The following is a 57,671-nucleotide window of genomic DNA, read 5'->3' on the forward strand; positions in this document are numbered from 1 at the left end:
CGGCATGCGTTCGGCCAGCAATACGGCAGCAGCGGCTATGCCGACAACTTCTACCGGCTCGACAACATGGTGAAAACCAGCGCCAGCCTCGGGCCGGTGGTGGCGCGCGCCGCCTATTCCTTCGGCGAGGTGACGGGCGCCACGTCGCCATTGTCGACCTGGGGCGGCGCCCTGACCTACCAGCAGGCGGGGCTGGCCATCTCCGGGGCGCTGATGCGCTTTCGCAATCGCGACAACCGCAGCCTCGACGCCGCCACCGTGGGCGCCGCCTACAAGGTGGACGCCTGGCAGTTCAAGGCCAATCTCGGCGTCAACCGCGCCGACGTGGGCGCCGGCAAGTCCGTGCGGCAGGGTGTGCTGTCCGCCGGCGTGGGGCGGCAATTGGGTCCGGACGTGCTGCTCACGACCGCCTACTACAAGGTGCGGCGCAGCGCCACGGGCCATGTCGACGACGGCTTCCAGCGCGCTTTCGCTTACCTGGAAAAAACGCTTTCGCCGCGCTCCACCCTGTACCTCGAATCGGACTACACCTTGTGGCAGGGCGATGCCGCCGGCGTCACGGAAACGCGCGCCAACGACCGCAAAGGCATGGGCTTGACGCTCGGCCTCATGCACAAATTTTAACGACAGGAGAAACAACCATGCTTCAACAGACCCTCGTGCGGCGCTCCGCCCCCATCCTGGCCGGCTTCATGCTGCTGGCCGCCAGCGCGGCGCATGCCGCCGACATCCGCGTGGTCAGCTCGGGCGGCTTCGCCCAGGCCTACAAAAACCTCGCGCCCGCCTACGAGCGCGCCAGCGGCGACCATCTGCTCTCCGAATGGGGACCATCGATGGGCACCACCAAGAATGCGATCCCGGCGCGCCTGGCGCGCGGCGAGCCGATCGACGTCGTCATCATGGTGGGCGACGCGCTCGACAAGCTGATGCAGGAAGGCCGCCTGGTCCCCGGCAGCAAGGTGGTCCTGGCCAATTCACCGATTGCCTGCGCCGTGCGGCGCGGTGCGGCCAAGCCCGACATCAGCACCACCGAGGGCTTGCGCAGCGCCTTCCTGAAGGCGGACAAGGTGGCCTATTCGGACAGCGCCAGCGGCGTCTACATCGAGACGCAGCTGATGAACAAGCTGCATATTTCGGAGCAGATGCAGGGCAAGGCCGCAAAAATTCCCGCCACCCCCGTCGGCGAAATCATCGCCCATGGCCAGGCTGATTTCGGCTGCCAGCAGCGCAGCGAGCTGCTGCCGGTCGAAGGCATCGACATCGTCGGCCTGCTGCCGCCGGAAGTGCAGAAGATGACGCAGTTTTCGGCGGCACTGGTCCCGGGCGGCAAGGAGCCGGAAGCCGGCCGCGCCCTGCTGCGCTTCCTCGCCGCCCCTGCCAACGCGGGCGCGATCGAAGCGACCGGACTGGAACCGGCAGCGGCGCACTAGGCGACGTCACTCATCTTTCATCAATAGGTAAATCATGGCCATTCCCTCCACCGCCGCCCCCATCGCCAGGGCCGCAACGCCGCGCGCGCAAGTGCGCCCGCCCTCGCGCATCGCCACCGTCATCCGGGTGACGAGCGGGAACTTCATCGAAATGTACGATTTTTTCCTGTTCGGCTTTTACGCCACGTACATTGCCAAGGCCTTTTTCCCCGCCACCAGCGAATACGCGGCCCTGATGATGACGTTCGCCACCTTCGGCGCGGGATTTTTCATGCGTCCGCTGGGCGCCATCATCCTCGGCAGCTACATCGACCGCATCGGCCGCCGCAAGGGCCTGGTGCTGACCCTGGCCATCATGGCTTCCGGCACGGCGCTGATCGCCTTCGTGCCCGGCTATGCCACCATCGGATTGCTGGCGCCGTTCCTCGTGCTGATCGGGCGTTTGCTGCAAGGTTTTTCCGCCGGCGTGGAACTGGGCGGCGTGTCCGTCTACCTGTCCGAAATGGCGACGCCCGGCAACAAGGGATACTACGTCAGCTGGCAGTCGGCCAGCCAGCAGGTGGCCATCATCTTTTCCGCCGCGCTGGGCTACTATCTCAACGAGACCCTGAGCAAGGAATTCATCGCGGACTGGGGCTGGCGCATCCCGTTCTTCATCGGCTGCTCCATCATCCCTGTGGTGTTCTACATCCGCCGTTCGCTGCAGGAGACCGAGGCTTACCTGACGCGCAAGTCGCATCCGACGTTCCGGCAAATGCTGGGGACCATCGCCCTCAACTGGCCGCTGGTGGTCACCGGAACGATGCTGATCGTGCTGACGACGGTCGCCTTCTACCTGATCACCGTCTACACGCCGACCTTCGGCAAAAACGTGCTCAAGCTGAGCACCGAGGAAAGCCTGCTCGTCACCTTGTGCATCGGCCTGTCGAACTTCATCTGGCTGCCCGTCATGGGTGCGCTGTCCGACCGCATCGGGCGCTGGCCCATCATGGCCGTATGCTCGGCACTGACGGTATTGACGGCGTATCCGGCCTTGTCCTGGCTGGTCGCCCATCCCAGCTTCGAACACATGCTGATGGTAGAGCTGTGGCTGTCCTTCCTGTACGGCAGTTACAACGGGGCCACCATCGTCGCGCTGACGGAAATCATCCCGGCCAGCGTCAGGACGACGGGCTTTTCTCTGGCCTACAGCCTGGCCACCGCGCTGTTCGGCGGCATGACGCCGCTCGTGTCAACTTTGCTGATCGAGAGCACCGGCGACAAGGCGGCGCCAGGCTACTGGATGGCCGGCGCCGGCGCCATCAGCCTGCTGGCGACGTGGCTGATCTATCGCGGCATCGTCAGAGAGCGCCATCCGCTCCCGGCATGATGTTACGGCCAGGCGGGCCGGCGCATGTGGAACAGGCTGTCCGGCCCGATCTCGAAATAATCGGCCGGACCGCCGCCGCGCAAGATCGGTGCGGCGGCCGCCGTGTCGTACACGCCATCGGTCAACAGGTGGCGCGCGATGTGCACGCCCACCACTTCCCCCAGCACCAGCCAGCTGCCGACACCGTCGCCATTGACGCCTTGCAGCTCGATGATCTGCGTGCGCCGGCATTCGAACGAGACGGGACTTTCCGCCACGCGCGGCACATTCACGATGCGCGAGACGGCCGGCGTCAGGCCGGCCAGCGCGAATTCATCGACTTCGGGCGGCGCCGGCGCGCAGCTGATATTCATCGCGTCGGCCAGTGGACGGGTGGCCAGGTTCCACACGAATTCGCCCGTCTGTTCGATATTGCGCAAGGTATCCTTGCGGCCGATGCTGGAAAAACCGATCAGCGGCGGATGGTAATTGAAGGCGTTGAAAAAGCTGTACGGCGCCAGATTGAGCACGCCCTCGCTGCTGCGCGAGGCGATCCAGCCGATGGGCCGCGGCCCCACGATGGCGTTGAACGGGTCATGCGGCAGGCCATGGCCCTGTGCAGGTTCATAAAAGTGAATATTGTCGGCCACGCGCGTTCCTGAAATCGAAGTCATGGGCGCCCGGGATGGAACGCCTGGAGCGACAGCTTACTGGAATTATTCCCGACCAGCCACCCTGCCCCATCAAAGCTCAGAGATGTGTTTGACAGCCCATTCATGGGCTTGGACGATGTCGAGATGCAGGCTGGCAAACGACATCTTCAGCAAGCGCTCTGGCAGGGCCCAGTCCCATTTCGCGCGCCGCAAATTATGCTCCTTGTGCAGAAGAAGCTCAACAGCGGGCGGTGCCTCGCTGGCGAAGGCCAGCAAGCACCCAGCCACACGCTGTTCGCTTGCATCGTCAACCTTGACGGCAGGGCCTTGCGCTGTCGCTGCCAATCCCCGCGATTTCAGCACCAAAGCAATCGCCTCATTGGCATGGTCTCCCAGCCACGTAAAAACAAAAACACGGCCGCCGATCATCAACAGCGGCTTACGCGCCAGTCCGCAACGTTGAAACGTTTGACAACCTTCCAGCATGAGCTTTTTCGCCCCCTCATCCATAAAGGATAGCGGCAAGCCTGACTGGTACAGTTCCCGCATGCGTTCTCTGACTTTAGTATGGACATGTCCGCCACTGCCATTGAACAAGGGAGCACGACCTGTATTTGTTTTACCAACAAGAATAGTCTTGCTATCGTCGTCTATATCTTCCACCACCCAGGTCCTGCCCGCAAAAAGTATGTAGTCGCCAACACTGACCGAACTCGATACGGGCAGAGACCCAAGTACCCGGCTTGCATTGACGATACGGAACTCATCCTCCGTGGCGAACGCCGCATAAAAAGTGTAGTGATTTACCAGCCGTTCTCCCTTGGAGCCATGCAATAGCAGGCCGGATGCCTCCTGCTGTAATAGTTCCATTTTCCCCAGGTGACGCAACAACTCGGCAAAATCCTTTTTTTCGGTACTCGCAAAAGGCCCTCTGGCGCAAAGGATATGGTAGGCATCGGCTGCCTGGATGCCACCGTGCTGGGCAATCAGCGACAACAACTGCTGGATCAGTGTCGACAAATGCAAGCCATGTGTTTTTGGCGGCTCGATCCAGCCGTCCAGCATCAAGCTGACCATCGCGCCAAATTCCAGCGTTCCTTCCCTTAATTGGTCCATCAGCTCAGATTCGACATGCAATTCACGTTCGGTAACATAACCGCGCAAGATGGCAGATTCCCCCGCACGCCGCCCGGAACGCCCCATGCGCTGGCGCATGCTGGCCACCGATGGCGGCGAGCCGATCTGCGCCACGCTCTTGACTGCGCCAATGTCAATACCAAGCTCGAGGGTATTGGTGCAGATGGCAGTGGCGCAACCTTCCTTGTTTTTCAAGGCCGCCTCTGTTTCCTCGCGAATTTCACGCGACAGGCTGCCATGGTGTGGCCAGAACTCATTGGGCGCCTTGGCGGCCTCGCATAGCCGGCGCAACGCATATGTGTATTGTTCGACTTTGCCTCGGCTATTCGGAAAGATCAGGTTATTGGATCCTCGCAGCTTTGCAAACAGGTCTTGTACGATCGACAGCTCGGAGGCGGACTCGCCATCCGGATCTTCGTCCGGTGGCGTCCCCATGTCGAGATAACCCTTGATACGTATGTTTAACGCGCCACGGTCGGCTTTTGATTCGATGATATCGACCGCTACGCCAGCATGCGGGCGCAAAAATTCTGCTCCCAGCGGCAGTTCGCCCAGCGTGGCCGACAAACCTATGCGCGGCACCGTACGTCCGGCAGCCTGCTCGATGCGCAGCATCAGCGACTGCAGTTGCTTGCCTCGTTCCGTACCGATAAAGGCATGCAGTTCATCGACCACGATGTAGCGCAGACGCGCAACGATGCGCGGCATCTGGAAACCGCGATTGCACAGCATGGCCTCCAGCGACTCTGGCGTGATCAGCACCACTCCAGACGGCTGTTTGAAAAACCGCGTCTTGGACGAAGATGAAATATCGCCGTGCCATGGCCAGACGGGGATTTCCAGCGTCTCGCACAAGCGTTCCAGCCTGCCGAACTGATCGTTGATCAAGGCCTTGAGCGGGCTGATATACAGGCACAATCCATGCTCTTCGCCAGCCTTCAGCATATTGCTCAGCACGGGGAAAAAAGCCGCTTCAGTCTTGCCTGCAGCAGTGGCGGCAGCAATGATGACATCGCTTCCACCACCGCTGATCGCAGCGATCGAACGCTCTTGTACATCGCGCAACTCGCTCCAGTTCTCCGCCCAGATCCAGCGCTGGATGCGCTCATCGAGCAGGGAGAACGACGACGAAAATGGGGCAGTCATGTGCGTCAGAGCTTGAACGACGCGAACTCGTCGTCGGCTTCGACCTCGCTATCAGACACCCCGGCCATATCAGGCATGACTTCAATGGCACCTAACAATTGCCGCCATGAAGCACCAGGATTTTGCTCCAGCACCGCCAGCAAATTGACAAAGGCTGTGATGGTCGTGCGCGGCGTACGAAAGTAACTGTCGCCGAGGCGCCGCGCGCAATGTTCCATGAAAGCCGGTAACGCTTCATCGGGCAGCAGATATTTCTCAGCGATGCCATGTGCGTGCACATGACGCAGCTTGTCCAGCAGCACATAAAAGTCTTCGGGGCGCAAGCTCGCCAACCTCAGCACGGGGCCGCTGTAATCGACCAGACCGGCTACGGCAAAGGTATTTTCCGCCAGCCGGCTTTGCAGGGCAGGATAGCTGAACAGGCCGCGCCGCGTATCGAGAAGAAATTCCGGCGTACCGCCCAAAATGAATCCAAGTCCTACCGCCGTACCTTGCAAGGTGTCGTTCAGGATACGCAGTATCTGCTCATAGTTGGCGTTGCGCGCCGGCGTATTGGCCAGCTTGTACAAATTGACCAGTTCATCAAGACAGACGACAAAGCCGGCGTAACCAGCCAGTCGCACGAAGCGGGCGAACAGCTTCAACTGATCGTAAAAAGAGGCATCGTCCACAATGGAACGCACGCCCAATGCCTGGCGCGCTTCAGTCTTGGTATTGAATTCACCGCGCAGCCAGCGGATCGCATCGGATTTCAATACCTCGTCACCTGCCTCGAACCCACGACAGTATGCCGCGATCACATCAGCAAAATCAAAACCGTTGACCATCTCCGTCAAATGTTCAAGCTTTTGCCGTATTACTTCCTCAGTACTGGCACCTTGCGCCAGCGCCTCGGTTTTGGCGTTGGCAATAAACCGTTCCACGATACCTGCCATAGCGCCACCATCAGGCTTGGTGCGGGTCGACAGATTGCGCATCAATTCCGCGTACAACGAGCGTGCCTGGCCGCCGGTCGCATGCAGGCGCCGGTCGGGATTCAGGTCGGCGTTGGCGGTCACCAGTTTTTTCTCCATCACCACAGAACGTATCAAGTTGAGAAAAAAAGTCTTGCCAGCGCCATATTCACCGATAACGAAACGTATCGTCGAACCACCGTCAGCGATACGATCAAGATCTGCCACCAGCGTCTCGATCTCTGGTTTGCGACCAACCTGGATCAGGTGTTGGCCAGCACGTGGCACCACGCCCGCACGCAAGGACTGGATCACCGCGTCGCGGTCTTTGGAACGAATGGCTGGAGCGTTCATTGTGCAAGTCTTTCAAGAATGTCGGGGTTAATATCGATCGGGTCATCGCCTTCGGTGCAGGGCATATCGAACGCGTCGAAGCAGGCCTCGTTGAGCCGCTCCAGGGCGCCATCGAGCATGACGCCTGCATCGTGGGCAACGGGTTCCAGTTTAGAGCGCCGCCACGAAGCGCGCGACAGCAGGTGGCGGGAAAACGCGGCGTGCATGGCATCAAGACCAAGTAATCCGTCTTGACTGTCGAGTGGCGGCAGCGTGACTTCAGAAGTCGCTTCGTCCTGGAAGATATCGCCCAATAGCGTTGCCACCTGTTGACTGTCTTTTTGTAATGCCGCAATGCGTGCGAGATCCAGAACAAAGCCGCCTGACGACACACTTGAACCGTTTGCTGGCGGATGTGCTGTCGCGGCAGCATGTACTTGACTGTACATTTTTTCATGCTCAACGCCCAACAGTGTGCAGACCTTTTCCAGCACCGCGATTTCCTGGCGTGTCGCAGGTGCTCCTACCATCGTGATGATGCAGTCGGCACAAGCATCCCGTGCGGTCAGTGGGAGCGCCGCAATACGACGTTTGAAGGAACTCAGCGAGACTGGTTGCAGCAGAATAAGGCGCGCCATCAGGCGCTGCTGCTGGTGGGGCGTCAACTGGCGCCAAGTGGTGATCTGCGCCTGGCAAATTGGCCATTTATGGTCAGAATACACACCTTCCGACTGCGCCATGGCAATCAGCAACTCCAGGCTCAGCAAGGCAGTATCGTAAAACGGTGCACCATCGCCTGCTTCGTCCGACGCCACCACGCGGTACAGCGCCACCCGTTCGGTCAAAGCTGCGTTGCCGGCCATGGACAAGATGTCCGGCTCCATGGCAATCTGCTGCGCCAGCAATGCCGCCGCCAAAGCACGCAAACTGTCTTTGCCGATCCCGTCCGATGCACCAAAATGCCGTGCCAGTTCATTGACAGACATCACCAACACCGCCTCGCCCAGGCTCGCATTCACGTAACACAGAGCTTGCTTCGCCGCCTCCGGCCATAGCGAATATGGCAATAGTACCCAGGCATCCAAGGTTGTTCGTCTATCAGGACGATGTTCGATGAAACGACTATAAGCGTCCAATTCAGCCGAGCAGGTATCGATCAACTTTTGCAGCATTTGCTGCGGAGCGCTGGCCACGGTGAGATCGGGAATATCGCCTAGCACCACACTCCTTCCAGCGCCGTCTTTCAATCCGGGTGATGCGGGCGAATACGGCAGGCACAGCTTGTGCGACGTCGAAACAAGCGCGATACCATCGCCATGCAGCCGCCTATAAGTGAGGCGAAACAAGCTTTCAAATTCTTCAGGACAGCGGCTTGCCGCAGTGCGCAATATCAGCGCCGGATCGTAACGGACCCACGCCCAAGCCATATCTACGGTCAGTAGCGTCTTGTCGCGACATGCTTGCCCAAGCGCCACCCGCAAATGCAGGGGCATGCCATCTTCAGGACTCAGATCTGGTATCGGCTGCAGATATAAGCGCTCTGGATTGCTTGCCAATTGCAGAACTTCTAAAAGAGACATGCAGTGACGCGAAAACAATCCAGACTTGCCGCCATAATGTTTATGCAGCCGTGTGAGCTCCTTGATAATCTGCGGTATTTCCACATCAATGGCACGGTGATTTTCCGCATCGATCAATACTCGCCGTTCGAGTCCATAAAAGAAGGCGAATACATAAGCGATATCTGCATCTGGACTACTACGCCCATCGGCAAGCCAACGCAAGTAAGCGCCGCGCTGCTGAGGCAAGGCATCCGAATAACTCGACCAGTAGAAATTCACGGGAGTCGCATAGTCGCTTCCAAAATCGACACTCTTGCCAGGATCGATCAGGGCGGGATCAACCTTACCATTATTTCCTGGCAAGCTTTGCCCAACATAAATCATCCCGCCAGAAATCAACAGACCGCCAATCTCCACACTTTCATGACGCCCTATCCATTGAGCGACAGGGGTATGCAAGGGCGGCGGCGGGGGAATGCGGTAGCCAGATGGATCAGCCAATAGAACCTCGCTTGTTTTGTCCTGATATGTTGATGCTGGCGGCACAAAATCACTTACGATGCTTGCCACGGGCAAAGATGCGGTCGATGAAACTGCCGCCTTTGCCGGGGGCGGCACGAAACAGGATAGCAATTCAGGCGGCGGAGAGCGCCGCAATTTCAAAGTGCGCGCGCGATAGCGGCATCCTACATACAGTGCACCGGCAATCAACGACAGCAGCAAAGCTGGGCTCATCAAATGGTAAGCGGCAAATGCTAGCAATACATTGAAAAACATCCAGTGCCATGATGAGACACGCTCTAACAAAAACCGGAGTCTTTTCTTCCACCTCACATGCTTCTTTCGGCAATGAATACAGGTAAGTTAAAGGTAATGCAATGAAAATAGGATGCTTTATTGTATAGAAATGTTTGCATTAGCGAATGCTTATCTTGCCTTGCGGATTTTTTTGCAACGTCACATCAACTGCCCGCTGGTTATACAAGCACCAGTGCGACTTTTGCCTACCGCCTCGCGCACGGACTACCAAGGCGACAATTGTATGGCGCGCAGCACCACGCCTCGCTTATGATGGGACAACTCAACCCTTATCATTCCGCTACCGCCCATGCCTACCCTCACGCTGCATCAGAAAGTGTTCCTGCTCCTCCTGAGCATCGTCACCATCGGCTTCGGCTGGATACTGGCGCCGTATGCGGGCGCCATCTTCTGGGGCGTCATCCTGGCGATCCTGTTCGCGCCCGTGTACCGCTGGCTGCTGCGGAAAACCAAGGGCCGCGCCGGCCTGGCGTCGCTGCTGACCTTGCTGCTGATCATCGTCATCGTGATCCTGCCGCTGTCGCTCATTTCCGTGTCGCTCGTGAACCAGGCGGCCAGCGTCGTGGAAATGGTGCGTTCGGGCGAGATCACGGTCGCCATGTTCTTCAATAAAATCATGGCCGTGCTGCCGCAATGGCTGATCAATTTGCTCGACCGCTTCAACCTGACCAGCCTGGCCAGCCTGCAGGACAAGCTGGCCGAGGGCGCCACGCAGGTGAGCCAGGTGGTGGCGGTGAAAGCCATCAACGTGGGCCTGTACACCTTCGAATTTCTCACCAGCCTGTGCATCATGCTGTACCTGCTGTTTTTCCTCATGCGCGATGGCTCGACCCTGTCGGCCCGCATCAAGGGCGCCGTGCCATTGAGCCGCAAGTACAAGCAGCGCCTGTTCACCAATTTCACCACCGTGATCCGCGCCACCGTGAAAGGCAACATCCTCGTGGCGATCGCCCAGGGCGCCCTCGGCGGGCTGGCGTTCTGGTTCCTCGACGTGCCGGCGCCCCTGCTGTGGGCCGTGCTGATGGCCTTCCTGTCGCTGCTGCCGGCCGTCGGCGCCGCCCTCGTCTGGGCGCCCGTGGCCGCCTATTTCCTGGCCACCGGCGCCATCTGGCAAGGCGCGGGCCTGGCCGCCTTCGGCGTCTTCGTCATCGGCCTGGTCGACAACGTGCTGCGCCCCATTTTGGTCGGCAAGGATACCAAGATGCCCGACTACGTGGTGCTGCTGTCGACCGTGGGCGGCATGGCCCTGTTTGGCCTGAACGGCTTCGTCATCGGCCCCGTGGTGGCAGCGCTGTTCATCGCCTCGTGGGATCTGTTCGTCTCGGCCAGCGAATTCCAGGCCGAGGATTGAGGCGTGGCGGTCTGGGCAGGCGGGAAACAGATGCGCATCGACCTTGCAGGACAAGCGCATGATTTTTCTCTCGGCCAGCGTTCCCATGGCCGCTACATCGCCGCGATTATCGTGCTGCACCTGGCGCTGTTCTGGGTAGCCACGCGGCCCGCACACATGAGAATCGAGCACGATGAGCGGATCTGGCTGCAGCTGATGCCGCCACAACGCCCAATGCAACGCTTCATTCCCCCCGCCAAGCCCGATCCGGCGCCGGCAGGCGCGCCAGCCCTTCCATCGAGCGCGGCAAGCGTGTCGCCGCCAAAGAAGGCGACGGCATCGGTGCAGGACCAGCCGCAAGACGATGCCCTGCCGGCAGAACCGGCGCCTGCCGCACCCAAGACCGGCGCCCTCCCCCTGGCGCAACGGGCGCTGCAGGCAGCCGGCGCCATCGACCGCCAGCTGCGCGCCGAGCATCCGCAGGAGTTCGTGGCGCCGCCCGATACGCCACAGACGCGCCTGGCAAAGGGATTTGCGGAAGCGCATGCGGCGGTCAAGCCGAAGTGGTTCGAAGCGGCCCGCATCGAGCTGTTCAGCGCGCCAAACGACCCGAAACGCATCTACCGCGTCATCACGGCGACCGGTGAATACTGCATCTATTTACCGGACAAAGGCAGCATGTCGCTGAACCTCAGCGCGCGGTCCGGCTACGCCGGTTTCGGCGAAGGGACGGCGGCGCCTTGTCCCATCCGGTTTTAATAGCGGTCGATAGCGGTCGATAGCGGGAAAGCGCGCCGTTTCAGGCAAACACGGGCCGGAAAAAACTGCGCTCATAACTGATGATGCAGCGCGTCTCTTCGGCATAGCGGAAGGCGGCCTGGCATTCGGCGTCCTGCATCGAGTCGCTGCGGTACTGCTCGTACAAGGCCAGGCTGGGGAACGAGAACATGGCCAGCGCCACATTGCTGGCGCCCTCGGATGGCAAAAAATAGCCGTGGTGCTGGCCGCCGAAGCGTTCGACCAGCGGTATCCACAGCTTGCCGTAGGCTTCGAATTCCCGCAATTTATACGGGTCGATGATGTAACGCAGGTAACAGGTGATCATGCGGTTTCCTTGTAAACGTTCAGATCCATCAGCATGCCGGACTCCCAGGAGCCGATGGCGGTCAATGGCGAGCCAGGCACAAAATCCAGCGCGCAGGGATAGGTAACATCTTCCTGCGCCAGGACGGCAAGCCCGGGCCAGGCGTAGAACAGCAGCTTGCCCTTGCCGATGCGTCCCAGCGCGCTGCCGTCGGGCAGCCAGCGCAAGGCGTCGCCCGTGCCGGCGCCCGCCTCCACGCGCGTCGTGGCCAGCACGCGGCCATCGTCCATCGCATGCACGGATAAGAATTCCTCGCCGCCGGTGTCATGCAGCACGGCCAGGCGCTCGCCGTCGGGCGATGGCGCGCACGACGCCAGGCTGGGCAGCGACAGCACCTTGCGCCCGCCTCCCGCCTGCAAGGGCCAGTCCCATACGCTGCAGTAGTCTGGCGGCTGCGCCTGCCCTTCCTCCACCGATTTGACGCCATGCAGGACCAGCAAACGCCGCCCGCCATCGATGGCGTAGGTTGCGCGCAGCATTTCGCCCGGGTGCTCGTGCTTGAACAGTACTTCGCCCGTCTGCGCATCGCGCACCCGCAAGCAGCCATCCCAGCCACCGTCGGCCAGATACCGGCCGCACGGCGACCACGCGGGGCCGCTGCCTTCGCCATCCTTTTTATTCTGGAAGCTCACCAGCACTTGCCCCGCTACGGCATCGAGCACGGCCAGCTGGCCCGTCGTGCTCTTGATGGCCAGCCGGCGGCCGTCGGGCGAGAATGCCATACTGGAGCAATGCGCGATGAATTTGCCGCGCCACAGTTTCTGGCGCACCGCCACGTCCCACAGCACCAGGTCGCGCCCCAGCACGGCCAGGCGCGTGCCATCGGGCGAAAAGCGCACGCCGTAGCTGCAGCCCAGCTTCAAGGGCTTGCGCGTAACCGTCATGGGCGCGGCAGCCGGTAGACGACGCTATCGAGGTCGTAATGGCGCTCCATGCCCGCGTACTGCATGCCCAGGCGCGTCATGACCTTGATCGATGCCGCATTGTCGGGATGGGCGACGGCCACCACTTCGGGCGCGCCGACGACGTCGAACGCATGCGCGACGATGGCGGCCGCCGCTTCGCTGGCATAGCCCTGCCCCCAGCTGGTGCGCGCCAGGCGCCAGCCGATTTCCAGGGGATTGGCCTTGACGCCGGAGAGGTGCTGCAGGCAGGCCATGCCCACCAGTTCACCATCGTCGAGGCGTATCATCGCCCACCACGAATAGCCCCACTCGGCCCAGCGGCCCATGGTGCGCGTGATGGCCGCGCGCGTGTCCTCTTCCGTCTCGGGCTGGCCCGCGTTCAGATACGTCATCACCTCGGGATCGGTGTTGAGCGTGCGCATGCGCTCGTAATGGCTCTCATTGATCGGTTCCAGGCGCAGGCGCGCCGTCGTCAGTATGGTCATCGCATTTCCTTGGACGAAAAAAAAGACGATACACGATCGTCTTTTTTTTGCAAGCGCGCACGCAATTACTTGCCTGCTTCGCCCTTCTTGATCCACGCCGCCAGCTGGTGCGGACGCAGGCCGTCGTAGTCTTCGAACGGCTGGTGGATCCACGGGTTGTGCGGCAGTTCGTCGAGGAAGTAGTCGGGACGCACGACGGAGCAGCCTTTCAGCCAGATCACGGCCGATTTGACTTCGGTCACGTCAGGGAAGTTTTCCTTCAGGTGACGCGTGACCTTGTCCAGGGTGACGCCCGAATCGGCCAGGTCGTCGACCAGCAGAATGCGGCCGGCCAGCGGGCCCTTGGTCATGGTCATGTACTTGGCGATATCGAGGTCGCCGCGCACCGTGCCCGCGTCTTCGCGGTAGGAGCTGGTCGACAGGATAGCCAGTGGCAAATCAAAAATGCGCGAGAAGACGTCGCCGGGACGCACGCCGCCGCGCGCCAGGCACAATACCTGGTCGAATTTCCAGCCCGATTCGTAGACCTTGAGCGCCAGGCGCTCGATCAGGCGGTGGTATTCTTCCCAGTTGACCCAGAGGTGTTGATCGTTCGATTGTGGGGTAGTCATGATAGTGGAATCTTATTATTAGCGTGATTAAAAAAATCCGCCTTGCGGCGGATTGTGTCCAGCAGCTTACTCGAATGGGTGACGCAGCACGATCGTTTCTTCACGATCCGGACCGGTCGAAACCATGTCCACCGGTACGCCGACCAGTTCTTCGATGCGCTTGATGTAAGCGCGCGCCGTTGCTGGCAGGGCTGCCAGCGATTTCGCGCCGACCGTGCTTTCCGTCCAGCCTGGCATCTCTTCGTACACCGGCACGCAACGGGCGGCTTCTTCAGCGCCCGATGGGAAGATGTCCGTGGCGACGCCGTCGATGGTGTAGCCGGTGCACAGTTTCAGCGTTTCGATACCGTCCAGCACGTCCAGCTTGGTCAGGCACATGCCCGTCACGCCGTTGATCTGCACGGAGCGGCGCAGCAAGGCGGCGTCGAACCAGCCGCAGCGGCGGGCACGGCCCGTCACGGTGCCGAATTCATGGCCGACTTGCGCCAGGTGGTGGCCGACGCCCGCATCCGTTGGCAGTTCCGAAGGGAACGGGCCGGAACCGACGCGCGTCGTGTAGGCCTTGGTGATGCCCATGATGTAGTGCAGCATGCCAGGACCCACGCCCGAACCGGCGGCGGCATTGCCGGCCACGCAGTTCGACGAGGTGACGAACGGATACGTACCGTGGTCGACGTCGAGCAGGGAACCCTGCGCGCCTTCGAACAGCAGATTCGCGCCGGCCTTGTGCGCCTTGTACAGCGCGCTCGACACGTCGGTGACCATCGGACGCAGACGCGGCACATAGGCCAGCGCGTCGTCGAGGGTCTTCTGATAGTCGACTTTCGGCGCCTTCAGGTAGTTTTCCAGCACGAAGTTGTGGTAATCGAGGTTTTCGGCCAGCTTTTCGGCAAAGCGCTTCTCGTTCAGCAGGTCGGCGATACGGATCGCGCGGCGCGCCACTTTGTCTTCGTAGGCCGGGCCGATGCCCTTGCCGGTGGTGCCGATCTTCGCATCGCCACGCTTGGCTTCACGCGCCAGGTCGATCGCGGTGTGGTAAGGCAGGATCACGGGTGCCGCGTCCGACACTTTCAGGCGCGAGGCGACTTCAACGCCGACCGCTTCGAGCTTGTCGATTTCACGCAGCACGTCCGGCACGGAAACGACCACGCCGTTGCCGATGTAGCAGGCGACGCCTGGACGCATGATGCCCGACGGGATCAGCTGCAGCGCGGTTTTGACGCCGCCGATGACCAGCGTGTGGCCTGCATTGTGGCCGCCCTGGAAGCGCACCACACCCTGGGCGTGATCAGTCAACCAGTCGACGATCTTGCCTTTACCTTCATCGCCCCATTGGGTGCCGATGACAACGACGTTCTTTGCCATAATTTTCTTTGACATCACTTAACCTAAGTTTTTAAGAATCCAGCTACTACCATTATCGGCAAGTACCAGCACGCGATCGCACTCGAACTCGTCTTGTTCATTACTGTGACCCGGCATACTCTGGATCACGACCTCGCCCGCCTTGCGCAACTCGGCGATTTTTTCCTTCAATTCTGGCGCGCTGCCCCACGGCGCGCGGATCGAATGCTTCCGTTCCGCGGTCGGCAACAGGCGCGCCAGTTCGCGCAAATCGAGCGAGAAGCCGGTCGCGGGACGTGCCCGGCCGAACGCTTCGCCGACGTGGTCATAACGGCCGCCGCGCGCAACCGCGTTCGGCAAGCCTGGTACATACAGCGCAAACATCGCGCCACTTTCATATTGGTAGCCGCGCAGGTCGGCCAGGTCGATCGCCACTTCGGCGCGGCCCAGCGCGGAGCCTGCCAGCGCCGCCAGCTCGGCCAGCGCTTTCAGCACGCCCGGCAGCGGCGGCAGCACTTCGCGCGCACGCGCCAGCACGTCGATGTCGCCATACAGGTTCGGCAAGGCCAGCAGCGCATCGCGCGTGACGGCATCGTAGGATGCGGTCAGGGCGCGCAGGCCCGGCGCATCTTTCGCGCGCAGCAAGGCGTACAGCGCAGCTTCGTCGCGCTCGGCGGCGGCGTCTTGCGCAATGATAGCGCGCAACAGGCCGACGTGCGACAAATCCAGGCGGACGCTATCGAAACCGGCCAGTGCCAGCGAAGCGAGCGCCAGCTCCTGGATCTCGGCATCGGCTTCCAGGCCGGCGTGGCCATAGATTTCGGCGCCGATCTGCAGCGGTTCGCGGGTGGCGTGCAAGCCCGATGGACGGGTATGCAGCACGCTGCCGGCGTAGCACAGGCGGGTGACGGTGGCGCGGTTCAGCAGATGGGCGTCGATGCGCGCCACTTGCGTCGTCATGTCGGCGCGCAGGCCGAGCATGCGGCCAGACAGCTGGTCGACCAGTTTGAACGTGCGCAGGTCGGTATCCTTGCCAGCGCCGGTCATCAGCGATTCCAGATACTCGAGCAGCGGCGGCATCACCAGTTCATATCCGTACAGACGGAAATTATCCAGCATGAGGCGGCGCAGCTCTTCGATCTTGCGCGCTTCCGACGGCAGAACATCGGCAATATTTTCGGGCAAAAGCCAATTCGGCATGAGGGAGCGAGATACGGAAGAAAGTTGAAAAATGCATCATGCGAGGCAGCGGCGAGCGCGCCAGGCAAGAGGCCGAACCTGATATTTTACGCGAAAACACGGGCCTTTAGGGATAAGTTGTCCGAAACGCTGCCGCACAGCCCTAAAAACACCGCATTTTACGCCTTCCCGCAACAGCCTGACGGGCACAAAAAAACGGGGCCGGCATCGATGCCGGCCCCGCTCATGCTGCATCCGGCCTCGCGGCCGGGGGCAGTGTCGATGCTGCCTTACTTCTTGGACGGAACGGCCGTGCCGTTACCCTTTAAGTACTTGAAGAATTCCGAACTCGGATCGACCACCATCACGTCGCCCTTGTCCTTGAACGTGGCGCGGTAGGCTTCCAGGCTACGGTAAAACTTGTAGAACTCCGGATTCCGGCCAAACGCTTCCGCATACACTTGCGATGCCTTGGCGTCGCCCTCGCCGCGGATCTTCTCGGCTTCGCGGTACGCTTCGGCCAGGATCACCGTGCGCTGCTTGTCGGCGTCGGCGCGGATTTTCTCGGAGTCGGCCGAACCGGTCGAACGCAGCTCGTTGGCCACGCGCACGCGCTCGGACTTCATGCGCTCGTACACGGAGTTGTTGATCTGCTCGACGTAATCGACGCGTTTCAGGCGCACGTCGACGATGCCCACGCCGATGGCCTCGGCCTCGGCCGCCACCTTGGCCTTGATCGCCTGCATCACCTTGCCACGCTCGCCCGAGATCACTTCGCGCACCGTGCGCTTGGTGATTTCATCATTCAGCGCGGCCTTGACGATTTGCGACATGCGGTTGCGGGCGCGGCTTTCATCACCGCCAAAGCTGCGGAAATAGGTCTTCGGATTGACGATGCGCCACTTCACATACGCGTCGACGAGAATATTCTTCTTCTCGGCCGTGATGAAGCGCTCCGGCTCCGGCGTGTCGAGCGTCAGGATGCGCTTGTCCAGGTAGATCACGTTCTGGAACGGCGGCGGCAGCTTGAAGTACAAGCCTGGTTTGCTGATCTCGTCCTTGACTTCACCCAGGGCGAAGACGATGGCGTATTTACGCTGATCGACGACAAACACGGTCGAGGAAAGGAGCATGATCGCGATAAAGCCCGCGATCAGGGCGGCGACGATACGGTTCATTAGCGGCTCTCCCGTTCACGCGAAGAGCGGCTGTCGCGACGCGAATTGACTTCTACTGTCTGCATGGCTTCCTGTGGCATTACGGTATTGGCTGCGGGTGCGGCCGCTGTGGCGCGCGCTGCCGCGGCCGAGGCGTCCGACGCCGCCTGCTGGGCGATCAACTTGTCGAGCGGCAGATACAGCAGATTGCTGCCCGTCTTGGCGTCAACCATGACCTTGCTGGCACTGCTGAACACTTGCTGCATCGTTTCCAGGTACATGCGGTCGCGCGTAACGGCCGGCGCCTTCTGGTACTCGACCAGCACCTGCTTGAAGCGCGACGCATTACCTTCGGAGTTCTCGGTCACCATGGCCCGGTAGGCCTCGGCTTCCTGCACCAGGCGGAATGCCGCGCCGCGTGCTTTAGGAATGACGTCATTGGCGTAAGCCTGGCCTTCATTCTTCTGGCGTTCACGGTCCTGGCCTGCCTTGACGGCATCGTCGAAAGCGGCTTGCACCTGCTCCGGCGGCTGCACGGCCTGCATCGTCACGTTGTTGATCAACACGCCAGACTTGTAATCTTCCAGAATCTGCTGCATCAATTTCTGCGTGTCGAAGGCCACTTTTTCGCGGCCTTCATACAGCACGAAATCCATCTTGCTGCGGCCGACCACTTCGCGGATCGCCGTTTCGGCGACCTGGCGCAAGGTGTCTTCCTGGTCGCGCAGGCTGAACAGCCATTCCACCGGATCTTTCAAGGTGTACTGCACCGCGAACTGGATGTCGATGATGTTTTCATCGTCCGTCAGCATCAGCGACTCGCTGGCCTGCTTGTTGCGCAGCGACGTGCGATAGCCAACTTCCACCGTGCGCACTTGCGACACGTTGACGGTTTCATCAGTCTGGAACGGATACGGCCAGCGCCAGTTGAGACCGGCCGGCGCCGTGCGCGTGTATTGGCCAAACGTCAGCACGACGCCGCTCTGGCCCTCTTGCACGATGAAGGCGCCGCTGGCGAGCCAGATGAAGACGGCGATCACGCCGACCACGCCGGCGGTGATGCCGGCGCCCTTCATGTCGGGGCGCGGGCCGCCGCCACCGCCGTTGTTATTGCCGCCGTTGTCGGGACGGTTCTTCTGTCCGAAAAAGGCGTTCAGGCGCTGATTGAAATCGCGCCACAACTGATCGAGGTCCGGCGGACCTTCGCCGGGCTTTTTGCCTTCTTGGGCTTTCTTGCCGTCGTCCTTGCGATTGCCCCAGCGGGGATCGTTCAGGGACAACTTCAAGCCTGTTTTTTTGAGTAGGGAGACAAGCATAACTATCGTGTTCCGACTTGGGAGTGGGTGGAAATCCTATCGTCCTCGCCAGGCTCTTCGTCCTGGTCCGGGGCGGCGCCATCGTGCTGGTCGTACTGACCGTCAAACTGATCTTCCTGCGGTGCTGCGTCGTTCTGGTACAGATGGGCCGAACGAGGCGCCTTCCTGGCCATCTCGACGATCGCATCGCGCAGCAGGTCGAGCCCGCTGCCCTTCTGCGCACTGACGAACACGCGACTGATCGTAGCATATTCATCGCGTTCCACCGAAGGCTCCAGCCCGGCCGCATCGATCTTGTTCCACACGAGGATTTGCGGAATATGATCGGCGCCGATCTCTTTCAAGACCAGGTTGACCTGTTCGATCTGCTCCATGCGCACCGGCGACGCGGCGTCGACGACGTGCAGCAGCAAATCGGCATGGATGGTTTCTTCGAGCGTGGCGCGGAAGGCCGCCACCAGCTGATGCGGCAATTCGCGCACGAAGCCGACCGTGTCGGAGATCACCACATTGCCCACTTCCTGCCCCAGGTAAACCCGGCGCGAGGTGGTGTCGAGGGTGGCGAACAACTGGTCGGCGACATACACGCCGGCCTTGGTCACGGCATTGAACAGGGTCGACTTGCCGGCATTGGTATAGCCGACCAGGGACACGGAAAATGTGTGATTGCGGCCGCGCGCGCGGCGCTGCGTTTCGCGCTGCTTGTGCAGCTTTTCCAGGCGGGCGCGCAAGGCCTTGACGCGGTCGCCGATCAGCCGGCGGTCGGTCTCGAGCTGCGTCTCGCCGGGACCGCGCAAGCCGATACCGCCCTTTTGCCGCTCAAGGTGGGTCCAGCCGCGGATCAGGCGCGTGGCCAGATGCTGCAGCTGCGCCAGCTCGACTTGCAGCTTGCCCTCGTGGCTCTTGGCGCGCTGCGCGAAGATGTCGAGGATCAGGCTGGTACGGTCGAGCACGCGCACATTCAGGCGCTTTTCCAGATTGCGCTGCTGCGCCGGCGAAAGGGCATGGTTGAAGATGACGATTTCCAGGCCATCGTTGACGACGACGTCGCCAATTTCATCGGCCTTGCCGCTGCCGACGAAATACGCGGAATCGGGACTGGAACGCTTGGCCGTGATGGTGGAAATCGGGTCGGCGCCAGCCGAACGCGACAACAGCATGAGTTCCTCCATGCTGGCGGCGAAGTCGCTGTGACCGAAGTCAACCCCGACTAGTGCCGCGCGCATGATGGCAACTGATGAGTTGTGGCGAACGCCGACGCCGATGCAAACGCATCAGCGCCGCTGGCGCGGACGGGGGCGATGGAGGGTGAAAGGCGCTGGGCCGTCAAGCTCAACGCTTTACTCCGCTTCAGATTCAATATTGAGATTGACGGCACGGGCCGGCACCACTGTCGAGATGGCATGCTTGTACACCATCTGTGTCACCGTATTGCGCAGCAATACGACATATTGATCGAACGATTCGATATGGCCCTGCAATTTAATGCCATTGACCAGGTAGATCGAGACAGGAACATGCTCTTTGCGTAATGCATTGAGGAATGGGTCTTGTAACAGTTGCCCTTTGTTGCTCATAACAGCTCCGTTGTTTATGTTGTTGTGTAAGAATTGGAGGCGACTCGCTTGATTTCAAGTGCTCTCACACCTTTCAAAGAAAGAAAGATGCGTCATAGCTACTGTAACCTGTTTTCGCGATCGCTGTCGCGCATGGCGCATTAACACTTTATTATTTCCGTGCAAACAGCCATTAAATGGTGGCCGGCGCCGCATTATCTCCGCGGCGCCTTAATCTGCACTTAATTCAGCATGTAAAACATTACTTGCTTGGCGTGCGGGCAAACGGATTTTTACCCGTGCGCAGTTCGATGCGCAGCGGCGTGCCGACCAGGGCAAACGTATCGCGGAAATGTTTTTCCAGATAGCGTTTGTACGGGTCGCCGACGGCGTCGAGCGCATTGCCGTGAATAACGATCACAGGCGGGTTCATGCCGCCCTGGTGGGCGTAACGCAGCTTCGGACGGATCGAACCCTTGCGGCGCGGCTCCTGCTTCTCCACGGCCTCGATCAGGGCGCGCGTCAGCTTCGGCGTCGACAGGTCGCACATGGCGGCCGCATACGCGGCGTTGAGCGACTTCATCAATGGACCGATGTTGGTGCCCTTCAGCGCCGAAATGAAATGCATCTGCGCGAACGACAGGAAATCGAGCTTGCGGTCGATATCGATCTTGATTTCATCGCGCTCGTGCGATTGCAAGCCATCCCATTTGTTCACTGCCACGACCAGCGCGCGGCCCGATTCCAGGATAAAGCCGGCGATGTGCGCGTCCTGCTCCGAGATATCCTGCTGCGCGTCGAGCATCAGCACGACCACGTTGGCTTCGGAAATCGACTGCAGCGTTTTCACCACCGAGAATTTCTCGATCGCTTCAAACACCTTGCCGCGGCGGCGGATACCGGCCGTGTCGATCAAGGTGTATTGCTGGCCATCGCGCTCGAACGGGATTTCGATCGAGTCGCGCGTCGTGCCCGGCATGTCGAAGGCGATCACGCGCTCTTCGCCCAGCAAGGTGTTGATCAAGGTCGACTTGCCCACGTTCGGACGGCCGACGAGGGCGATCTTGATGCCGCGGTCGGTCTTTTCCAGCTCTTCAGGCTCGTCCGGACGCTGCGCGAACGCCAGGTCCAGCATCACTTCGACGAGGTCGTTGACGCCGTCACCGTGCGCCGACGAGATCGCATACGGATCGCCCATGCCCAATTCATAGAATTCGGACACGACGGCCGTGTAGCGCATACCTTCGCTTTTGTTGACCACCAGCAAGACCGGGCGACCGCTCTTGCGCAGGAAGTCGACGATGGTCTTGTCATGCGGGGTCAGGCCTTGACGGCCGTCCACGATGAATACCACCACGTCGGCCTCGGCCACGGCCTGCTTGGTCTGCAGTGCCATCTGGTGCATGATGCCTTCCTTGGCGACGGGTTCGAAACCACCCGTATCGATGACCAGGAAGGGACGTTCGCCGACACGGCCTTCGCCATAGTGACGATCGCGCGTCAACCCAGGCAAATCCGCCACCAGCGCATCGCGCGAGCGGGTCAGACGATTGAATAAAGTCGATTTCCCAACGTTGGGTCGACCTACTAGTGCAATTACCGGCTTCATTGTATTACTCGACCGCGAGAGCGGTCACTGTCCCTGATTGGGTTTGAAAAATCAAATTCGAACCGGCAACAACGGGAGCCGAAACAATCGGGCTACCGTCGGTGCTGACACGACCTATTAATGCGCCATCTTCCCGTGACAGGAAGTGGATGTAACCTTGATAGTCGCCGACGGCGACGCTGCGGCCGTAAGAGGCCGGCGTCGACAGGCGGCGGCGCGCCAGCGCCTCGTTCTTCCACGCGCTCTGGCCGCCTTCGCGGCTGAACGCCACGACAGCGCCCTGAGCGTCGGCAACAAACACGAAACGCTGGTCGACGGCCACGCCCACATCGGACGAGATCGGCTTGGTCCAGCGCGGCACGCCCGTGGCGGCATCGAAGCAGCCCGCCTTGCCCTGGTACGTCACGGCGCATACTTCGCCTTCGAACACCACCGGTGCGCCGGCGATGTCGGAGACGCGCTCCAGTTCGGTGGCGCCGCGCGGTTCGCTGACGACGATCTCCCAGCGTACCACACCGGTGGCCGCCGTCAGCGCCAGCAGCTTGCCGCCCGGCTGGGCCACGTAGATGTTGGCGCCGCCCATTACCATGCCCGGCGCATTGCGCAGGGTCAGTGCCGGCGTGGCGCGCTGCACCGTCCACTTGCGTTCGCCCGTCTTGGCGTCGAAGCCGACGATGCGGTTGTCGACGCTGCGCACGACGACCACGCCCTGCCCCACGACGGGCGCCGTCAATACCTCGCTGGACGCCTGCGCTTTCCACAGTTGCTTGCCATCGGCGTCGAACGCCAGCACGGCGCCCTTGGCGGCGCCCACTGCGACGACCGCGCCATCGCTGCCGGCGCTCGACGTGATGTCGCTGCCGGCCTTGATGCGCCACGTCTCACGGCCGCTGGCCGCATCCAGGCGCGCCAGCGCACCATCGGCATTGACCACGTACAGGCTGCTGCCGGCCAGCGCAGGCGTAAACGCGTACACGCCGGCCTTGCCGATCGAATACTTCCACGCGTCGCGCACGGCGATGCTCGATTTTAACTCGACCAGCTTGGCCGGTTCGACTTTCGGATCTTTCGAGGCGAACGGGTTCCAGGACGAGCAACCGGCCATCAGGGCCAACAGACTTGCAGCTACCAGCTTTTCAGTGACACGCATAAGTGTTATCCAACCTTTTTCTTGTACTTGTAAGGGCAAGGCAGGCGACGCACAACGCCGCGCTGCACAACCATCAGTGTTCCTGTCAGGCGGCAGCCTTGTCAGCCTTGGCCTTGTCTTCCGGTACCGTACCGCCGATGGCTTCCAGCTTGACCTGGATCAGCTGACGGCCTGGATTGTTCTTGTCCGTCGCGGCTATCGCGGCCAGGTAAGCCGTGCGCGCATCGGCCAGCTTGTTTTGCGCCACCAGGATGTCGCCCTTGCGGTCGGCCACGGCGCCGGCAAATTGCGCCACGGAAGCCGTCGCCAGCACTTTCAGCGCTTCATCGTAGGCTTTTTCATCCAGCAGCACGCCTGCCAGGCGCAGCTTGGCGATGGCCTTGTACTCTTCCGTGCCATGCTCGGCCACCCATTGCAACTGGGTCTTGGCCGTTTTCAGGTCATTCGCGTCGAACGCCACCTTGGCAGCGGACAGGGCGCTCATCTGCGCATATGCCGTGCCGCCGAAACGCGACTGCATGTCGCCGGCCGCGCGCATCACCTTGGCCGTGTCCTTGGCGGCGATGGCGTTTTGCAGTTCGTCGTACAGCTGGCCCGCTTGCGCAGCCTGCGTGCGCTGGTAGTACTGCCAGCCAGCCCAGCCGCTGTAGCCTGCCAGCGCCACGATCAGGACCCAGGAGGTCAGATTGCCATTGCGCTGCCACCAGGCCTTGAGGGTTGCCAGTTGTTCTTGTTCTTCGTGATCGTATGCCATGGGTCGTCAGTTTTAATGAGTAGTTGATCGAGGGTAGAACGGTCTTGCTGCAAATCAGTGGTGGTGATGCACGTGGCCGCCAGGACCGTGGTCATGGCCGCAATCGTGGTCGCCGATGATCTGATCCACCACGTAGTCGACGACGTCGTCGAACGGCACCGTGTTCTGCTGCGCGCCGGCATCGGCTTCGCGCATGGCTTTCACCGTCGCGACATTGTTGGCGATTTCATCGTCGCCCATGATCACGGCAAACGCCGCACCGCTGGCGTCGGCCTTTTTCATTTGCGTCTTGAAGCTGCCGCCACCGTTGCTCGCTGCGCAATGTAGCACAACGTCCAGGCCCGCATCGCGAATCCGCTCCGCCAGCACGAACGCTTGCAAGCCTGCCTGCTCGCCCTGATGCACCAGATACACGTCGCACTGGGCTGGCTGTTCCGGCTCGGCCGCATCCTTCATCAGCAGCACCAGGCGTTCGACGCCCATGCCGAAACCGACGGCGGGCGTCGATTTGCCGCCGAACATTTCCACCATGCCGTCATAGCGGCCACCGGCGCAGACCGTGCCTTGCGCGCCCAGCTTGTCGCTGACCCACTCGAACACCGTGCGGTTGTAGTAATCGAGGCCGCGCACCAGGCGTGGATTGATGACGAATGGAATATTGTTGTGGTTCAGAATCTTCTGCACGCCGTGGAAGTGGGCCAGCGATTCCTCGCCCAGGTAGTCCAGCAGCTTCGGCGCGCCATTGACCAGATCCTGCATGGCAGGGTTCTTGGTGTCGAGAATGCGCAGCGGATTGCTGTGCAGGCGGCGCTTGGCTTCTTCGTCAAGCAGCTCGCTGTGGCTTTCCAGGTAGGCGATCAGGTCGGCGCGGTGGCGCAGGCGCTCGGCCGCGTCGCCGATCGAGTTCAGTTCCAGGCGGATGCCTTCCAGGCCCAGATCATCCCACAGGCGGCGGGTCATCATGATCAGCTCGGCGTCGATATCCGGGCCCGTGAAGCCGATGGCTTCCGCACCGAACTGGTGGAACTGGCGGTAGCGGCCTTTTTGCGGGCGCTCGTGGCGGAACATCTGGCCTTTGTACCACAGGCGTTTCGGGCCTTCGTAGACGAGGTTGTGCTCGACCACGGCGCGCACCACGCCGGCCGTGCCTTCAGGACGCAGGGTCAGGTTGTCGCCGTTCATCGAATCGGTGAACGAATACATTTCCTTTTCCACGATATCGGTCACGGCGCCGATGGCGCGCGCGAACAATTTCGTTTCTTCCACGATCGGCGTGCGGATCTGCTGGAAGCCATAGCTTTGCAGCACGGATTGCGCCGTGTTTTCAAACAATTCCCACAGCGGAGCGTCGGCCGGCAGGATATCGTTCATGCCTTTGACGGCGGTGATCTTGTCGAGCTTTTTATTTTCGGACATAGTGTTCTTCTTTACTTTTTTATCGGATCAGGCTCAGACGGCAGCCGTGTTTCCATAGTGACTCTGTACATACTTCAAGACGATGTCCTGGAATTCCTCGACGATGCGTTCGCCGCGCAGGGTGACGACTTTTTCGCCGTCGACAAACACGGGCGCGGCCGGCGACTCGCCCGTGCCGGGCAGGCTGATGCCGATGTTCGCATGCTTCGATTCGCCGGGACCGTTGACGATGCAGCCCATGACGGCCACGTTCATCGCTTCCACGCCCGGATACGATTTCTTCCATTCCGGCATCTGCTCGCGCAGATACGTCTGGATGTTGTCGGCCAGCTCCTGGAAGGTGGTCGACGTCGTGCGGCCGCAACCTGGGCAAGCGATGACCATGGGCGCGAACTTGCGCAAGCCCATGGTTTGCAAAATTTCCTGGCCGACGATCACTTCGCGCGTGCGGTCGCCGCCCGGTTCGGGCGTGAGCGAAATGCGGATGGTGTCGCCGATGCCCTCTTGCAGCAGCACGGCCAGCGCCGCGGTGGACGCCACGATGCCCTTGCTGCCCATGCCCGCTTCCGTCAGGCCCAGGTGTAGCGGATAGTCGCAGCGCTGCGCCAGTTCGCGGTACACGGCGATCAGATCTTGCACGCCCGAGACCTTGCACGACAGGATGATCTTGTCGCGCGCCAGGCCCAGCTCTTCGGCGCGCACGGCGTTTTCAATCGCCGACGTCACCAGCGCTTCGTACATGACGGCTTGCGCCGGCCACGGTTCGACGCGGCCCGCGTTTTCATCCATGATGCGCGCGAGTAACGCTTGATCGAGGCTGCCCCAGTTCACGCCGATGCGCACCGGCTTGTCGTAGCGGCAAGCCGCTTCGATCATTTGCGCAAATTGCGTGTCGCGCTTGGCGCCCTTGCCCACGTTGCCGGGATTGATGCGGTACTTCGACAGCGCGCGCGCGCAATCGGGGTAGTCGTTGAGCAGGGTATGGCCGTTATAGTGAAAATCGCCCACCAGCGGCACGTCGATGTCCATCTTGTCGAGCTGCTCGCGGATGTACGGGACGGCCGCGGCCGCTTCCGGACGGTCCACCGTCAGGCGCACCAGTTCCGAACCGGCACGCGCCAGTTCCTTGATCTGGATCGCCGTGCCGATGGCGTCGGCCGTATCCGTGTTTGTCATCGACTGCACCACCACGGGGGCGTCGCCGCCCACCCAGATCTGGCGCTGGCCGTGCGCGATCAGCACCTTGCGGCTGTCGCGCCGGCCGGATGGACCGGAGCCGATCGCTGTTTTCGAGGTAGCCATAATATTATCTTCTGAGTTTGCTTGAACGGTTACTGCAATTATTTGATGCTGACGCGCGAGATCGTGCCGCCGGCAACGGTCGGCAGCTCCAGCTTGGCGCCGCGCAAGGTTGCCTGCACCACACCTGGCTTACCCACCACCAGGGTGGCCGGTCCCGTGATATCGAACGTTTCCGTGCTGCCCGCCTTGACCATGCGCGAAATCAGCGGCGCGCTGCCAGGGCGGCGGATTTCCACCCAGGAATCCTGCTCCACCTTCAGCACCAGCGCATTCGCGCCCACGGCAGCGGTGGTAGTAGCGGTAGCCGCAGGCGGCGTGACGACAGCCGTCGCCGGGGCTGGCACGGCCGCTGGCGGCACTTCGGCAGCGGCCGGCGCCGAAGCGGTGGTGGCAGGTGCGCCCGTCTGCGTATCGTTGCCTGGTGGCGGCGGCACGGAAATCAGCGGCACGGACGGCGACTGCACCGGCGTCAAGTCCTGGCCCGGCTTGATCAGGGTCGTTTCCACGGGGCCCACTTCCGCATGCGCCGTTTCTTTCCCGGCCTGCGAGGACAGCAGGCTGGCCGGCACGTAACCGAGTTTATAGGCGCCAAAGGCGGCCGACACGACGACGGCCACGGCGCCGGCGATCCAGAGCGGAGTCTGGTTCGACGAGCGCTGCGTCATCGACGGGAAGCGCGATTCGGAAAACGTGGCGGAAATTTCACGCCGCACGGGCGCGGCCGGGTCTTGCGCCGGCGCCGGATGGACTTCGATCATGGCCACCAGCGGCGCCGCGTCGAGACGCACCACCTTGGCGTAGGCGCGCACGAATCCGCGCACCACGGCCACGTTCGGCAAAGCCGCCATGTCGCCCTCTTCCAGCGCGATCACCTGGCGCGGCGCCAGCTTGAGCTGGTCGGCCACCTGCTCCACCGGCCAGCCCAGCGCTTCGCGCTGCGCCTTCAACTGTGCGCCTGCCAACGCAAGATTGCCCTGGGGCTGCTGCTGAGGCGTTTCTGCCCACTCTGAATTCATTGGTATCCCTGTCTCACTCATCAAACGCCCCATTTTGATAAGCAGCATATTCGGGGGAGCCGGAATGGTGGTTGCGCAAATGCGCCCCCAGGCCAGCTTCCGCACCCGCATCCCCGAGCTTATGCTGCACCTTGATCCCGAGCCACAGCACATCGGCCGTCTGGCTCTCCATTGTCGCCGCTTTACCGAGCCGCTCAAGATAATGAGCCGCTTGCCGGTAGTCTTGCTGTTCGTAATACACGCGCACCAGACCGGCATAAGTGATTGCCGCGCCAGGTGCGATGCGCTCCGCCTTGAGCCAGTAGCCGGCGGCGCGCGGGTAATCTTTCATGACCAGGCTGCATGCGGCCGCATTATGCAGCGCCAGTTCAGGCGTGCCATAGGCGGCATCTTGCAATGCGGCATCAAAATACGCCAGCGACTGCGCCGCGCGCCCGGTCTGGCACAGAAACAGGCCATAATTATTGCTCAACTCGGGATTGTGGGGCGCAAGGCGCAATGCGTAAAGAAAATCTTTTTCAGCAGCGGCAGGCTGGCGCAAGGCAGCAAAAATCAGGGCGCGCATGCCGCGCACCTGGGCGTTGCCCGGCAGTAGCTGCACCGCCTGATCCGCTTCTGTCAACGCCACCGCAAACTGGTCTTGCATATAATAGGCGCTGGCCAGCTGCAAGCGCAAGGCGGCGCGCTGCTCGACCGATGCGGCTTGCTGCTTGTCCGCGGTGGAAGCACAGCCGGCCAGCAGCACGCCCAGGCTGACAATAGCCGCGGCAAGTACCCCAGGATAAGCCATGCGTCCCCGCATCAGGAGCGGATCTCCACGATCTTGCCGAAATTGGCGCCAAATTTCTGTTGATACTCAGTCATCTTTTCCATGCGCTCCTGTACCCGGGTGCGGTCCTTGACTTCGCCGGCCAGCTGGCCGCAGGCCGCATCGATATCGTCGCCGCGCGTCTTGCGCACGGTGGTGATGATGCCGCCATCCATGAGGACTTGGGCAAAGGCCTTGATGCGCGGGTTTTTCGAGCGGAACAGGCCCGACTCGGGGAAGGGGTTGAACGGAATCAGGTTGAACTTGCAGTTCACGCCAAACTCGCGGTCTTGCACCAGCGCCAGCAGTTCGCGCGCGTGCTCGTCGCTGTCGTTGACGCCGTCGAGCATGCAGTATTCAAACGTGATGAAATCGCGCGGAGCGAATTCCAGGTAGCGCTTGCAGGCCGCCATCAATTCCTTCAGCGGGTATTTCTTGTTCAGTGGAATCAAACCGTCGCGCAAGGCGTCGTTCGAAGCGTGCAGCGAGACGGCCAGGGCCACCGGCACTTCCTGCGACAGCTTGTCCATCATCGGCACCACGCCCGAGGTCGACAGGGTCACGCGGCGGCGCGACAAGCCGTAGGCGTTGTCGTCGAGCATCAATTTCAGGGCCGTGACGGTCGGCTCAAAGTTCAGCAGGGGCTCGCCCATGCCCATCATCACCACGTTGGTGATCTGGCGCTCGCCTTTCGGGCCAGGCTCGATGCCCTTGGTACGGCGCAATTCGAATTCCGCCATCCACAGCTGGCCGATGATTTCGCCGACACTGAGGTTGCGGTTGAAGCCTTGCTTGCCCGTCGAGCAAAAACGGCAGTTCACGGCGCAGCCGGCCTGGGTCGAGATGCACAGGGTGCCGCGGTTTTCTTCCGGAATGAACACGGTTTCCACGGCATTGCCATTACCCACGTCGACCAGCCACTTGCGCGTGCCATCCGTCGACGTATGGTCGCTGATGATGGCCGGGGCGCGCACTTCGGCGCGCGTGGCCAGCTTGTCGCGCAGCGACTTGGCCAGGTCCGTCATGGCGTCGAAGTCGGAGGCGCCGAACTGGTGTATCCAGCGTTGCAATTGTTTCGCACGAAACGGTTTCTCTCCCAACTCGGCGCAATAGGCGATGAGTTGCGCGGGATCGAGGTCCAGCAAGTTGGTGAGGGTCGTCGTATTCATGATCTTGTCTATTCTAAAAATCCGTCCCCGCGCGCATCGGGAGCGAAAACTCCACAGCGCAGCGGGAACAGGGGGTGATAAGTTATTTCACAGATAACGCCAGGAAATAACGTTATCTAAGGCAATTAAGCCTTCAGTTCTGGGAAGAAGTAAGCGATTTCCACTTTAGCAGCTTCGACAGCGTCGGAACCGTGTACGGCGTTAGCGTCGATCGAATCGGCGAAATCGGCGCGGATCGTGCCTTTTTCTGCTTTCTTCGGATCGGTCGCGCCCATCAGGTCACGGTGGGCCAGAACGGCGTTTTCGCCTTCCAGGGCTTGAATCATGACTGGACCGGAAACCATGAAGTCGACCAGATCTTTGAAGAAGCCGCGTTCTTTGTGCGCTGCGTAGAAGCCTTCAGCTTGTTCGCGCGACAGTTGGGTCATGCGTGCTGCAACGATTTTCAGGCCAGCGTTTTCAAAACGCGAGTAGATTTGACCGATTACGTTTTTTGCAACTGCGTCTGGTTTGATGATCGACAGGGTGCGTTCGATTGCCATGTGTGAAAACTCCAATAAAAAGTAAGGTTTAAAACGGTAAATTGAGAACTCAATCAACCTTTGATTTTACCATACTCCACCCCATATCACCCAGAGAGGCAGGGGGCATCTTGCCGCCCCACCCCCGTTTAATGAAATCTTAAGCTGCTTTTTTGGCAAATTCCGGCCCTCATGCTATCCTTGGGTAAAGCAGTAATTTGAATTGACAACACGGAGGCACTATGAATCAGAACATGCAACGCACCTTTGACCTGTCGGGGGGCATGCAGCAAGTCCGCCATCAGGTCTTGCGCAACACTTACTGGCTGCTGGCGCTGTCCATGATCCCGACCGTGCTGGGCGCCTTCATCGGCGTGCAAATGCATTTGCCGATGCTGACCGGCGGCATGGGTTTCATCATCTTCATGGTCGTCGCTTTCGGCTTCATGTACGCGATTGAAAAAACCAAGAACTCGGGCCTCGGCGTCGCCGTCCTGCTGGGCTTTACCTTCTTCATGGGCCTGATGCTCACGCCTATCCTGACGCGTACGCTCGGCTACTCGAACGGCGGCATGCTGATCATGACGGCATTCGGCGGCACGGCCACCATCCTGGCCGTGATGGCAACCATCGCCACGGTCTCGAAGCGCGACTTCTCGGCCATGGGCAAATGGCTGTTCGCCGGCGTGATCGTGCTGATCCTGGCGTCGGTGGCGAATATTTTCCTGGGCCTGTCGGCACTGTCGATCGTGATCTCCATGGTCGCCATCGCCATCTTCTCGGCCTACATCCTGTATGACGTGCAGCAAATCATCAACGGCGGCGAGACCAACTACATCTCGGCCACCCTGCGCATCTACCTGGACGTGTACAACATCTTCACCAGCCTGTTGTCCCTGCTCGGCTTCGCCGGCGGCAGCCGCGACTAAGCATTGCGCTTAAACAAAAAGCCGACCCTCGGGTCGGCTTTTTTACGTCTGTCGCATCTACTTGATTCTCTCCGCCACTTCCAGCAGGCAGGCGCGGGCGCGGTCCAGGGTCGGGTTGCCGCGCTGGGCCGCGTAGACGGCGTAGGCGGAATGCGAGAATTCGGGCGCGTCGCGCACGCGGTGCAGCAAACCCGCATCGAGATAGGGTTGCGCGCTGCCGATGCGGAAATAGCTGGCGCCACCCACGTCCAACAGGTAGACGAGGGCCAGCGGCCCCAGCGAGATCGACACGGGCGGACTGCTCAGTTCCGGATACGCTGCCTGGTGGTTCGCGGCAAACGCCGGCCCCCAATCCACGTACACATAGGCATCGGCATGCATCTGCCCGTCATCGCGCGTGGTCACCATCACGAGCTTTTCCTCGGCCAGCAATTCGCTGGCCAGGCCCGGGCGCTGCGGCGGGTTGTACAGCACGGCCAGGTCGAGCGAGCCGTCATGCACGGCGTCGAGCAGACGCGCGGAACTGTCGACTTCCGCGCGCAGGGCGATCTCGGGGCAATCGCGCGCCATGCGGATCAGCCAGTCGCCCAGCAGCGGCTGCCACAAGCTCAGTTCGCAGCCGATGCTGATGGCGTCATCGCGCCCCGGCGGCAAGGCCACCTGGTGGCGCGCCCGCTCCCACACCTGCACCATGGTGGCCGCATGGCGCATGAAGCGCTCGCCGGCCGACGTCAGCCGTGCGCCGGCCTTGTTGCGCACGAACAGCTGGCGCCCCAGCTGCTGCTCCAGGGTGCGGATGCGGGCGCTGACGGCCGTCTGCGTCACGTGCATGCGTTCGGCGGCCATGATGAAACTGCCACAGGAAGCCACTTCCAGGAAGGTACGCGCTTGATTGATATCCATCAATCCATCATATCAGCTGCCGAGCATCTCAACTGACACGCTCGTAGCCGCCCAGCACGCCCTGCTTCGACAAGACCCATTGCCACAGCTGCAAGTCGCGCGCGCGGAAAGCGCCGGCGCAGGACAGCAGATAGTATGACCACATGCGGTGGAAGCGCTCGCCCAGCTGGCCAGCAAAACGCGGCCACGCCTGCTCAAAGTTCGCATGCCAGGCCATCAGGGTCTTGTCGTAGTCGGCGCCGAAGTTGTGCAAGTCTTCGGCGACGAACAGATCGTCCATGGCGTCGCCGATCTGGCCGATCGACGGCAAGTCGCCATTCGGGAAGATGTATTTGTCGATCCACGGGTCGCACGTGGAATGGCGCTTGTTCTTGCCGATCGTGTGCAGCAGGAACAGGCCGTCATCTTCCAGGCAGCGGTGCGCCACTTCCATGAAGGTGCGGTGATTCTTGTGCCCCACATGCTCGAACATGCCGATGCTGACGATGCGGTCGAATTTTTCATCGGTGTCGCGATAATCCTGCAGGCGGAAGTCCAGCTGCTCGCCGCCCGGCATGCCGCGCGCATAGGCGGCCTGCTCTTGCGAAATCGTCACGCCCACGCACTGCACCTGGTATTTTTCCGCCGCATAGCGCATGAAGCTGCCCCAGCCGCAGCCGATGTCGAGCACGCGCATGCCCGGCTCCAGCCTGAGCTTGCGGCAGATCAGATCGAGCTTGGCTTCCTGCGCCTCGGCCAGGTTGCCCGCATCCTTCCAGTAGCCGCAGGTATATGTCATGCGCGGATCGAGCATGGCCGCATAGAAGGCGTTGCCCAGGTCGTAGTGTTCCTTGCCCACCATCCAGGCGCGCCGCTCCGTCTGCAGGTTGAACAGACGCGCGGTCAGGGTGTGGAAGGCCAGGCGCATGGGGCGCACGTCGTCGGCCACCCTGGCGCGCAGCAGATGGCAAAAGAATTCGTCGAGCTGCTGCGCATCCCAGTCGCCGTCCATGTAGGCTTCACCGAGGCCCAGGTTGCCGCTGGCGAAGGCACGTTCGGGCACACCCCGTTTGCGCAGCTGCATATCCCAGGCGGCGCGGCCATTCAAATGGATGCCGGCCCTGGCCAGCAATCCGGCCGCCTCGCGCGTCAGCCGCGTGTCAAGCCGAAGTTCCGTACTAGCTGCTGGTGCTTGCTGTAACTGTGTCATTTGCTGCGTGTTCATGCCCTGCCGCCTCCAGATGGTTGTCGGTGCTGGCGCCGCGCCAGCCATCAAATTATCCGCCCGCCATCGCCATCTGGATAATGAAACATCGTGGCCATTCATATCAAAATAATTGCTGCAAAATGATTTGAATCAATTAATTTATGGAAATATCTTATACAAGAAGCGCGCCGTAGCATGAAAAAAGCCGCCTGTACGGCGGCTGTTCGGGGCGGGTTAGCGCTACAATCAAAAGTCGTGATTCGATGGATACTTGCTGTAAAAATCGTTATCCCATTTGAAGTTGGTAAATGCCACCGTCATCGAGACGTCGAGCGCTTCGACGAAATGCCAGCAGCCGACGGGCAGGAACAGGATCTCGCCCGGCGCCAGCACGCATTCGCGCACTTGCACGTCGGCCATCAGCGGATAGCGCCGCACATCGATGTCGCGCCCGTCGACGGGGGTAAAACAGTGGCGCTGGTTGTACACGCGCGCCACCTCGCAGGCGGCCATGATGCGCAGCCGCTTGCGCCCTTTGACCTGCGCCATGAAGTTGTTCGTCAGGTCGTGGTGGAACGGCGTCACGGTGCCGGCCGGGCCAAACCATAAAAAACCCGTGGGACCGCCACTCTGCTCCAGGTATTCGGGCAGCTGGCCGATATCGTCCCACAGCTCGCGCAAGGCTTGCCGGTTCTGCGAATTGTTATTCGCCGTCATGTAGAAATCGTTGGTCGCGCCGCTGCCCTCGACCAGGCTGGCGTACTCGCCAAAGGCCATCTTGCGCTTGTGGGCCACGCTGTTCATTTCGTACTGGGCGTCCGCTTCGCGGCCGAACTGCACTTCCACTTCGCGCTGCGCGTAATGCGCGCGGAAATAGGCCGGGCTCCATTTTTCGATGGCGGGCCAGTCGTCCATCATGCCCGTGATGATGACGGGCTGGTTGGTGGAGTAGTACTCGTCGAGGAATTCCTGCGCCGTCAATTTGTCGCGGCGGGGAATCTCGGGTGAACGCAGCTGGTTCAGCTTGCGCTGGATGTCGATCACCCAGTCGCGCTTGGCCAGGCGGTTCGACAGGCGCACGGCACCGGCCAGGTAGGGGCTTTGCAGCGCCAGTTCGATTTCGCGGCGCGCCAGCGGCTCCGCGATGCCGGCCTGTTGCAGCACCGGCATCAGCGCCGACGGGTGGCTGCCCAGCATGAGGTTTTCCGCGATCCAGCTGCGCCATTCGCGGCTCAGCTCCTGTTCCGGATGTTTTACTCCGAATGTCGATACCGCCGCCATCGCCCGTCTCCTGTTTTTTATGTGAACAAGCGGCCGGACAGCAATGCCGCCCGGCCGCGTCTTACTCTACTCCAGTGTTACCGCACTTTCCACACTTCGGTCGCCAGCACGCCATTCGCGTCGCCATCGAGTTCCCACGAGAACGCGCCGCGCAAGCCCTGGTCCTTCACATATTTCACCTTGGTGCCGATGACGGTCGGGTCATCGTAGCTCCACCACTGGCCGCCCGCCCCCGTGTACAGGTACAGCTGCTTGGTCACGGGATGGTAGTAGCGCGTGCCAGCCTTGGCGACGAGGATTTTATAGTCCTCGATGCCCGACTCGTAGGTGCCGGGCGCCGTACCCGTGGCTGCCTGGTACAGGCCATCGCCGTTCGGTCCCGGCGCCACGCCCGTCCAGCCGCGGCCATAGAACGGTATGCCCAGCAGCAGCTTGTCGCGCGGCACGCCGGCGGCAATCATGTACTGCACCGCCTTGTCGCCCACGTATTCGCGCGCCATGCCCGTCGACGGATCGGCAGGGTCGGCAAACAGCTGGGCGTTGAAGTTGGTGCTGTTTTCCCAGCCGCCGTGGAAGTCGTAGGTCATCAGATTAATCCAGTCCATGTACTGCGAGTACAGGGCCGGTTCCGTGTTGTCGATCTTGTCCTTGCCGGCACCGACAGCGGCCGTCAACAGGTAGCGCTTGCCATTGGCTGCGCCCAGCGCATCGAGCTGGCTGCGAAATTCCGCCATCAGCAAGGTGAAGTTGCGCTTGTCGTTGGGGCTGACCGTGTTGTACGGCTGGCCGCCGCCGACCGGATATTCCCAGTCGATGTCGATGCCGTCAAAGATGTTCGCCGCCGCGCCCACGCCGCCGCGACCGCCCTGCACCGGCAAGTTGCCCTTGATGTAGATGTCGATGCAGGAACGCACCATCTGCTTGCGCAGCGCATCGGTGGCGGAACCGACGGAGAAATTCTTCGACCAGCTCCAGCCGCCCAGCGAGATGAACAGTTTCAGGTTCGGGTGCGCCGCCTTGAGTTTTCTCAGCTGCAGGAAGTTGCCCGACAACGGAGCATCCCAAGGGATGGCCTGGCCATCGACGGTACGCTTCGGCGTGCGGATGTAATCGGCCTCGGCATCGCCACCCGTGCCCGCGTCCGGCGAATTCGGATTCGTCGCGCCCGGCTCCGTCTTGGTGATCATGGCGCATTCATAGCCGCCATTTTTCGGATAGATATTGCCGAAAGCGTAGTTGATGAAGGTGAGCTTGTCGGCCACGCCGCTCGTGTGCACGTTCGCCACTTCATAGTCGCGGCCATACACGCCCCACTGCGCGAAGTAGGAACCGACTTCGCGGCCCGTTGGGGTTGGGGTTGGCGTCGGCGTCGGCGTTGGCGTTGGAGTTGGCGTTGGCGTTGGCGTTGGTGTCGGAGTCGGAGTCGGAGTCGGAGTCGGCGTTGGGGTCGGCGTCGGCGTTGGCGTCGGGGTTGGAGTCGGCGTGGTGCTGCAGATCTCCTGGCTGGTCCATGGCTTGCCCGTGCCGGCGGCGCCGCTGCTGGTCGACGGGTTGTCGCCCTGCGTCCAGTAGTTGGCGCGGTAATTCGTGCCCGCATAGCTGACGGTGGCGCCCGCGCTGTAAGCCGTGCCGGCCACCCACGCCAGTGCGCAGGTGCCGCCGGTTGGCGTGGGCGTTGGGGTAGGCGTCGGATTCGGTGTTGGCGCAGGAGTAGGCGTCGGGGTTGGTGTCGGAGTTGGCGTCGGGGTGGGCGTTGGCGTGGTGCCGCCATCGCAGGCGCCGCCCGCGCTCCACAGGCTCGGCGTGGAAACGGGATTCCAACCGGAACCCACGTGATCCGTCTGCGTCACCAGGGCCGTGTAGTTGGCGCCCAGGTAAGTGACCACCGTGCCCGCGTTATACGTGCCGCCCTCTTGCCAAGGCACGCAGGCGACGACCGTGCTGGCCGCCAGCAATTGCGAGCCAGCCGGCGCGCCGGCGTCACCGCCGCCGCATGCCGCCAGCACACCACCACTGGCCAGACATACCATCATGTTCCTGATCGTTTTTTTGAGTATTAAATTTTCCACGTTGTCTCCTGTTCAGGTTTGCGGAAATACCACTCTGCTTCAATAAAAAGCTACCTGTGATTTTGTTTTTTGCAGTTGCAAGAACAGCATGCTGCTGAAAAAATAGGCGGTCAAGTGGTTTTGAAGTGGCCTCAAAGTGGGCAATACCACTTCGTGCAGAAAGCGTAGCGGAAGGTGCAAACGGCGTGTTGTCCTACTGGACAATGAAAAAACGGCAGAGGGAGAATGGAAAAAGACGCTGGAGCGGGAAAAGACAGACCAGTTTTATAACACGCTGTAAGTGGTATTGGGGTGTAGTCAGGCGAAGAGGCTAAAGCTGTCCAAGCGCCCTGAGTAGCCTCGGCGCGCCTGAAAAACGTTCAGAGCAAGGCGCCTTGCCGAAGACAGTACGAATAGTACGGCTAGGCAAGGCAACGCAGCTATGGACGTTTTCTCAGGTGTGCCCTCAGACCAGATCAAACACGGCCATTGACTCCACGTGCGAGGTGTGCGGGAACATGTTCACCACGCCCGCCTTGCTCAGCACATAGCCTGCTTCCAGCGCCAGGATGCCGGCGTCGCGCGCCAGCGTCGACGGGCTGCAAGAGACGTACACGATACGCTTCGGCAGCAGGTCCGGACGCACTTGCGACAGGCCGACCAGCGCCTGGCACAGGGCCATGGCGCCATCGCGCGGCGGGTCGACGAGGATGCGGTCAAACTTGCCCAGCGCGATCAGGTCGTCCGTCGTCACTTCGAACAGGTTGCGCGTCGAGAACGAGGTTTTTTCCGCCAGGCCATTGGCCAGGGCGTTTTCCAGCGCCCGCTCCGTCAGGGTGGTGCTGCCTTCGATACCGACCACTTCGCTGCCCTGTGTGGCCAGCGGCAAGGTGAAATTGCCCAGGCCGCAGAACAGGTCGGCCACGCGGTCCGTCGGCTGCACTTCCAGCAAACGCAGGGCTTTTGATACCAGCACGCGGTTGATGTGGTGGTTCACCTGCGTAAAATCGACGGGCTTGAACGGCATCTTGACGCCGAATTCCGGCAGCAGGTAGTGCAATTGCTTGTCGAGCGGATAGAACGGCACGGCCGTTTCCGGCCCCTTGACCTGCAACCACCATTGCACGCCGTATTCGTCGGCAAAGGCCTTCAATTTCTTTTCATCGTCCGCCGTCAACGGCGCCATGATGCGCAAGACCATGGCGGTGACGTCTTCGCCCACGGCCAGCTCGATCTGCGGCATCTGGTCGAAAATCGACAGCGAAGCGATCAAGCCACGCAGCGGCAGCAGCATGGCGGAGATGTGCGGCGGCAGGATTTCGCAGCTATCCATGTCGGCAACGAAAGCCGATTTCTTTTCATGGAAGCCCACCAGCACGGCGTCTTTCTTCTTGACGTGGCGCACGGACAGGCGCGCGCGGTAGCGGTAGCCCCACGTCGGTCCATACATGGGGCGCATGATGCTTTGCGGACGCACTTTGCCGATATGCCACAAGTTATCTTCCAGCACGCGCTGCTTGATCGCCACCTGCGCCGACGGTTCCAGGTGCTGCATCGAGCAGCCGCCGCAATTGTCGAAATGCTTGCACTTGGGCGTCACGCGCATGGACGATTCGCGGTGCAGCGCCGTCATGCGGGCCATTTCCCAGTTCTTCTTTTTCTTGAACGTCACAAAGCTGACGCGCTCGCCCGGCAATGCGCCTTCGACAAACACGACCTTGCCCGGCGAACCGTCTTCGTTTTCAATATGGCCAACGCCGCGGGCGTCCATGTCGAGCGATTTGATTTCGATGATATTTTCTTGCATAGCGATCAATAGGTAAGAGTGGGCCAGGACGCAGGGCCGCGCTGGAACTTGAAAGAATGGGGGAAAGGTCAGGCGCCGCGAGCGGGGCGTATGATAGCAGATGCGGCCCCGGAAATACCGGGACCGGGCGTCCTACAATAATGAGTCGCGCACGACGCCACGCGCCGCCATGGCCCGCTTCAGTTTAATCAAGGCTTCCTGCTGGATCTGGCGAACTCTCTCTCGCGTCACGCCCATTTCCTCGGCCAGGGTTTCCAGGGTGGCCGGGTCGTCATTGTCGAGGCCGAATCGGCGCATGATGACGACGCGCTGCTTGTCGGGCAGCTTGGTCAGCCAGTCGCGCACCAGCACCGTCATTTCATGGTGTTCCGCGCGCGCGTCCGGGCCGTCCTCGCTGGCGCCGGGCAGCATGTCCATCAGGGACGATTGCGGGTCGTTGTCGAGCGGCGCGTCGAGCGAGGTGGCGTGCTCGGACAGGGCCAGGATATCCTGCACCTCTTCCACGGGACGGCCCACCAGGTGGGCGATATCTTCCGCGGTGGCATCCTTGCCGTCGTGGTGCTGGGCTTCCAGGTGGTATTTGCCGCGCAAAATCTGGTTCAGTTCGCGCACCATGTGCACGGGCAGGCGCACCGTGCGGGCCTGATTCATGATGGCCCGCTCGATGCTCTGGCGTATCCACCAGGTGGCGTAGGTGGAAAAGCGGAAACCGCGTTCGGGCTCGAACTTGTCGATGGCGCGCATCAGGCCGATATTGCCCTCCTCGATCATGTCGAGCAAGACCACGCCGCGGTTGATGTAATGCTTTGCGATCGACACGACGAGGCGCAGATTGTGCTCGATCATGGTTTGCCGGGCTTCAAAATTGCCCTGCTTGGCCAGGGTGGCGTAATGCACCTCTTGCGGCGCCGTCAGCAGGGGCCGCGTGCCAATCTGGTTCAGATAGTGCTGCGTGGTATCGGTCGACAGCTCTGCCGCCAGCACTTTTTTCAGTTCATCGACACTTTCGACCAGCACGCTGACGCTGGCCACCTCGCCGCCCTCGCCCGCGTCGACGGCGTCAATGCCGTCGAGTTCGCCTGCATCGTCCGTCACGACTTCGTCTGCCCCGTCTTCCGGCAGTTCCGGGTCATCGTCCAGCTGGTCGTGCGGCGCGTGTGTCATTGCTTTACCTAACGGTTAGGCAGGAATTTCGAAGGGTCGACAGGCTTGCCCTGCTGGCGGATTTCAAAGTGCAGCTTCACGCGGTCGGCATCGGAATCACCCATTTCGGCGATGGCCTGGCCTTTGTTGACGTTCTGCCCTTCCTTCACCAGGATGCTGCGGTTATGCGCATAGGCCGACAATAAACTATTACTGTGCTTCACGATGACAAGATTACCATAACCACGGATTCCGCTCCCGGCATACATGACTTTTCCCGCGCCGGCAGCCACCACTTGCTGGCCCGCCTTGCCGGCGATATCGACGCCCTTGTTCTTGCCTTCGTCGAAAGTGCCGATGACCTTGCCTTCGGAAGGCCACATCCAGCTGATCTTCTCGTCGCCAGGCGCCGAGGCCGCAGGGGCTGCCGCGGCGGCGGCCGGTGCGGCAGCAACAGTTGCTGCCGGCGCTGGCGCAGGCTTGGCGTCGCCGTTGCCGCCATCGGCGCGCAGCTCGGCCAGGGTGGCGTCGGAATACGCGCGCTTCTCGCCGCGCGGACCCGATTTCTTCGGCACGACAGGCGCGGCCGGCTTGACTTCCGTCACCGGCGGCATGACGATGGCCGACGTTTGTGCGCCGCCCGTGTCGCCAGTCGGCGGCAGCACGCGCAGCACCTGGTCGACCTTGATGTCATTCGGGTTGCTCAAGTCATTCCAGACCACCAGGTCGCGGTAATTCTGGCCGTGCTCGAGGGCGATGCGCAGCAGGGTGTCGCCGCGCTTGACCGTGTAATAGGCCGGGTCGCGGTCGCGCGGATCGCTGGCGGCGGCGCTGCTGCTCGATGGGTGGCGCTCCACGACGGGTGCCTGGACGCCGGTCGTGCCGCAACCGCTCAACAGCGCGGCCAAGGTGATGCTACATAGAAGTATGTTACTTTTCTTAATCATTCGCATGTAATTGTATGTCCTGCTTGCTAGCTGATCCGGGGATCATATGGTGCCCGGGCGCAAAGGCACGAAATGGCAGTCTTCCAGGGTCTGGCTGGTCCATTCCATTTTCCCCACCCGGGTAATGAGTTGTAAGTGTTGCAATTTAGCCCCCACCGGCGCAACCAGACGCCCGCCGGGCGCCAGCTGTTCCAGCAGGGCTTGCGGGACTTCCAGGCCGGCTGCGGCAAGGATGATCCCGTCGAAGGGCGCCGCCTGCGGCAGGCCAAGCATACCATCTCCGTACTGCAAGCGCAGATTCGACACGCGCAACGGGCGCAGATTGGCCTTCGCCAGCTCGTGCAGAGGCCGGATGCGCTCGATGGAATACACCTCTTTCGCCACCAGCGACAGCACCGCCGCCTGGTAGCCGCAGCCCGTGCCGATTTCCAGCACGCGCTGCAGGCTGCCACCCTGGCGCATCACTTCGATCATGCGCGCCACGATGTACGGCTGCGAGATGGTCTGGTGGTGACCGATGGGGAGCGAGGCGTCGATATACGCCTGCGACGCCAGCGCCTCGTCCATGAACATGTGGCGCGGCACGGCTTGCATGGCGTCGAGCACCACCTGGTCCTTGACGCCCTGCTTCGCCACGCGGGCCACCATGGCGCGGCGCACGGCCTCCGAGACGAGCGGATTTTGCCGTGGCGGCGACACCACGGCCGGCTGCGCCCGCTCATTGGCGATGGCTTGCGCGCGCGACGGCGCAATGGCCGCATGCGCGCCATACGGCTGCGCCACGCCGCGCGCCGCGTTTTGCGCCGCATTCTGCGTGGCCGTCTGCGGCGTGGCGATCCGGGACTGGGCCAGCGACTGCCCCCCGCCCGGCCTGGCGGGCTTGCCGGCCAGCGAATCAAGGGTCAGGGGGAAGGTGCGCGGCTTGTCAGTCATAGTGAGCGGTCATGCCAGGCCTTTCGCCAGTGCATCGAGTTGGGTGGTATGGGTCAGGTCGATCTGCAGCGGCGTGATCGATACTTGTCCATGTTCAACAGCATGGAAGTCCGTGCCCGGACCGCCTTCCTTGGCCGCGCCGGCCGGGCCGATCCAGAAGATTTCACGGCCACGCGGATCGAGCGCGCGGATCACGGGCTCGGCCGAATGACGCTTGCCCAGGCGCGTGGCCACCACGCCCTGCATTTGCTCGTAAGGAATGGCGGGAATGTTCACGTTCAGCAGATAGGGTTTCTGCAAGGCGTCAAACTGGCGCTCGACGATTTCCCTGGCCACGCGGGCGGCCGCGTCCAGGTTGGCCCAGCCAAACTGCGACTGGGAAAAGGCGATGGCGGGAATGCCGAACAGATAGCCTTCCGTGGCGGCCGCGACGGTGCCCGAATACAGCGTGTCGTCGCCCATGTTGGGGCCGTTGTTGATGCCGGACACCACCAGGTCGGGGCGCTCGATGAGCATGCCCGTCAGCGCCACGTGCACGCAATCGGTGGGCGTGCCGTTGACAAAATAAAAGCCGTTGGCAGCCTTGTGCACGGACAAGGGCCGGTCCAGGGACAGCGAATTGGACGCGCCCGAACGGTTGCTGTCGGGCGCCACCACGACGATGTCGGCAATGGGGGCGAGCGCGTCGGCCAGGGCCGCCAGGCCAGGCGCCAGGTAACCGTCGTCGTTACTGATAAGAATTCTCATAACGGGATTTTACCCGAAGCAATGCCAACACTGCGCATGCCGCACGCCGATAGACCGCATTATTTGTGCCGCCGCGTGGACATGGCGCGCGGCATCAGCGCTGCTCGATGCGCGCTTCCGACAAGGCTCCCTCCAGCGCCTGCACTTCATCTTCCTGCAAGGCCAGCAAGGCATTCAGGTCGCCTTGCAGCTTGTACATTCTTTTCAGCTGCGCCATGCCGCGCCGGCGCAGCTTGCCCGGCACGCCCGGACGCAGCAGGCAGGACTTCAAATGTTCGGCCAATTCGCCCGCCTGCGCATACTGTTCCCGTTCTATCATGCCTTGCAACATCGAGATCATGCTGGTCAGGGTGTCCGGCTCGGCCCCTTCGTGCCCGTTGGCGCGGCCGGCCAGGATGGTTTCCTGCAAATGCCGCGCACCGTCCAGCACGCTGTCCGCATGCCCCGTGACGGGGGCGTTCAACAGCCGGTCACTGCCGCTGAGCACGGCGTCTTCCAGCAGGCGCGCCGCCTCGCTGTCGCCCTGCTGCTGCAAGGTGCCGGCCAATTGCGTCTTGCTGTGCAAGGTATCGAGGTGGTCTTCGCCCAGCAGGCGCGCATGCACTTCCAGCACCTGCTCCTGCACGCTGCGCGCCGCATCGAGTTCACCGCGCCGCAACAGCGCCTCGGCCAGCTTGCGCTGGCTCATCAGGGTTTCCGGATGATCGAGCCCATGCGTGCGCTCGCGCGCCGCCACCTGGTCTTCATGCAACTGGCGCGCGCCGGCCCAGTCGCCCTGCCCGGCCACGATGTCGGCCAGCAAGTCGCGCGTGGCCAGGGTGGCAGCATGGTCGCTGCCCAGGCGCCGCTCCTGCGCCTGCAGCACGGCGACGAACAGGCGCCGCGCGCCTTCCAGGTCGCCTTCGCGCCCCAGCGCCTGCGCCAGGGCCAGCTTGCTGCGCAAGGTATCGCCATGCTCGGCGCCGAACAGGCGCTCGCGCGCCGCCACCACTGTGGCCAGCACTTGCTGCGCCTGCGCCAGCCGGCCCATGCGCAGCAAGGTGGCGGCGCGGCCATCCATCGCCTCCAGGGTCAGCGGATGCTCGCCGCCCAGCTGGCGCGCATAGCTTGCCAGCACCGCATCCTGCAGCAACAGGGCCGCCGCCAGCTCCCCCTGTAGCAACAGGGTTTTCGCCAGGCAGGCGCGGGCGGCCAGGGTGTCGGGATGCTCGCTGCCCAGCACACGCTCACGCACGTCGAGCACGTCCTCTTCCAGGAAGCGGGCTTCCTCGAGCTTGCCCAACTGGCGCAGCAGGCGCGCCATGCCGCTCTTGCACGCCAGGCTGTCGGGATGCTCCTCACCCAGCAGGCGCACGCGGATCTCGACGCTCTGGCGGAAGGCGTCGAGCGCCAGCGCGCTGCGCCCATCCTTGCGGTACAGCTCACCCAGGCGGGCCAGGTCGCGCGCCAGCGGCAGGGCCACGGCGCGGCCAGGCTCAGCCTGCAAGGCCTGGCGCGCCTCGCTGATGGCCCCCAGCAAGGCGATTTCACGGCTCGATTGCCAGGGAAAGTAGCCGCCCGTCAGCCACTGCAAAAAGGCTTCGAAGGTGCGCGTGAGGGAAAAGCGGTCGCCGCCCTGGTCGATGCGCACGGCCAATTGCTCGCCATACGCAAAGGTTTTCGTCTGCTGCAGCTGGACTTCGTCGAAATAGCTGTCGAGGGCGATCTGCGGCAAGCCGTAGGAACTGCGCAGCAGGCGCTCGAACATGGGCTGGAAGCCGGCGATACCCTTGTGCGCGTCGCCGCGGCGCCACTCGGCGCGCTGCGCCCCGTCGCCCATTTCTATGCGCGAGGGCAAGGGGTAGACGAGCAGCGGACGCTGTTCGTCCTCATGGCTGCGGCGGTACTCGATGGCCCGCGTGACGAGCGCATCGACGCCTTCCAGGCTTTGCCGGTTCGGCGTGAAGACCACCACCAGTTTTTTTGGCAGCAAGGTGGTGCAGATGCCGGCGCTGTCCGTGCGGCCCGTGCGCGAATCGACGAGCACATAGCGGAAATGCTGGGCCAGGGTATCGGCGAAGCAGCGAAACAGGGCCGGGCAGCTGTCGAACAGCTGATCCCAGCGCATCTGCGCCAGGCGCTCGCTGTAGCTGGCGTCGAAGCGCCCCGCGCGCATCAGGTACAGCGGACTGCCCTGGTCGACGCGCACCACGTATTGCTGCCAGTCGATGGCGTCGAGCACGCGCTGGGCCAGGGCGACATCGTCGGCGCTCGAGCCGCGCTTGCCACCCGTCTCCAGGCTGAGGCGCTCGAGCTGCTGGCGGCACGCTTCAAAGAATTCCAGCACGCCCGGTCGCTCCTCATGCTGTTCGAAATAATGGTGCAGGCCCGGCGCTTCCATGTCCCAGTCCAGCATCAGCACGGGCACGCTGGCGTTTTCACGGCGCGCCAGCAGGACGGCGATGTTCGACAGGGCCATGGTGCGGCCGGTACCGCCCTTGTAGGAATAGAAGGTGACGACTTCGCCAGGGGCGCTCAAAGGCGGCAGGGAGAGGCGTTGGCATTCCATGACAGGACCTTTTACGTGATTAACGCGGAAAATGAGGAGGCGGAATGGCGCGCCATTCCGGTGGAATAGCGGGCAACACGAAACGGCTGCAATCGTGGCCGGGCGGTGTTGACCGCTTGAGCAAGTGGTAATGCGTGGCAATGCGCTGCACGATGCGTTCGATGTCGGGCAGGTATTGCGGGTTCGACTTCAGGTCGCCGCTGGCCAGGGTGTAGCCGGAAAAATCGACGTACAGCCCCGATTCCGTGATTTGCGGCGGCAAGCCGTCCGGATGGCGCGTCATGATGATGGGAATGATCAGATGGCTGGGCAAGTCGTACCAGGCGCGCCGCTCCTGCTCGATCAGCTGCATGGCGGCAAATTCGCGCCGCGTGTAGCCGTGCGCTTCATATTTGGGCGTGTACAGCACGATCATGCAGACACTCTGGCACATGGCGCGCGCCACGCGCAGGTCGATATCGTCGCCGCCGCCCAGTTGTTCGCTGTCGATGAACAGGACTTCCTCGCGGTCCAGGTGCGGCTCCAGATAGCAAGCCAGCGCCTCGATGAGGTCATTCTTGAACTTGTTCATGAACGCATATTGGCCGTGCGCGTAGCTCAAGAAACAGCCGTAGCGGATCTCCATGGCATCCCCCTGTTCCCCGTGCGGCCCTGCCATCGCCGCGCCTTGATCCCACAAGGCATGAAGTCACTGTAGACCGCTGAGCAACGGCCTGTTTGCGCTGGCGCAAAGATGTGTCTGGCGTCCTGGACATTCGCAAGAAAGCCAGAAACTGGCGCGATCACGCCGATTTCTGGCATGCCAGGCGCGCAAGGCCGCGCCGTGCAAAAAACGCTACTCGCTTGATAACAAAGGGAAATATGCCGACGCGCGGAGGGCGCCGGCAAGCGGGACTTAAGCGCCCTTGGCGGGCAGGTTGCGGAAGAACTCCACCACTTCGGCGGTGTCGCGCGTGCGCTTGAACGGCGGCAGGCTTTGCCAGATGCGCTTGCCGTACGGCTTGGAGATCAGGCGCGGATCGCAGATCATCAATACGCCCCGGTCGCCCTCGTCGCGGATCAGCCTGCCCGCGCCCTGCTTCAGGTTGATGATGGCTTCCGGCAGCGAATGGTGCATGAAACCGTTCTTGCCCTGCTTTTCCATCACTTCGATGCGCGCGGCCAGCACGGGATCGTCGGGCGGCGCGAACGGCAGCTTGTCGATGATGACGAGCGACAGCGCATCGCCGCGCACGTCGACGCCTTCCCAGAAGCTCTGGCTACCGATCAGCACGCCATTGCCGGCCGCGCGGAACTGATCCAGCAATTCCGTGCGGCCCTTTTCTCCCTGCACGAACAGGGGGAAGTTCAGGCCGCGTTGCTTGAATTCGTCGGCCAGGCGCTCGGCCGCGCGTTTGACGGCGCGCAAGGTGGTGCACAGGAAGAAGGTGCGACCGCCGGCCGCCTCGATGATGGGCAGGGCGCAGTCGATGACGGCGTCCGTGTAGCCCAGCGAGTTCGGTTGCGGCAGGTTTTGCGGCACGAACAGCAAGCCTTGCTGGCCATAGTCGAACGGGCTTGGCCACGTATGCGACGGTTCGCCCGTCAAGCCCATCTGTTCCGAAAAATGCTTGAAATCGTTTTTCACGGCCAGGGTGGCGGAGGTGAAAATCCAGCTGCGCGGCGTGCCTTCGCGCTGGTTGTTGAAGATCGGCGCGATCGACAATGGCGTTTTATGCAATTGCAGGGAGCTGGAAAACGCTTCCACCCAGAACACGGCTTCCTCGCCAGCCGTCACTTTGGCCTTCGGATCGAACTTCCAGCCGCTCAGCTGCTGCGCCAGTTCGACACCGCGCACCCTGCACTGCTCCAAGGTTTCCGCCCGTTCCGCCTGGGTTTCCAGCACGGCCACCATGCCGTCAAGCTCATCCTTGAGGGTGTCGAGCGCGGGGAAGAAGTCGCTCGACAGCGCGATTTGCGGCAGCGACAGGCGCACGATATCCTGCGGGAAGGTCAGGCGCAGGTCGCGCGCCGCCTTTTCCACCACGGTCACGGTCTTGGCCCAGTCGATGCCGCGCGCGTGCGCGAGGCCCTCGGCCAGCACGTCGCGGCACAGTTCCAGGATTTGCGAGGTCGACACCGTGTTACCAAAGAACAAGGTGGCCGTATCGGGCAACTGGTGCGCCTCATCGAAGATGATGGTGTTGGCCGAGGGCAGCAATTCCGCCACGCCCGTGTCTTTCAGGGCCACGTCGGCAAAGAACAAGTGATGGTTGACCACCACCACGTCGGCCTGCTGGGCTTCCTTGCGGGCCTTCATCACAAAACAATCCTGGTAATACTGGCATTCGGCGCCCATGCAGGTGTCGCGCGTGGACGTCACCAGGTTCCAGATCATGGCGTTTTCCGGCACCTTGGCCAGCTCGGCCTTGTCGCCGGAGCTGGTCATCTTGATGAAACGCGAGATTTCACGCAGATGGCCCACGTCGTCGCGCGACGTCATGCGGCCGTTTTGCAGCGTGCGTTCCAGGTGATAGTGACAGACGTAGTTCGAGCGGCCTTTCAGCAGGGCAACGGAAACGGGCGCCTGCAGCGCGGCGCGCACGGTGGGAATGTCGCGCAGGAACAATTGATCCTGCAAGTTCTTCGTCCCGGTGGAAACAATAGTCTTGCCGCCCCACATCAGGGCCGGCACCAGGTAGGCGAAGGTTTTACCGGTGCCCGTGCCCGCCTCGGCGATCAGGGTCGTCTGGCTGTCGATGGCGCTGGCGATGGCTTTCGCCATTTCCGTTTGCGAACGGCGCGGCTTGTAGCTGCCCACGGCCGGACCGAGCGGGCCACCGGCGCCAAACAGGCGCTCGATGTCGGCATCGTGCTTGCCGGGCGCCGCCTGCGGTTCGGCTGGCACATCGGCTGGCAAGGCAGCAGGCTGGCCATCTGGGTTTACTGGCAATAAATTGTGATCGGTCAAAATATACTTAGGTGAAGGCTGGACTGGACGCTACTGGCGCCCCTCAGGCGGGAACGTCGGGCACCAACTGCATTTTCAGCAAGGTGATGTGATCCTTCAATTGCAATTTGCGCTTTTTCAGGCGGCGCAGCTGCAACTCGTCATGGTGGCCATCGAGTATCAGCAACTCGATGACGGCATCGAGGTCGCGGTGTTCCACGTTGAGTTCAATCAGGCGCCGCTCTATTTGCTGTGCATCGCTCATGTGTTGCGTTCCAGGCAGTGTTGGTGACAGTGTTGGGAAACCGGCGCGCGCAGCGTACGCAGGCAGCCATCGTGCGTAGTTTAACCTGCCGCGCGCCTTAGGGCACGCCATTTCCGGCGTGCCCCTGCGCGGGAAGGCTTATTTGGCCGGCGGCACAGGCACAGGCGCAGCAACGGCCGGCGTGCTGGCAGCGGCGGCCGCCTTGGCAGCCTTGGCCTGCGCTTCGGCCTGGCGCTCGGCCAGGCGTTGCGCCACCCGCTTCTGGCGCGCCACGGCGTCAGCCTGTTTTTTCGCATATTGCGCTTCACGGGCCGCGCGGTGCGGCGCATCGGCAGCGTCGGCGGCGGCCTGTTTCGCCACCTTCGCCGCATGCTCGGCTTCGCGCTCGGCAACGCTCTTGCCTTGCGGCTTGGGCGGCGCCGGCTCGGGCGTGACCACTTTCACGGGCTTGGGCACGGCCGCGGCGCGCTGCTCGGCATCGAGGCGCGCGCTTTCCTGCGTGCGGGCCAAATCGATATCGCGCAGGCGCACGGATTCGGCGCGCTTGAAGTAATTCGCTTCCGCTTCGACGGCGCGCAGGCGCACGAGGATCAAACGGCGCTTTTCCTTGGCCGTGTCCAGGCAGTTATTGACGAAAAACTTGTCGTAGCACTCCAGTTCGCGCACGGCAAACTCGTTTTCCGCCGCCGCGCGCTCGCTGGCGACCTGCTTCAGCTTGGCGTCCGCCTCGTCCACCGACAAGGTGGCGGGCACCTGCGGCGCGCCGACCTCATCCAATGCCGGAGCGCCCTGGTGCGCGCAGGCGGACAACGCCAGGACCAGGCCCAGCGCCGCACCCAGCTTGTATAGTGTATTTGCCATCATGTTCCTTATCCCTGCCTCAAACGATCGCGTCGGCCGCGCCGCGCTGTTCTTTTTCCATGTATTCGCGCGATTGCATCTCGATGATACGCGAAACGGTGCGGTGAAACTCGTTGGCCAGCATGCCGTTCGTGTACAGCTCATCAGGCGCCACTTCGGCCGACATGATCAGCTTGACCTTCTGGTCGTAAAACACGTCGATCAGCCAGGTGAAGCGGCGCGCCTCGGACGACTGCGCCGCCGACATGGCCGGTATGCCGGACAATATCACCGTATGGAAGCGGCTGGCGATTTCCAAGTAATCATTTTGCGAGCGGGGACCGCCGCACAGGGTGGCGAAGTCGAACCAGATGATGCCGCCGGCGCGGCGCAGGCAATGGATTTCGCGGCTCTCGATGCGGATGCGCGCATCTTCGTCGGCCGTTTCGGCGATGCGCGTGTAGGCGTCGCGCAGGGCCTTGTCGGTCTCCGCGCCCAGCGGCGTGTAATAACTTTCCACCTGTTCCAGCGCGCGGCCGCGGTAATCGACGCCAGCATCGACGTTCATCACGTCGAGCTTGTCCTTGAGTAGCGCGATGGTCGGCAGCATGCGGTCGCGGTGCAGGCCGTCCGGATACAGCAAGTCCGGATCGTAATTCGAGGTCATGATGAAGGACACGCCGTTGGCGAACAGGGCCGACAGCAGGTTGTACAGGATCATCGCATCGGCGATGTCCGAGACGTGGAATTCATCGAAACAGATCAGGCGGTATTTCTTGGCGATGCGCTTGGCGACCTCGTCGAGCGGGTCGGCCACGCCTTTCAATTCATCGAGCTGCTGGTGCACGCCGCGCATGAACTCGTGGAAGTGCAATCGCGTCTTGCGCACCAGAGGCACGACCGAGTAAAAACTGTCCATCAGGAACGATTTGCCGCGCCCCACCCCACCCCACATGTACACGCCTTTCGGCACGGCGGGACGGTTCAGCAGGCGCTTGAAGGTGCTCGAGCGCTGGCCCTTGTAGGCCACCCACTCGTCATAGCACAGCTGCAGGCGGTCGACCGCGCGCCGCTGGGCGGCATCGGCCTTGAAATCACGCTTCTGCAACGCGTGCTGGTAAAACTCTTCTACGTTCATGGGATTCGCTTTAACGCACAAGGGCGCCGGCGGAAAAAATCCGCGAGCGCCCCTGCTGGACTAACTACAATTAAAAGTTCAACGTGCGCTTGTCAACCGCCAGTGCCGCTTCCTTGGTCGCTTCCGACAGGGATGGGTGAGCGTGGCAGATGCGCGCGATGTCTTCGGCCGAGGCCTTGAATTCCATCGCCACGACGGCTTCGGAAATCAGTTCGGAGGCCATCGGGCCGACGATGTGCACGCCGAGGATTTCATCGGTGGTCGCATCGGCCAGGAATTTCACCATGCCCGAAGTGTCGCCCAGCGCGCGCGCACGGCCGTTGGCCATGAACGGGAAGGTGCCGGCCTTGTAGGCGATGCCTTCGGCCTTCAGGGTTTGCTCGGTCTTGCCGACCCACGCGATTTCCGGCGAAGTATAGATCACCCAAGGAATCGTGTTGAAGTTGGTGTGGCCATGCTGGCCGGCGATACGCTCGGCCACGGCAACGCCTTCTTCTTCGGCCTTGTGCGCCAGCATCGGGCCGCGCACGACGTCGCCCACCGCCCACACGTTCGGCAGGTTGGTCTTGCAGTCGCCGTCGACGGCGATGAAGCCGCGTTCGTCCAGCTGCAGGCCGACTTTATCGGCGCCCAGGCCGTTCGTGTTCGGCGTGCGGCCGATCGAGATGATCAGCTTGTCGAACACGGCTTTTTGCGCTTCGCCCTTGGCGTCAACGAATTCCACGGTGACGTCTTTCTTGCCTGGCGTGATCGCGCCGATCTTGCAACCGAGGTTGATCTTCAAGCCTTGCTTGGTGAACAGCTTCGACGCTTCCTTGGCGATCTGCTCGTCGACAGCGCCCAGGAAGACCGGCAGGCCTTCGAGCACGGTGACGTCGGAACCGAGGCGGCGCCAGACGCTGCCCATTTCCAGGCCGATCACGCCGGCACCGATGACGCCCAGCTTGGCTGGTACGGCGTCGATGGCCAGTGCGCCCGTGTTCGACAGGATCAGTTTCTCGTCGAATGGTGCGCCCGGCAGTTCGCGTGCGTTCGAACCCGTGGCGATGACCACGTGCTTGGCGCTCAGGGTTTCGTTGGCTTCACCCGTCACGCTGATCTCATACGCGCCAGCGGCGGCGGCGGCAAAAGCGGCGCGGCCGTGGAAGAAGGCGATCTTGTTCTTCTTGAACAGGTACAGGATGCCGTCGTTGTTTTGCTTGACGACGGTGTCTTTGCGCTTGAGCATCTGGCCCAGGTTCAGCTTCAGGCCGGCGACGTCGATACCGTGCTCGGCGAAGCTGTGGCCCGCGTGTTCGAAATGCTCGGACGATTGCAGCAGCGCTTTCGACGGGATGCAGCCGACGTTGGTGCAGGTACCGCCAGGCGCGGCGCCGCCCTTGGCGTTCGACCATTCGTCGACGCAAGCGACGGAAAAGCCCAGCTGCGCTGCGCGGATGGCGGCGATGTAGCCGCCAGGGCCCGCACCGATGACAACTACGTCAAATTGTTTAGTACTCATGTTTTGTTATTCCAATCTCTTCGTCTGGTACGAAAATCCACAATAGAAGGTAAATCACCACGCCGAAGCCGAAGGTCAATGTAAACAGGACGAAGACGAGGCGCCAGATCCACGCTTCCATGCCGGAAGCGCGTCCTAGGCCGCCGCAGACGCCGCCAAGCCAGCGGTCGTTGCGCGATCGGCGCAGGCGGTTGAATTCCTGCACCAGGTCGTTCGACGGGCCGGAGTCGGAGGGACTCTCAGATTTGTCCAGGTTGATATTGCTCAGGAGCTTGGCTTTCGCTTGCGCGAATTCCGCGTCGCTCAGGGCGCCCGCCAGGTGCAACTCGTGCAGACGCTTGATTTCTTCAGAGACGTTCATGGGAATCCTCTTTCATTGAGATCAGCCAGCTGCGTCTTCTGGCAAGGGGTATCAGCTACATTGCCCCGGCGGCGACGCCGGGGGACTACGGTGCTTACAGGTCCAGCAACAGGCGTGCAGGATCTTCCAGCGCTTCTTTCATCGCCACCAGGCCCAGGACGGCTTCGCGGCCGTCGATGATGCGGTGGTCGTAGGACATGGCCAGGTAGTTCATCGGACGCACCACGATCTGGCCGTTTTCGACAACAGCGCGGTCTTTGGTCGCATGCACGCCCAGGATGGCCGATTGTGGCGGGTTGATGATCGGGGTCGACAGCATGGAGCCGAAGGTGCCGCCGTTCGAGATCGAGAACGTGCCGCCCGTCAGGTCGTCCAGGGTCAGCTTGCCTTCCTTGGCTTTGGCGCCGAATTCACCGATTTTTTTCTCGATGTCGGCGATCGACAGCTGGTCCGCGTTGCGGATGATAGGCACGACCAGGCCGCGTGGCGAACCGACAGCGATACCGATGTCGAAGTAGCCGTGGTAAACGATGTCGTTGCCGTCAACGGAGGCATTGATGATCGGGTACTTTTTCAGGGCGGCGACGGCGGCCTTGACGAAGAAGGACATGAAGCCCAGCTTGACGCCGTGCTCTTTCTCGAACTTGTCCTTGTACTTGTTGCGCAGGTCGATGACCGGCTGCATGTTCACTTCATTGAACGTGGTCAGGATGGCGTTCGTCGATTGCGATTGCAGCAGGCGCTCGGCGATACGTGCGCGCAGGCGGCTCATCGGCACGCGCTCTTCAGGGCGGTCGCCCAGGCTGGCGGCCGACGGCGTGGCAACTTGTTGCAGCGCTGGCTTGGCAGCGGCTGGCGCCAGTGGCGCGACAGCTGGCTTGGCGGAAGCGGCCAGGGCGTCGCCCTTGGTCACGCGGCCGTCTTTGCCCGAACCGGCAACGTCGCCAGCGGACAGGCCTTTTTCGGACAGGATCTTGGCAGCGGCAGGCATGGCGACATCACCTTTGGTCGCGGCGGCTGGCGCCGAAGCGGTCGATGCGTCTTGCGCAGCGGCAGCCAGGGCTGGTGCAGGCACGGCCGACACTTCCATCGGGCTGACCTTGGCCGAGCCGTCGGTGTCGATGATGGCGATGACTTCGCCGGCAACGACGGTGGCGCCGTCAGCCTTGATGATTTGCACGATCACGCCAGCGGCAGGCGCCGGCAGTTCCAGCACGACTTTGTCGGTTTCGATATCGATCATGTTTTCGTCGCGCGCAACTGCTTCGCCGACTTTCTTGTGCCATGCCAGCAAGGTCGCTTCTGCAACCGATTCCGACAACTGGGGAACTTTGACTTCGATTTGTGCCATGTAAAACTCCGTTTATTTTGTTATTGCGGCGCCGCCCCTGCGTAGCAAGGGCGGCGCTCCGTCATGATGTATGCAAGCAGGCGCCATGCAATCGCATGGCGCCCTTATCCTGCCACTTACTTGGTCAGGATAAAACCCTTCAGCTTCGAGAATGCCGTTTCCAGCAGATCTTTTTGCTGGGCGTAGTGCTTGTCATAGTAACCGACAGCAGGCGACGCCGAAGCGGGACGGCCGGCGTAAGCCAGACGCTGACCCGATTCCAGGCCTTCGAAGATGTTGTGCTGGATCTGGAACCAGGCGCCCTGGTTTTGCGGCTCGTCCTGCGCCCAGACGACTTCGACCAGGTTCGGGAACTTCTTCAGTTCAGCGGCGAACGACTTGTGCGGGAACGGATACAGCTGTTCCAGGCGCACGATGGCCGTGTCGGTCTGGCCACGGGTCTTGCGTGCGTTGACCAGGTCGTAGTAGACCTTGCCCGAGCAGGCGACCACGCGCTTGACTTTCTTGGCGTCGATTTTGTCGTCGACTTCGCCGATGACGGTCTGGAAACCACCCTTGGCCAGGTCGGTCAGCGGCGAACCGGCATCCTTGTTGCGCAACAGCGACTTCGGCGTCAGGATGACCAGCGGCTTGCGGAACTGGCGCACCATCTGGCGGCGCAGCAAATGGAAGATCTGCGAAGCCGTCGTCGGCTGCACCACTTGCATGTTGTTGTCTGCGCACAGCTGCAGGAAACGCTCCGGACGCGCGGACGAGTGCTCAGGACCCTGGCCTTCGTAACCGTGCGGCAGCATCATGACCAGGCCCGAAGCGCGGCCCCACTTCACTTCGCCGGAGCTGATGAACTGGTCGATCACCACTTGCGCGCCGTTGGCAAAGTCGCCGAACTGGGCTTCCCAGATCGTCAGTGTGTTCGGTTCAGCGGTCGAGTAGCCGTATTCGAAGGCCAGTACGGCTTCTTCGGACAGCACCGAGTCGATGACGGTGAACGGCGCCTGGTTGTCCGACACGTTTTGCAGCGGAATGTAGGTACCTGCATCCCAACGCTCGCGGTTTTGATCGTGCAAGACGGCGTGGCGGTGCACGAAGGTGCCGCGGCCGGCGTCCTGGCCCGTCAGGCGGATGGCGTAGCCGGACGATACCAGCGATGCGTAGGCCAGGTGTTCGCCCATGCCCCAGTCCAGGTTCATTTCGCCACGGCCCATGGTGCCACGGTCGCCCAGAACTTTTTCAACCAGCGAGTGGACCTTGAAGTCTTCCGGCACGGTGGTGATGCGGGTGGCAAGGCGTTTCAGTTCCGTCATCGGCACGGCGGTGTCGGCCGAATCGGTCCATTTCTTGTTCAGGAACGGCAGCCAGTCGACGGCGTACTTGTTCTTGAAGTTCGAGATGACCGGATCGACGGTGTGCTTGCCGGCGTCCATGGCGTCGCGGAAGGCGGCCACCATCTTGTCGCCGCCATCGGCAGGGATCACGCCTTGCGCTACCAGCTTGTCCGCATACAGCTTGCGGGTGCCTGGATGCTGGCCGATCTTCTTGTACATCAGTGGCTGCGTCAGTGCCGGCGTATCTTGCTCGTTGTGGCCAAGCTTGCGGTAGCAGATGATGTCGAGGACGATGTCCTTCTTGAATTCCATGCGGTAGTCGAGCGCGATCTGCGTCGCCAGCACCACGGCTTCCGGATCATCGGCGTTGATGTGCAGGACCGGTGCTTCGATCATCTTGACGACGTCCGAGCAGTACAGGGTCGAGCGGGCATCGCGCGGATCCGAGGTGGTGAAACCGATCTGGTTGTTGATCACGATATGCACCGTGCCGCCGGTATGGTAGCCACGGGTTTGCGCCAGATTCAGCGTTTCCATGACCACGCCCTGGCCGGCGAAAGCGGCATCGCCGTGCACCAGGATCGGCAGCACTTGCGCGCCCTGCGCGTCGCCGCGGCGATCCATGCGGGCCTTGACGGAACCTTCGACCACAGGGTTGACGATTTCCAGGTGCGACGGGTTGAACGCCAGCGACAGGTGGACCGGGCCGCCTGCGGTGGAGATGTCCGACGAGAAGCCTTGATGGTATTTCACGTCGCCGGCAGGCAGGTCGTCGCCATGCTTGCCTTCGAATTCTTCGAACAGTTCCTGCGGCGCTTTGCCCAGGGTGTTGACCAGCACGTTCAGGCGGCCGCGGTGGGCCATGCCGATGACGATTTCCTGCACGCCTTTTTCGCCGGCGCGCTGGATGGTTTCATCCATCGAGGCGATGAAGGTTTCGCCGCCTTCCAGGGAGAAGCGCTTCTGGCCCACGTAGCGGGTGTGCAGATAGCGTTCCAGGCCTTCAGCCGCGGTCAGGCGGTCGAGGATGTGGATTTTTTTCTCTGGGGTGAAATTCGGGGTGGAGCGGATCGATTCCAGTTTCTCTTGCAGCCAGCGCTTTTCGGCCGGGTCGGAGATGTACATGAACTCGGCGCCGATCGAACGCGTGTAGGTATCGCGCAGATAGTTGAGCAGATCGCGCAGGGTGGCGGTCTCGGGGCCAAAATAGGTATTGCTGATGTTGAACACGGTGTCCATGTCCGCGTCGGTGAAACCGTAGAAGCTCGGCTCCAGTTCCGGGATCATCGGACGTTCCTGGCGTTGCAGCGGATCCAGGTTGGCCCAGTGCGAACCGAGGTAGCGGTAAGCGGCGATCAGCTGCGTGGCGGCGACGCGCTTGCGGCCCATTTCAGCATCGAAGGAAGCGGTTACTGTGCGGATCGGACCAGCTTTTGCGCGCTCGGCGAACGAGGCGACGACGGAGGCATGCGCCACGTCAGGCTTGTTGGTGCCATCGACGGCAGGCACGTGCTGCATTGCGTCGAAGTAGGAACGCCAGTTATCGGGTACCGAGCCTGGGTTGTTCAGATACGCCTCGTACAGGTCTTCCACGTACGGAGCATTCCCACCGAACAGGTAGGAGTTGGTCGTTAATTGCTGCATATATTGCTCACCTTTCTTCGCGCTTCGCGAGGAATTAGCGGGTTAATCTAACCTTCCGCGACACGGCCTGACCGGTTAGCGGATTGCACATCAAGTTGTGGGGAAGGGCTTTTATATTGCACCAGCATTCTGCATACCGTCATTTAGAATAGCACGCGGTATTGTAACGCAACAACGACTAGTTGAATTTTATTTGGCAAGCAAATGTAAGCTGTGTTGTTGATTTTCCCGGGCTTGCAAGCCTGTCACTGTTATGCTTACAACACATCGGCGACCCTGCCGGCGTGCCGCTTGCGCCCAACTGGTCTGCCCGGCAACGGTGCCGCCGCGATGGCCGCCAGCCAATCGGCATCGCCGGCAAACCACTCCACCAGGAAGTCGAGCATGGTGCGCAACAGGGGCGACATGTGCTGGCGCGACGTATAGACGCCATAGATGCCCATATCCTGCGGCTGGTACGCGGGCAGCAGCTCCACCAGTTGCCCGCTGGCGATCAGCGGCGCGGCCGAAAAGCGCGGCTGCATGGCGATGCCCGCCCCCGCCACCGTGGCCACCAGCAACACCAGCGATTCATTCGCCGACAGGCGGCCGCTGACGGGGACAGTGAGCGCTTCCCCGTCATGTGTAAATTGCCACAGGCTCTTGCCGAAATACGTGTACGTCAGGCAGTTGTGCAGGGCCAGGTCCTCCGCCCGGCGCGGCGTGCCGTGCGCCGCGAGGTACGATGGTGCGGCGCACACCACCGAGGCGCAGCTGGCCAGCTGGCGCGCGATCAGATTCGGCTCGAGCGCGTTGGTGATGCGGATCGCCAGGTCGATGCGCTGCTCCACCAGGTTGACGGCGCGGTTCTCCATCTGCAGGTCGACGGCGGCGCGCGGGTAGCGCCGCAGGTAAGCGGTTACTGCGCCAGCGAGCGCCGTCTGCGCCAAGGATTGCGAGCAGGTGATGCGCAGCAAACCGTGCGGCGTGTCGAGGCCCTCGGGCGAAGTGACGGCCATGGCGCCGGCCACTTCCAGCATCTGCCGGCAGCGCGCCAAGGTGGTCTCGCCCGCATCCGTCAGACTCAGACGGCGGGTGGTGCGATGCAACAGGCGCGCCCCCGCCCACGCTTCCATCTCGGCCAGATAGCGCGTCACCATGGCGCGCGACATGTCGAGCGCCTCGCTGGCGGCCACCATGCTGCCACGCTCGGCGATGGCGACGAATACTTGTGCGGCGGTGATACGGTCCATGCGGTACTCCCTTGATTCGTCCGATCCATGCAACTAAGTATTGCAATCTACCCTATTTGTCGCGCCTGGTCGAAAGGATCCATGCGACAAGAGCATCCAATGCAGAAAAAATAATATGTTTGCACGCGCCGCCGCCCCTCGCGCACCCGGGCAACATTTCCGATGCGGCGCAGTTAGCGCACACCATCACCACGACCGGCCAGCGACATTGAACTGAAGCTGGAGCGGCGCCCTTACAAGGCAGCCAGGAAGCGCTCATACGCTTGCGCGCTACGCGCCAGCCGCTCGGCATAGCCCGTTTCCTTCGGCCCGTCTTCCGCGCCATAGAAGGCAAAGAAACGGCGGTTGTCGGCGCCGATATATGCCAGAGTCACATCGAACGGCGCCAGCAGCTGCGCCAGGGTGACGTGCCACTTGCCTTCCGGCGTGAAGTCTTCCTCGCGGATGCCGGCCGTCACGG

The 57,671-nt window shown here is 61.9% G+C and carries 50 protein-coding genes (2 of these 50 cut by a window edge); 6 read left to right on the forward strand and 44 right to left on the reverse strand.

Annotation, left to right across the window (positions count from 1 at the left end):
- The 3 genes in view from P9875_RS21860 to P9875_RS21870 are tightly spaced (at most 34 nt apart) and all read left to right on the forward strand, a layout consistent with a single transcriptional unit that may run on beyond the window.
- Positions 1 to 624 carry the 3' portion of a porin gene (locus tag P9875_RS21860; protein WP_278316582.1) on the forward strand. It extends 468 nt beyond the left edge of the window, so 624 of the gene's 1,092 nt are visible here — the last part of the coding sequence; the start codon falls outside the window, past its left edge; it ends in the stop codon at positions 622 to 624.
- Between the two features lie 17 nt (positions 625 to 641).
- On the forward strand, positions 642 to 1,430 hold the full coding sequence (locus tag P9875_RS21865; RefSeq protein ID WP_278316583.1) for a substrate-binding domain-containing protein: 789 nt from the start codon (positions 642 to 644) through the stop codon (positions 1,428 to 1,430).
- Between the two features lie 34 nt (positions 1,431 to 1,464).
- Entirely contained in the window at positions 1,465 to 2,799 is a 1,335-nt protein-coding gene (locus P9875_RS21870) for an MFS transporter (RefSeq protein WP_278316584.1), read from the forward strand.
- 2 nt (positions 2,800 to 2,801) lie between these two features.
- On the opposite strand, the gene P9875_RS21875 is transcribed toward P9875_RS21870, so the two are convergent.
- The 4 genes from P9875_RS21875 to P9875_RS21890 all read right to left on the reverse strand — a co-directional run bounded on the left by P9875_RS21875 (position 2,802) and on the right by P9875_RS21890 (position 9,339).
- Positions 2,802 to 3,452, reverse strand: a complete 651-nt coding sequence (locus P9875_RS21875) for a flavin reductase family protein (protein ID WP_278316585.1) — start codon at positions 3,450 to 3,452, stop codon at positions 2,802 to 2,804.
- A gap of 69 nt (positions 3,453 to 3,521) precedes the next feature.
- On the reverse strand, positions 3,522 to 5,714 hold the full coding sequence (locus tag P9875_RS21880; RefSeq protein ID WP_278316586.1) for a DEAD/DEAH box helicase: 2,193 nt from the start codon (positions 5,712 to 5,714) through the stop codon (positions 3,522 to 3,524).
- Positions 5,715 to 5,719: 5 nt separating this feature from the next.
- Positions 5,720 to 7,021 (reverse strand): ATP-binding protein, encoded by a 1,302-nt coding sequence (locus P9875_RS21885; RefSeq protein ID WP_278316587.1) that lies wholly within the window; start codon positions 7,019 to 7,021, stop codon positions 5,720 to 5,722.
- Complete coding sequence (locus tag P9875_RS21890; RefSeq protein ID WP_278316588.1) at positions 7,018 to 9,339, reverse strand: TerB N-terminal domain-containing protein; 2,322 nt, start codon at positions 9,337 to 9,339, stop codon at positions 7,018 to 7,020. The genes P9875_RS21885 and P9875_RS21890 overlap by 4 nt, the downstream gene beginning before the upstream one ends.
- A 331-nt stretch (positions 9,340 to 9,670) precedes the next feature.
- Between P9875_RS21890 and P9875_RS21895 the strand changes: the two genes are divergently transcribed.
- Both P9875_RS21895 and P9875_RS21900 read left to right on the forward strand, forming a co-directional pair.
- Positions 9,671 to 10,732 (forward strand): AI-2E family transporter, encoded by a 1,062-nt coding sequence (locus P9875_RS21895; RefSeq protein WP_099400319.1) that lies wholly within the window; start codon positions 9,671 to 9,673, stop codon positions 10,730 to 10,732.
- Between the two features lie 30 nt (positions 10,733 to 10,762).
- Positions 10,763 to 11,470, forward strand: a complete 708-nt coding sequence (locus P9875_RS21900; protein ID WP_099400318.1) for a hypothetical protein — start codon at positions 10,763 to 10,765, stop codon at positions 11,468 to 11,470.
- Positions 11,471 to 11,510: 40 nt separating this feature from the next.
- Here P9875_RS21900 and P9875_RS21905 read toward each other — a convergent pair whose 3' ends face one another.
- The 19 genes from P9875_RS21905 to ndk form a co-directional block, all read right to left on the reverse strand.
- Positions 11,511 to 11,816, reverse strand: a complete 306-nt coding sequence (locus tag P9875_RS21905) for an NIPSNAP family protein (RefSeq protein ID WP_176390301.1) — start codon at positions 11,814 to 11,816, stop codon at positions 11,511 to 11,513.
- Complete coding sequence (locus P9875_RS21910; RefSeq protein ID WP_278316589.1) at positions 11,813 to 12,739, reverse strand: WD40 repeat domain-containing protein; 927 nt, start codon at positions 12,737 to 12,739, stop codon at positions 11,813 to 11,815. Before P9875_RS21910 ends, P9875_RS21905 begins: the two co-directional genes overlap by 4 nt.
- Complete coding sequence (locus P9875_RS21915) at positions 12,736 to 13,245, reverse strand: GNAT family N-acetyltransferase (protein WP_278316590.1); 510 nt, start codon at positions 13,243 to 13,245, stop codon at positions 12,736 to 12,738. Before P9875_RS21915 ends, P9875_RS21910 begins: the two co-directional genes overlap by 4 nt.
- Before the next feature lie 65 nt (positions 13,246 to 13,310).
- A complete protein-coding gene (locus P9875_RS21920; protein WP_034752020.1) occupies positions 13,311 to 13,856 on the reverse strand; it encodes a phosphoribosyltransferase in 546 nt (181 codons plus the stop codon).
- A gap of 66 nt (positions 13,857 to 13,922) precedes the next feature.
- Positions 13,923 to 15,236, reverse strand: a complete 1,314-nt coding sequence (locus tag P9875_RS21925; RefSeq protein WP_034752021.1) for an adenylosuccinate synthase — start codon at positions 15,234 to 15,236, stop codon at positions 13,923 to 13,925.
- A 3-nt stretch (positions 15,237 to 15,239) separates the two neighbouring features.
- Positions 15,240 to 16,400, reverse strand: a complete 1,161-nt coding sequence (locus P9875_RS21930) for an ATP phosphoribosyltransferase regulatory subunit (RefSeq protein ID WP_034752022.1) — start codon at positions 16,398 to 16,400, stop codon at positions 15,240 to 15,242.
- 269 nt (positions 16,401 to 16,669) lie between these two features.
- Positions 16,670 to 17,557 (reverse strand): protease modulator HflC, encoded by an 888-nt coding sequence (gene hflC, locus P9875_RS21935; RefSeq protein ID WP_278316591.1) that lies wholly within the window; start codon positions 17,555 to 17,557, stop codon positions 16,670 to 16,672.
- The gene (gene hflK, locus P9875_RS21940; RefSeq protein WP_035820706.1) at positions 17,557 to 18,852 is read right to left on the reverse strand and encodes an FtsH protease activity modulator HflK; all 1,296 of its coding nucleotides are present in this window, start codon (positions 18,850 to 18,852) and stop codon (positions 17,557 to 17,559) included. The genes hflC and hflK overlap by 1 nt, the downstream gene beginning before the upstream one ends.
- Positions 18,853 to 18,854: 2 nt before the next feature.
- Complete coding sequence (gene hflX / locus P9875_RS21945) at positions 18,855 to 20,078, reverse strand: GTPase HflX (protein WP_035820708.1); 1,224 nt, start codon at positions 20,076 to 20,078, stop codon at positions 18,855 to 18,857.
- 114 nt (positions 20,079 to 20,192) lie between these two features.
- Positions 20,193 to 20,429, reverse strand: a complete 237-nt coding sequence (hfq, locus tag P9875_RS21950) for an RNA chaperone Hfq (RefSeq protein WP_008450615.1) — start codon at positions 20,427 to 20,429, stop codon at positions 20,193 to 20,195.
- A 241-nt stretch (positions 20,430 to 20,670) separates the two neighbouring features.
- Entirely contained in the window at positions 20,671 to 22,017 is a 1,347-nt protein-coding gene (gene der / locus P9875_RS21955) for a ribosome biogenesis GTPase Der (RefSeq protein ID WP_034752028.1), read from the reverse strand.
- Positions 22,018 to 22,021: 4 nt separating this feature from the next.
- Positions 22,022 to 23,167, reverse strand: a complete 1,146-nt coding sequence (bamB, locus tag P9875_RS21960; protein ID WP_278316592.1) for an outer membrane protein assembly factor BamB — start codon at positions 23,165 to 23,167, stop codon at positions 22,022 to 22,024.
- An 85-nt stretch (positions 23,168 to 23,252) separates the two neighbouring features.
- Positions 23,253 to 23,921: a tetratricopeptide repeat protein gene (locus P9875_RS21965; protein WP_035820713.1), complete on the reverse strand. Its 669-nt coding sequence runs from the start codon at positions 23,919 to 23,921 to the stop codon at positions 23,253 to 23,255.
- A gap of 54 nt (positions 23,922 to 23,975) precedes the next feature.
- Entirely contained in the window at positions 23,976 to 25,337 is a 1,362-nt protein-coding gene (gene hisS, locus P9875_RS21970) for a histidine--tRNA ligase (protein ID WP_035820715.1), read from the reverse strand.
- A gap of 33 nt (positions 25,338 to 25,370) precedes the next feature.
- Positions 25,371 to 26,639 (reverse strand): flavodoxin-dependent (E)-4-hydroxy-3-methylbut-2-enyl-diphosphate synthase, encoded by a 1,269-nt coding sequence (gene ispG, locus P9875_RS21975; protein WP_176390306.1) that lies wholly within the window; start codon positions 26,637 to 26,639, stop codon positions 25,371 to 25,373.
- 38 nt (positions 26,640 to 26,677) lie between these two features.
- A complete protein-coding gene (locus P9875_RS21980) occupies positions 26,678 to 27,601 on the reverse strand; it encodes a helix-turn-helix domain-containing protein (protein WP_341353807.1) in 924 nt (307 codons plus the stop codon).
- A 67-nt stretch (positions 27,602 to 27,668) separates the two neighbouring features.
- The gene (gene pilW, locus P9875_RS21985) at positions 27,669 to 28,457 is read right to left on the reverse strand and encodes a type IV pilus biogenesis/stability protein PilW (RefSeq protein WP_278316594.1); all 789 of its coding nucleotides are present in this window, start codon (positions 28,455 to 28,457) and stop codon (positions 27,669 to 27,671) included.
- Positions 28,457 to 29,632 carry a 23S rRNA (adenine(2503)-C(2))-methyltransferase RlmN gene (rlmN, locus tag P9875_RS21990; RefSeq protein ID WP_034752035.1) on the reverse strand — a complete coding sequence of 392 codons (1,176 nt, stop codon included), beginning with the start codon at positions 29,630 to 29,632 and terminating at the stop codon, positions 28,457 to 28,459. Before rlmN ends, pilW begins: the two co-directional genes overlap by 1 nt.
- Positions 29,633 to 29,757: 125 nt before the next feature.
- Complete coding sequence (gene ndk, locus P9875_RS21995; protein WP_034752036.1) at positions 29,758 to 30,174, reverse strand: nucleoside-diphosphate kinase; 417 nt, start codon at positions 30,172 to 30,174, stop codon at positions 29,758 to 29,760.
- Positions 30,175 to 30,395: 221 nt separating this feature from the next.
- Between ndk and P9875_RS22000 the strand changes: the two genes are divergently transcribed.
- A complete protein-coding gene (locus P9875_RS22000) occupies positions 30,396 to 31,082 on the forward strand; it encodes a Bax inhibitor-1/YccA family protein (RefSeq protein WP_035820723.1) in 687 nt (228 codons plus the stop codon).
- A gap of 57 nt (positions 31,083 to 31,139) precedes the next feature.
- Here the strand turns inward: P9875_RS22000 and P9875_RS22005 are convergent, their stop codons facing one another.
- From P9875_RS22005 to P9875_RS22105, 21 genes are all read right to left on the reverse strand, one after another.
- Entirely contained in the window at positions 31,140 to 31,985 is an 846-nt protein-coding gene (locus tag P9875_RS22005) for a LysR family transcriptional regulator (protein WP_278316595.1), read from the reverse strand.
- A gap of 28 nt (positions 31,986 to 32,013) precedes the next feature.
- Positions 32,014 to 33,174: a cyclopropane fatty acyl phospholipid synthase gene (cfa, locus tag P9875_RS22010; protein ID WP_423221859.1), complete on the reverse strand. Its 1,161-nt coding sequence runs from the start codon at positions 33,172 to 33,174 to the stop codon at positions 32,014 to 32,016.
- A 243-nt stretch (positions 33,175 to 33,417) separates the two neighbouring features.
- A complete protein-coding gene (locus tag P9875_RS22015; protein WP_278316597.1) occupies positions 33,418 to 34,452 on the reverse strand; it encodes a cupin-like domain-containing protein in 1,035 nt (344 codons plus the stop codon).
- A gap of 77 nt (positions 34,453 to 34,529) precedes the next feature.
- On the reverse strand, positions 34,530 to 36,485 hold the full coding sequence (locus P9875_RS22020; protein WP_278316598.1) for a glycosyl hydrolase family 18 protein: 1,956 nt from the start codon (positions 36,483 to 36,485) through the stop codon (positions 34,530 to 34,532).
- Positions 36,486 to 36,966: 481 nt separating this feature from the next.
- A complete protein-coding gene (gene rlmD / locus P9875_RS22025; RefSeq protein ID WP_278316599.1) occupies positions 36,967 to 38,307 on the reverse strand; it encodes a 23S rRNA (uracil(1939)-C(5))-methyltransferase RlmD in 1,341 nt (446 codons plus the stop codon).
- Positions 38,308 to 38,439: 132 nt separating this feature from the next.
- Positions 38,440 to 39,471, reverse strand: a complete 1,032-nt coding sequence (gene rpoS / locus P9875_RS22030) for an RNA polymerase sigma factor RpoS (protein ID WP_278316600.1) — start codon at positions 39,469 to 39,471, stop codon at positions 38,440 to 38,442.
- An 8-nt stretch (positions 39,472 to 39,479) separates the two neighbouring features.
- Complete coding sequence (locus tag P9875_RS22035; protein WP_219308565.1) at positions 39,480 to 40,397, reverse strand: peptidoglycan DD-metalloendopeptidase family protein; 918 nt, start codon at positions 40,395 to 40,397, stop codon at positions 39,480 to 39,482.
- A 42-nt stretch (positions 40,398 to 40,439) separates the two neighbouring features.
- Positions 40,440 to 41,330 (reverse strand): protein-L-isoaspartate(D-aspartate) O-methyltransferase, encoded by an 891-nt coding sequence (locus tag P9875_RS22040; RefSeq protein WP_099380782.1) that lies wholly within the window; start codon positions 41,328 to 41,330, stop codon positions 40,440 to 40,442.
- A 9-nt stretch (positions 41,331 to 41,339) separates the two neighbouring features.
- A complete protein-coding gene (surE, locus tag P9875_RS22045; RefSeq protein WP_034789072.1) occupies positions 41,340 to 42,077 on the reverse strand; it encodes a 5'/3'-nucleotidase SurE in 738 nt (245 codons plus the stop codon).
- 94 nt (positions 42,078 to 42,171) lie between these two features.
- Complete coding sequence (locus P9875_RS22050) at positions 42,172 to 44,625, reverse strand: tetratricopeptide repeat protein (RefSeq protein WP_219307241.1); 2,454 nt, start codon at positions 44,623 to 44,625, stop codon at positions 42,172 to 42,174.
- A 19-nt stretch (positions 44,626 to 44,644) separates the two neighbouring features.
- The gene (locus P9875_RS22055) at positions 44,645 to 45,250 is read right to left on the reverse strand and encodes a toll/interleukin-1 receptor domain-containing protein (RefSeq protein WP_035820738.1); all 606 of its coding nucleotides are present in this window, start codon (positions 45,248 to 45,250) and stop codon (positions 44,645 to 44,647) included.
- A 270-nt stretch (positions 45,251 to 45,520) separates the two neighbouring features.
- Positions 45,521 to 47,575, reverse strand: a complete 2,055-nt coding sequence (locus P9875_RS22060) for an ATP-dependent DNA helicase (protein ID WP_423221796.1) — start codon at positions 47,573 to 47,575, stop codon at positions 45,521 to 45,523.
- Between the two features lie 43 nt (positions 47,576 to 47,618).
- Entirely contained in the window at positions 47,619 to 47,819 is a 201-nt protein-coding gene (locus tag P9875_RS22065; protein WP_034752051.1) for a YdcH family protein, read from the reverse strand.
- A 138-nt stretch (positions 47,820 to 47,957) separates the two neighbouring features.
- Positions 47,958 to 48,683: a hypothetical protein gene (locus tag P9875_RS22070; protein WP_035820743.1), complete on the reverse strand. Its 726-nt coding sequence runs from the start codon at positions 48,681 to 48,683 to the stop codon at positions 47,958 to 47,960.
- A 16-nt stretch (positions 48,684 to 48,699) separates the two neighbouring features.
- Complete coding sequence (zapE, locus tag P9875_RS22075) at positions 48,700 to 49,797, reverse strand: cell division protein ZapE (protein WP_099667077.1); 1,098 nt, start codon at positions 49,795 to 49,797, stop codon at positions 48,700 to 48,702.
- A 70-nt stretch (positions 49,798 to 49,867) separates the two neighbouring features.
- Positions 49,868 to 51,298, reverse strand: coding sequence for a dihydrolipoyl dehydrogenase (gene lpdA, locus P9875_RS22080; RefSeq protein ID WP_035820749.1), 1,431 nt, complete (start codon positions 51,296 to 51,298; stop codon positions 49,868 to 49,870).
- Positions 51,288 to 51,659, reverse strand: coding sequence for a PspC domain-containing protein (locus P9875_RS22085; RefSeq protein WP_035820750.1), 372 nt, complete (start codon positions 51,657 to 51,659; stop codon positions 51,288 to 51,290). The genes lpdA and P9875_RS22085 overlap by 11 nt, the downstream gene beginning before the upstream one ends.
- A gap of 94 nt (positions 51,660 to 51,753) precedes the next feature.
- The gene (gene odhB, locus P9875_RS22090) at positions 51,754 to 53,010 is read right to left on the reverse strand and encodes a 2-oxoglutarate dehydrogenase complex dihydrolipoyllysine-residue succinyltransferase (protein WP_099400300.1); all 1,257 of its coding nucleotides are present in this window, start codon (positions 53,008 to 53,010) and stop codon (positions 51,754 to 51,756) included.
- Positions 53,011 to 53,126: 116 nt separating this feature from the next.
- A complete protein-coding gene (locus P9875_RS22095; protein WP_034752063.1) occupies positions 53,127 to 55,979 on the reverse strand; it encodes a 2-oxoglutarate dehydrogenase E1 component in 2,853 nt (950 codons plus the stop codon).
- Between the two features lie 257 nt (positions 55,980 to 56,236).
- A complete protein-coding gene (locus tag P9875_RS22100; protein WP_176390184.1) occupies positions 56,237 to 57,211 on the reverse strand; it encodes a LysR family transcriptional regulator in 975 nt (324 codons plus the stop codon).
- Positions 57,212 to 57,444: 233 nt separating this feature from the next.
- Positions 57,445 to 57,671, reverse strand: partial view of an NAD(P)H-dependent oxidoreductase gene (locus P9875_RS22105; protein WP_278316602.1) — the 3' end only. 316 nt of this gene lie beyond the right edge of the window; 227 of the gene's 543 nt are visible here — the last part of the coding sequence; its start codon lies off the right edge, out of view; the stop codon is at positions 57,445 to 57,447.

Source organism: Janthinobacterium rivuli, from assembly GCF_029690045.1.
GTDB classification, from domain to species: domain Bacteria; phylum Pseudomonadota; class Gammaproteobacteria; order Burkholderiales; family Burkholderiaceae_D; genus Janthinobacterium; species Janthinobacterium rivuli.

Excerpts from the sequence above, each read along its gene's own strand:
- P9875_RS22070 (WP_035820743.1), bottom strand. The coding sequence starts at position 48,683 with ATGATGGCAAATACACTATACAAGCTGGGTGCGGCGCTGGGCCTGGTC.
- odhB (WP_099400300.1), bottom strand. The coding sequence starts at position 53,010 with ATGGCACAAATCGAAGTCAAAGTTCCCCAGTTGTCGGAATCGGTTGCA.
- hflK (WP_035820706.1), bottom strand. The coding sequence starts at position 18,852 with ATGCTTGTCTCCCTACTCAAAAAAACAGGCTTGAAGTTGTCCCTGAAC.
- hflC (WP_278316591.1), bottom strand. The coding sequence starts at position 17,557 with ATGAACCGTATCGTCGCCGCCCTGATCGCGGGCTTTATCGCGATCATG.
- P9875_RS22020 (WP_278316598.1), bottom strand. The coding sequence starts at position 36,485 with ATGATGGTATGTCTGGCCAGTGGTGGTGTGCTGGCGGCATGCGGCGGC.
- hflX (WP_035820708.1), bottom strand. The coding sequence starts at position 20,078 with ATGCGCGCGGCACTAGTCGGGGTTGACTTCGGTCACAGCGACTTCGCC.
- lpdA (WP_035820749.1), bottom strand. The coding sequence starts at position 51,298 with ATGAGTACTAAACAATTTGACGTAGTTGTCATCGGTGCGGGCCCTGGC.
- hisS (WP_035820715.1), bottom strand. The coding sequence starts at position 25,337 with ATGTCCGAAAATAAAAAGCTCGACAAGATCACCGCCGTCAAAGGCATG.
- P9875_RS21895 (WP_099400319.1), top strand. The coding sequence starts at position 9,671 with ATGCCTACCCTCACGCTGCATCAGAAAGTGTTCCTGCTCCTCCTGAGC.
- P9875_RS21915 (WP_278316590.1), bottom strand. The coding sequence starts at position 13,245 with ATGACCATACTGACGACGGCGCGCCTGCGCCTGGAACCGATCAATGAG.
- pilW (WP_278316594.1), bottom strand. The coding sequence starts at position 28,457 with ATGCGGGGACGCATGGCTTATCCTGGGGTACTTGCCGCGGCTATTGTC.
- P9875_RS21925 (WP_034752021.1), bottom strand. The coding sequence starts at position 15,236 with ATGTCAAAGAAAATTATGGCAAAGAACGTCGTTGTCATCGGCACCCAA.
- P9875_RS21905 (WP_176390301.1), bottom strand. The coding sequence starts at position 11,816 with ATGATCACCTGTTACCTGCGTTACATCATCGACCCGTATAAATTGCGG.
- P9875_RS22000 (WP_035820723.1), top strand. The coding sequence starts at position 30,396 with ATGAATCAGAACATGCAACGCACCTTTGACCTGTCGGGGGGCATGCAG.
- hfq (WP_008450615.1), bottom strand. The coding sequence starts at position 20,429 with ATGAGCAACAAAGGGCAACTGTTACAAGACCCATTCCTCAATGCATTA.
- P9875_RS22040 (WP_099380782.1), bottom strand. The coding sequence starts at position 41,330 with ATGACTGACAAGCCGCGCACCTTCCCCCTGACCCTTGATTCGCTGGCC.
- P9875_RS21890 (WP_278316588.1), bottom strand. The coding sequence starts at position 9,339 with ATGTTTTTCAATGTATTGCTAGCATTTGCCGCTTACCATTTGATGAGC.
- P9875_RS22085 (WP_035820750.1), bottom strand. The coding sequence starts at position 51,659 with ATGAACGTCTCTGAAGAAATCAAGCGTCTGCACGAGTTGCACCTGGCG.
- P9875_RS21900 (WP_099400318.1), top strand. The coding sequence starts at position 10,763 with ATGCGCATCGACCTTGCAGGACAAGCGCATGATTTTTCTCTCGGCCAG.
- rlmN (WP_034752035.1), bottom strand. The coding sequence starts at position 29,632 with ATGAATACGACGACCCTCACCAACTTGCTGGACCTCGATCCCGCGCAA.
- P9875_RS21865 (WP_278316583.1), top strand. The coding sequence starts at position 642 with ATGCTTCAACAGACCCTCGTGCGGCGCTCCGCCCCCATCCTGGCCGGC.
- cfa (WP_423221859.1), bottom strand. The coding sequence starts at position 33,174 with ATGACACAGTTACAGCAAGCACCAGCAGCTAGTACGGAACTTCGGCTT.
- P9875_RS21920 (WP_034752020.1), bottom strand. The coding sequence starts at position 13,856 with ATGACTACCCCACAATCGAACGATCAACACCTCTGGGTCAACTGGGAA.
- P9875_RS22095 (WP_034752063.1), bottom strand. The coding sequence starts at position 55,979 with ATGCAGCAATTAACGACCAACTCCTACCTGTTCGGTGGGAATGCTCCG.
- P9875_RS21875 (WP_278316585.1), bottom strand. The coding sequence starts at position 3,452 with ATGACTTCGATTTCAGGAACGCGCGTGGCCGACAATATTCACTTTTAT.
- P9875_RS21870 (WP_278316584.1), top strand. The coding sequence starts at position 1,465 with ATGGCCATTCCCTCCACCGCCGCCCCCATCGCCAGGGCCGCAACGCCG.
- ndk (WP_034752036.1), bottom strand. The coding sequence starts at position 30,174 with ATGGCAATCGAACGCACCCTGTCGATCATCAAACCAGACGCAGTTGCA.
- P9875_RS21965 (WP_035820713.1), bottom strand. The coding sequence starts at position 23,921 with ATGGCATACGATCACGAAGAACAAGAACAACTGGCAACCCTCAAGGCC.
- bamB (WP_278316592.1), bottom strand. The coding sequence starts at position 23,167 with ATGCGTGTCACTGAAAAGCTGGTAGCTGCAAGTCTGTTGGCCCTGATG.
- P9875_RS22035 (WP_219308565.1), bottom strand. The coding sequence starts at position 40,397 with ATGATTAAGAAAAGTAACATACTTCTATGTAGCATCACCTTGGCCGCG.
- rlmD (WP_278316599.1), bottom strand. The coding sequence starts at position 38,307 with ATGCAAGAAAATATCATCGAAATCAAATCGCTCGACATGGACGCCCGC.
- P9875_RS22015 (WP_278316597.1), bottom strand. The coding sequence starts at position 34,452 with ATGGCGGCGGTATCGACATTCGGAGTAAAACATCCGGAACAGGAGCTG.
- ispG (WP_176390306.1), bottom strand. The coding sequence starts at position 26,639 with ATGGCTACCTCGAAAACAGCGATCGGCTCCGGTCCATCCGGCCGGCGC.
- surE (WP_034789072.1), bottom strand. The coding sequence starts at position 42,077 with ATGAGAATTCTTATCAGTAACGACGACGGTTACCTGGCGCCTGGCCTG.
- P9875_RS21880 (WP_278316586.1), bottom strand. The coding sequence starts at position 5,714 with ATGACTGCCCCATTTTCGTCGTCGTTCTCCCTGCTCGATGAGCGCATC.
- der (WP_034752028.1), bottom strand. The coding sequence starts at position 22,017 with ATGAAGCCGGTAATTGCACTAGTAGGTCGACCCAACGTTGGGAAATCG.
- zapE (WP_099667077.1), bottom strand. The coding sequence starts at position 49,797 with ATGAACGTAGAAGAGTTTTACCAGCACGCGTTGCAGAAGCGTGATTTC.
- P9875_RS21930 (WP_034752022.1), bottom strand. The coding sequence starts at position 16,400 with ATGCCGAATTGGCTTTTGCCCGAAAATATTGCCGATGTTCTGCCGTCG.
- rpoS (WP_278316600.1), bottom strand. The coding sequence starts at position 39,471 with ATGACACACGCGCCGCACGACCAGCTGGACGATGACCCGGAACTGCCG.
- P9875_RS22065 (WP_034752051.1), bottom strand. The coding sequence starts at position 47,819 with ATGAGCGATGCACAGCAAATAGAGCGGCGCCTGATTGAACTCAACGTG.
- P9875_RS22055 (WP_035820738.1), bottom strand. The coding sequence starts at position 45,250 with ATGGAGATCCGCTACGGCTGTTTCTTGAGCTACGCGCACGGCCAATAT.
- P9875_RS21910 (WP_278316589.1), bottom strand. The coding sequence starts at position 12,739 with ATGACGGTTACGCGCAAGCCCTTGAAGCTGGGCTGCAGCTACGGCGTG.
- P9875_RS21885 (WP_278316587.1), bottom strand. The coding sequence starts at position 7,021 with ATGAACGCTCCAGCCATTCGTTCCAAAGACCGCGACGCGGTGATCCAG.
- P9875_RS22050 (WP_219307241.1), bottom strand. The coding sequence starts at position 44,625 with ATGGAATGCCAACGCCTCTCCCTGCCGCCTTTGAGCGCCCCTGGCGAA.
- P9875_RS22005 (WP_278316595.1), bottom strand. The coding sequence starts at position 31,985 with ATGGATATCAATCAAGCGCGTACCTTCCTGGAAGTGGCTTCCTGTGGC.
- P9875_RS22100 (WP_176390184.1), bottom strand. The coding sequence starts at position 57,211 with ATGGACCGTATCACCGCCGCACAAGTATTCGTCGCCATCGCCGAGCGT.